The sequence below is a fragment of the Saccharibacillus sp. O23 genome (genome assembly GCF_002205895.1).
GTDB lineage: Bacteria > Bacillota > Bacilli > Paenibacillales > Paenibacillaceae > Saccharibacillus.
The window spans coordinates 1-57671 of record NZ_NJDE01000007.1; the positions used below are offsets into that span (position 1 = coordinate 1).

Annotated in this window: 41 protein-coding genes, 1 pseudogene and 1 riboswitch (1 of these 43 running past the window's edge); of the genes and pseudogenes, 34 read left to right on the plus strand and 8 right to left on the minus strand. The window is 57.2% G+C overall.

What is annotated here, in order from left to right; genetic code table 11:
* Both CDO73_RS26725 and CDO73_RS08750 read left to right on the plus strand, forming a co-directional pair.
* A pseudogene (locus tag CDO73_RS26725) lies at nucleotides 1-976 on the plus strand (hypothetical protein); the annotation flags it as partial.
* 285 nt (nucleotides 977-1261) lie between these two features.
* Complete coding sequence (locus tag CDO73_RS08750; RefSeq protein WP_088488148.1) at nucleotides 1262-3796, plus strand: GH36-type glycosyl hydrolase domain-containing protein; 2535 nt, start codon at nucleotides 1262-1264, stop codon at nucleotides 3794-3796.
* 944 nt (nucleotides 3797-4740) lie between these two features.
* On the opposite strand, the gene CDO73_RS08755 is transcribed toward CDO73_RS08750, so the two are convergent.
* Nucleotides 4741-5382: a DUF1129 family protein gene (locus tag CDO73_RS08755; protein WP_179218640.1), complete on the minus strand. Its 642-nt coding sequence runs from the start codon at nucleotides 5380-5382 to the stop codon at nucleotides 4741-4743.
* Between the two features lie 67 nt (nucleotides 5383-5449).
* Nucleotides 5450-6097, minus strand: coding sequence for a YukJ family protein (locus CDO73_RS08760; protein ID WP_088488150.1), 648 nt, complete (start codon nucleotides 6095-6097; stop codon nucleotides 5450-5452).
* Between the two features lie 181 nt (nucleotides 6098-6278).
* Between CDO73_RS08760 and CDO73_RS08765 the strand changes: the two genes are divergently transcribed.
* From CDO73_RS08765 to CDO73_RS08775, 3 genes are all read left to right on the plus strand, one after another.
* Nucleotides 6279-7094: an alpha/beta hydrolase gene (locus CDO73_RS08765; protein WP_088488151.1), complete on the plus strand. Its 816-nt coding sequence runs from the start codon at nucleotides 6279-6281 to the stop codon at nucleotides 7092-7094.
* 396 nt (nucleotides 7095-7490) lie between these two features.
* Nucleotides 7491-8105: a DUF47 domain-containing protein gene (locus tag CDO73_RS08770; protein ID WP_088488152.1), complete on the plus strand. Its 615-nt coding sequence runs from the start codon at nucleotides 7491-7493 to the stop codon at nucleotides 8103-8105.
* A gap of 176 nt (nucleotides 8106-8281) precedes the next feature.
* Nucleotides 8282-9271, plus strand: coding sequence for an inorganic phosphate transporter (locus tag CDO73_RS08775; protein ID WP_088488153.1), 990 nt, complete (start codon nucleotides 8282-8284; stop codon nucleotides 9269-9271).
* Between the two features lie 57 nt (nucleotides 9272-9328).
* Here CDO73_RS08775 and CDO73_RS08780 read toward each other — a convergent pair whose 3' ends face one another.
* Nucleotides 9329-10426: a hypothetical protein gene (locus CDO73_RS08780; protein ID WP_088488154.1), complete on the minus strand. Its 1098-nt coding sequence runs from the start codon at nucleotides 10424-10426 to the stop codon at nucleotides 9329-9331.
* A gap of 183 nt (nucleotides 10427-10609) precedes the next feature.
* Here CDO73_RS08780 and CDO73_RS08785 point away from each other — a divergent pair, with 183 nt between their 5' ends.
* The 3 genes from CDO73_RS08785 (at nucleotide 10610) to CDO73_RS08795 (ending at nucleotide 14633) form a co-directional block, all read left to right on the plus strand.
* Complete coding sequence (locus CDO73_RS08785) at nucleotides 10610-11548, plus strand: LptM family lipoprotein (protein WP_088488155.1); 939 nt, start codon at nucleotides 10610-10612, stop codon at nucleotides 11546-11548.
* Between the two features lie 528 nt (nucleotides 11549-12076).
* Nucleotides 12077-13351, plus strand: a complete 1275-nt coding sequence (locus tag CDO73_RS08790; protein ID WP_088488156.1) for an AGE family epimerase/isomerase — start codon at nucleotides 12077-12079, stop codon at nucleotides 13349-13351.
* A gap of 43 nt (nucleotides 13352-13394) precedes the next feature.
* Nucleotides 13395-14633, plus strand: coding sequence for a glycoside hydrolase family 130 protein (locus CDO73_RS08795; RefSeq protein WP_256972623.1), 1239 nt, complete (start codon nucleotides 13395-13397; stop codon nucleotides 14631-14633).
* 227 nt (nucleotides 14634-14860) lie between these two features.
* Here the strand turns inward: CDO73_RS08795 and CDO73_RS08800 are convergent, their stop codons facing one another.
* On the minus strand, nucleotides 14861-16006 hold the full coding sequence (locus CDO73_RS08800) for a LacI family DNA-binding transcriptional regulator (protein WP_088488157.1): 1146 nt from the start codon (nucleotides 16004-16006) through the stop codon (nucleotides 14861-14863).
* A gap of 341 nt (nucleotides 16007-16347) precedes the next feature.
* Here CDO73_RS08800 and corA point away from each other — a divergent pair, with 341 nt between their 5' ends.
* From corA to CDO73_RS08845, 9 genes are all read left to right on the plus strand, one after another.
* Nucleotides 16348-17304, plus strand: a complete 957-nt coding sequence (gene corA / locus CDO73_RS08805; RefSeq protein ID WP_088488158.1) for a magnesium/cobalt transporter CorA — start codon at nucleotides 16348-16350, stop codon at nucleotides 17302-17304.
* A 286-nt stretch (nucleotides 17305-17590) separates the two neighbouring features.
* Nucleotides 17591-17881, plus strand: a complete 291-nt coding sequence (locus CDO73_RS08810; protein ID WP_087800104.1) for a YerC/YecD family TrpR-related protein — start codon at nucleotides 17591-17593, stop codon at nucleotides 17879-17881.
* Nucleotides 17882-17886: 5 nt separating this feature from the next.
* Nucleotides 17887-18663 carry a sirohydrochlorin chelatase gene (locus CDO73_RS08815; protein ID WP_088488159.1) on the plus strand — a complete coding sequence of 259 codons (777 nt, stop codon included), beginning with the start codon at nucleotides 17887-17889 and terminating at the stop codon, nucleotides 18661-18663.
* Between the two features lie 162 nt (nucleotides 18664-18825).
* Nucleotides 18826-19707 (plus strand): diacylglycerol kinase, encoded by an 882-nt coding sequence (locus tag CDO73_RS08820; protein ID WP_088488160.1) that lies wholly within the window; start codon nucleotides 18826-18828, stop codon nucleotides 19705-19707.
* A gap of 552 nt (nucleotides 19708-20259) precedes the next feature.
* A complete protein-coding gene (gene rlmD / locus CDO73_RS08825; RefSeq protein ID WP_088488161.1) occupies nucleotides 20260-22158 on the plus strand; it encodes a 23S rRNA (uracil(1939)-C(5))-methyltransferase RlmD in 1899 nt (632 codons plus the stop codon).
* A 267-nt stretch (nucleotides 22159-22425) separates the two neighbouring features.
* Nucleotides 22426-23130, plus strand: coding sequence for a response regulator transcription factor (locus tag CDO73_RS08830; RefSeq protein WP_088488162.1), 705 nt, complete (start codon nucleotides 22426-22428; stop codon nucleotides 23128-23130).
* Nucleotides 23127-24119: a sensor histidine kinase gene (locus tag CDO73_RS08835; RefSeq protein ID WP_088488163.1), complete on the plus strand. Its 993-nt coding sequence runs from the start codon at nucleotides 23127-23129 to the stop codon at nucleotides 24117-24119. The genes CDO73_RS08830 and CDO73_RS08835 overlap by 4 nt, the downstream gene beginning before the upstream one ends.
* A 162-nt stretch (nucleotides 24120-24281) precedes the next feature.
* Nucleotides 24282-25040 (plus strand): ABC transporter ATP-binding protein, encoded by a 759-nt coding sequence (locus tag CDO73_RS08840; protein WP_088488164.1) that lies wholly within the window; start codon nucleotides 24282-24284, stop codon nucleotides 25038-25040.
* Nucleotides 25027-26964 carry an FtsX-like permease family protein gene (locus tag CDO73_RS08845; RefSeq protein ID WP_088488165.1) on the plus strand — a complete coding sequence of 646 codons (1938 nt, stop codon included), beginning with the start codon at nucleotides 25027-25029 and terminating at the stop codon, nucleotides 26962-26964. Before CDO73_RS08840 ends, CDO73_RS08845 begins: the two co-directional genes overlap by 14 nt.
* A 51-nt stretch (nucleotides 26965-27015) precedes the next feature.
* Here CDO73_RS08845 and CDO73_RS08850 read toward each other — a convergent pair whose 3' ends face one another.
* A complete protein-coding gene (locus CDO73_RS08850; protein ID WP_088488166.1) occupies nucleotides 27016-27324 on the minus strand; it encodes a hypothetical protein in 309 nt (102 codons plus the stop codon).
* A gap of 328 nt (nucleotides 27325-27652) precedes the next feature.
* On the opposite strand from CDO73_RS08850, the gene CDO73_RS08855 reads away from it, so the two are divergent.
* The 11 genes from CDO73_RS08855 (at nucleotide 27653) to CDO73_RS08905 (ending at nucleotide 39601) form a co-directional block, all read left to right on the plus strand.
* Complete coding sequence (locus tag CDO73_RS08855; protein ID WP_088488167.1) at nucleotides 27653-28645, plus strand: LacI family DNA-binding transcriptional regulator; 993 nt, start codon at nucleotides 27653-27655, stop codon at nucleotides 28643-28645.
* Between the two features lie 244 nt (nucleotides 28646-28889).
* A complete protein-coding gene (locus CDO73_RS08860; protein WP_088488168.1) occupies nucleotides 28890-30545 on the plus strand; it encodes an alpha-glucosidase in 1656 nt (551 codons plus the stop codon).
* 25 nt (nucleotides 30546-30570) lie between these two features.
* Nucleotides 30571-32073: an ABC transporter substrate-binding protein gene (locus CDO73_RS08865; RefSeq protein ID WP_088488169.1), complete on the plus strand. Its 1503-nt coding sequence runs from the start codon at nucleotides 30571-30573 to the stop codon at nucleotides 32071-32073.
* 21 nt (nucleotides 32074-32094) lie between these two features.
* A complete protein-coding gene (locus CDO73_RS08870) occupies nucleotides 32095-32982 on the plus strand; it encodes a carbohydrate ABC transporter permease (protein ID WP_088488170.1) in 888 nt (295 codons plus the stop codon).
* The gene (locus tag CDO73_RS08875) at nucleotides 32979-33845 is read left to right on the plus strand and encodes a carbohydrate ABC transporter permease (RefSeq protein ID WP_179218641.1); all 867 of its coding nucleotides are present in this window, start codon (nucleotides 32979-32981) and stop codon (nucleotides 33843-33845) included. Before CDO73_RS08870 ends, CDO73_RS08875 begins: the two co-directional genes overlap by 4 nt.
* 437 nt (nucleotides 33846-34282) lie before the next feature.
* On the plus strand, nucleotides 34283-34822 hold the full coding sequence (locus tag CDO73_RS08880; protein WP_088488171.1) for a hypothetical protein: 540 nt from the start codon (nucleotides 34283-34285) through the stop codon (nucleotides 34820-34822).
* A 295-nt stretch (nucleotides 34823-35117) separates the two neighbouring features.
* Nucleotides 35118-36089: an alpha/beta fold hydrolase gene (locus CDO73_RS08885; RefSeq protein ID WP_256972624.1), complete on the plus strand. Its 972-nt coding sequence runs from the start codon at nucleotides 35118-35120 to the stop codon at nucleotides 36087-36089.
* A 104-nt stretch (nucleotides 36090-36193) separates the two neighbouring features.
* Nucleotides 36194-36928, plus strand: a complete 735-nt coding sequence (locus tag CDO73_RS08890; RefSeq protein WP_088488173.1) for an SDR family NAD(P)-dependent oxidoreductase — start codon at nucleotides 36194-36196, stop codon at nucleotides 36926-36928.
* A gap of 76 nt (nucleotides 36929-37004) precedes the next feature.
* Nucleotides 37005-37421 (plus strand): MarR family winged helix-turn-helix transcriptional regulator, encoded by a 417-nt coding sequence (locus CDO73_RS08895; RefSeq protein WP_088488174.1) that lies wholly within the window; start codon nucleotides 37005-37007, stop codon nucleotides 37419-37421.
* Between the two features lie 45 nt (nucleotides 37422-37466).
* Complete coding sequence (locus CDO73_RS08900; protein ID WP_088488175.1) at nucleotides 37467-38033, plus strand: SF0329 family protein; 567 nt, start codon at nucleotides 37467-37469, stop codon at nucleotides 38031-38033.
* A gap of 60 nt (nucleotides 38034-38093) precedes the next feature.
* Nucleotides 38094-38156, plus strand: a riboswitch (Fluoride riboswitch).
* Between the two features lie 65 nt (nucleotides 38157-38221).
* Nucleotides 38222-39601, plus strand: a complete 1380-nt coding sequence (locus tag CDO73_RS08905) for a voltage-gated chloride channel family protein (protein WP_088488176.1) — start codon at nucleotides 38222-38224, stop codon at nucleotides 39599-39601.
* Nucleotides 39602-40091: 490 nt separating this feature from the next.
* Here CDO73_RS08905 and CDO73_RS08910 read toward each other — a convergent pair whose 3' ends face one another.
* The 3 genes from CDO73_RS08910 to CDO73_RS08920 are packed head-to-tail and all read right to left on the minus strand — an operon-like array spanning nucleotide 40092 to nucleotide 44603.
* The gene (locus CDO73_RS08910; protein WP_088488177.1) at nucleotides 40092-40298 is read right to left on the minus strand and encodes a DUF2536 family protein; all 207 of its coding nucleotides are present in this window, start codon (nucleotides 40296-40298) and stop codon (nucleotides 40092-40094) included.
* A gap of 22 nt (nucleotides 40299-40320) precedes the next feature.
* The gene (locus CDO73_RS08915; protein ID WP_088488178.1) at nucleotides 40321-41496 is read right to left on the minus strand and encodes a response regulator; all 1176 of its coding nucleotides are present in this window, start codon (nucleotides 41494-41496) and stop codon (nucleotides 40321-40323) included.
* Between the two features lie 26 nt (nucleotides 41497-41522).
* Entirely contained in the window at nucleotides 41523-44603 is a 3081-nt protein-coding gene (locus CDO73_RS08920) for a hybrid sensor histidine kinase/response regulator (RefSeq protein ID WP_088488179.1), read from the minus strand.
* A 577-nt stretch (nucleotides 44604-45180) separates the two neighbouring features.
* On the opposite strand from CDO73_RS08920, the gene CDO73_RS08930 reads away from it, so the two are divergent.
* The 6 genes from CDO73_RS08930 to CDO73_RS08955 form a co-directional block, all read left to right on the plus strand.
* Nucleotides 45181-50457, plus strand: coding sequence for an InlB B-repeat-containing protein (locus CDO73_RS08930; RefSeq protein WP_179218642.1), 5277 nt, complete (start codon nucleotides 45181-45183; stop codon nucleotides 50455-50457).
* A gap of 255 nt (nucleotides 50458-50712) precedes the next feature.
* A complete protein-coding gene (locus CDO73_RS08935; RefSeq protein WP_088488182.1) occupies nucleotides 50713-51918 on the plus strand; it encodes a Bcr/CflA family efflux MFS transporter in 1206 nt (401 codons plus the stop codon).
* 326 nt (nucleotides 51919-52244) lie between these two features.
* Nucleotides 52245-53312: an acyltransferase family protein gene (locus CDO73_RS08940; RefSeq protein ID WP_088488183.1), complete on the plus strand. Its 1068-nt coding sequence runs from the start codon at nucleotides 52245-52247 to the stop codon at nucleotides 53310-53312.
* A 297-nt stretch (nucleotides 53313-53609) separates the two neighbouring features.
* Entirely contained in the window at nucleotides 53610-55013 is a 1404-nt protein-coding gene (locus CDO73_RS08945) for an amino acid permease (protein WP_088488184.1), read from the plus strand.
* Between the two features lie 171 nt (nucleotides 55014-55184).
* The gene (locus CDO73_RS08950; protein WP_088488185.1) at nucleotides 55185-57431 is read left to right on the plus strand and encodes an ATP-binding protein; all 2247 of its coding nucleotides are present in this window, start codon (nucleotides 55185-55187) and stop codon (nucleotides 57429-57431) included.
* Nucleotides 57428-57671 carry the start of an HD-GYP domain-containing protein gene (locus CDO73_RS08955; RefSeq protein WP_088488186.1) on the plus strand. The gene runs 896 nt beyond the window's last position, so 244 of the gene's 1140 nt are visible here — the first part of the coding sequence; the start codon lies at nucleotides 57428-57430; its stop codon lies beyond the right edge, outside the window. The genes CDO73_RS08950 and CDO73_RS08955 overlap by 4 nt, the downstream gene beginning before the upstream one ends.

A 57671-nucleotide genomic window follows, 5' to 3' on the forward strand; every position in this document is an offset into this window, starting at 1 on the left:
GGCCGAGGGCGCGGCCGGGGCGCGGCAGGCGCGGTGCGACGTTCCGGCAGAGGCAGGGTGGGGGGAGGCGGGGCGGGGGCCGGGGCGGCGCCGCGAGGCCGGCGCCGCCGCTTCCGGCGGCTCGGCCGACCTTACTGGCCGTGCCGGCCCGCCGTCGCCGGGCGAAGCACCCGGCGGCAGCCCCCGCGCCGAGCCCGCGTCGGGTCTCTCCGATCCGAGGCCGCTTCCCGGCCTGCTGGTCGTCGAGCCTGCCATGCTGCGCGAGCCGGGCGTGCCCGAATCCGCGCGCGCTTTCGCCGCGGCCGGCGGCGCGGTGCTGGTGCTGCCGTGCGACGAAACGCACGGCGACGTGCTGACGCGCCTATTGGCCAGGCCGACGCGGATCGTCGCCCACGAAGCGTACCAGCTCGAAGCGGATTACGGTTATCCGCTGGCCGAAGGCCTGAGTCCGGCCGATCTGTTCGGCTTGGACAAAGTCCACCATTCGCCGCGCGACCTGAACAATCTGGGCGAAGGGCTGTACGGCTGGATGAAGAAAAAAGAACGCGGCCCGCAGGACGGCCGGATGCGGATCCAAGATTCGGCCGGCGGGTTATGGTTCCTGAGCGCGTTCGTGCTGCCGGCGGCACCGGATAAGATTTCCGAGTCCGTTTCCGAAACCGATTGCGAGACCGAAGTCCGATCTCGGTCGGAGGATTCCGCTGCTTTTGCAGATGATGAGAGCGACTTTTCCGCCGTTCCGGTCCGCCTGCGGGTCGAAAGCAACGCGCTTTCCGCCCGACTCTGGTTGAACGGCAGGCCGCTTCAAGGCCCCCATCCGGTCGGGGAACTGCTGGCCGGCGTCAACCGCCTGATCGTCGAGGCTCGCGCGGGAGCGGAAGATTTGGCGCTCGCCGTATTTTTCGAACATCCGGACGGGCGTCCGCTCGAAGGTCTGCGTTACCGGATGACGATTGACGAAGTCGAACCGAAATAAAGACGGATGAGCTTTTTCGAAGCGAAAGTTTGCGTCCCGTTTCGCCGGTTAAGCGGCTGGCGGCTGTGCGCCAAGCCGTTCATCAAAGTCTTTGTCTTTTTAACTTTTGATTCTGTTGTCGCCTAGTTGCCGAGGATCTTGCTGTCTCGTCGAAGTGTATCTTTTCTGTTTTTGCTGATCTTGCTCAGCCGCCGTCCCGCTGTACGATTCGGCCGCGGACAAGGGAGCCTAACGTGCCGCCTTATCCGCAGCCATTTTCATTTTCCCAAAGGAGCGAATTCGATCATGAACCCTAACTCGTCCTCAAACCATTCCGGTGCTTCGAACGCGTCTTCCGCGATCGGTCCCGCCGCCGCTTCGTCGGTCGGCCGCGCGGTATTGTCTTCGATTCGGCGCGAAGCTTCCGCCGATTCGGCGTCTTCCGCGTCCGCTTCCGAACGCCGAGCCGACGGTACATATGCTTTTCTCGACGAAGCGCGCGAAGTGGAATTTTACCGTCACGATCTGCCGACGCCGTGGATGAACTATTTGTCCAACGGCACGTTCCATACGATGCTGTCGCATGCGGGCGGCGGGGTCGCTTTTTACAAATCGCCGCAGATCTGGAGAATCACGCGCTACCGCTTCTTCCATCTGCCGACCGACCGCTCGGGCCCGTATTTGTATATCCAGAACGTAAGCGAAGACGGCAGTCCCGGCGAATACTGGTGCCCGACCCACGAGCCGGCGTTCGCGCGTCCCGACGAGTGGAAAAGCGCGCACGGCATGGGCTATACCCGTTTCGAAGCGTCCAAAAGCGATATTGCCGCGCGCACGGTGTATTTTGTCGGCCCGGAAGAAAATTCGCTGATTTGGAACTTGAATCTGACCAATAACGGCAAGGAGGAGCGGACGCTGAACGTCTACGCGTATGCCGAGTTCGGCATGATGGAGTTCATGCGCGAGCTTCAGTGGCAGTGCTACAACAAACATCAGGTGTCGGTCACGCATGCCGAAGGCGACGTGCTGCTGTACCGGTACGGCGTCGAAAACCAACCCAAACCGGATGAGACGCCGATCGTTTATTTCGCCGCCGACGCGCCGCTCGCGGGCTATGACGGCGACCGCGACCAATTCGTCGGCAGCTATCGAAGCGAGTCGAATCCGCAGGCGATCGAACGGGGCGGCTGCACGAATTCGACGCTGCTCGGCGGAGATCCGTGCGGCGCGCTTCAGATGACGGTGACGCTGGCTCCGGGCGAGACGCGCGAGATCAACGTGTTCCTCGGCACCGCGCCGGACGAAGCGGAAGCGCTTCTGGCCGTGGAACGTTCGCGGCAGCGGGGCTTCGTGGAGCGTTCTTTTGCCGGGCTTCGCGAGAACTGGGACGGTTACCTCGGCGCGTGGAACTGCGAGCTGCCGGACGAAGAAGCGCAGCGGATGCTGAACGTGTGGAATCCGTATCAAGCGCAGCGCAATTTCCTGTTCTCCCGGAACATCTCGTTCTACGCGACCGGCACGTTCCGCGGCGTCGGTTTCCGCGATACGGCGCAGGACGTGCTGGCCGTCGTGCCGCACGATATCGAAGCCGCCAAAGACAAGCTGCGCCTGCTGCTCGGGCAGCAGTATCAAGACGGTCACGTCAACCATTACTTTTTCCCGAACGAAGGTTGGGACCCGGTTACCAGCATCCATTCGGACGATCATTTGTGGACGGCGCTGGCGGTCTGGGATCTGGTCGCGGAGAGCGGGGACGCTTCGTTCTTGAACGAAACCGTTCCGTATTACGACGGCGGGGAAGGCAGCGTCTACGAACATCTGCGGCGGGCGATCGACTTTACGGAAGCGAACTTGGGCCGCAACGGCTTCCCGCTCATGCTGCGTTCCGACTGGAACGACCAGCTGTTCCGCGTCTGCCGCGAAGGCAAAGGGGAGAGCATCTGGACGGCCATGCAGTTCGGCACGACGCTGCTGAAGATGGTGGATCTCGCGCGGCTCGCGGGAGTGGAAGAGGAAGGCGAACGCTACCGCAAGCTGTACGACGATCAGAAAGCGCGCGTCAACGAAGCCGGTTGGGACGGAGCTTGGTTCCGCCGCGCGGTGATGGACGACGGCCGGTTCCTCGGCACGGACGAACACGATCAGGCCAAGCTGTGGCTGAATTCGCAGACGTGGTCGGTGCTGTCGGGCATGGCGGAAGGGGAGAAAGGCCGGGTCGCGATGGACAGCGTTCGCGAGATGCTCGACACGGAACTCGGCATCAAGAAGCTGCATCCGTCGATCGTCGATTTCCCGAGTCCCGAAGACCCGCTGACCAACTATAATCCGGGCACGGGCGAGAACGGCGCCGTCTTCTGCCACGCCAACACTTGGGCGATCATCGCGGAATGCATGCTCGGCCGCGGCGATCTGGCGTACAAATATTACCGTCAGCTTATTCCGAGCGTGGCGATGGACCGAGCCGGCATCGACCGCTACCGCGCCGAACCGTACGTCTACGCGTCGAACCTGTTCGGTCCGGATTCGGACAAATTCGGTCTGGCGAACGTTTCTTGGCTGACCGGGACGGCCGCTTGGATGTACGTGGCCGCGACGCAGTATATTTTGGGCGTTCGGGCGACGTTGGAAGGTTTGCGGATCGATCCTTGCATCCCGGCGGAGTGGGAAGGGTTCCGAGTCGACCGCCGTTTCCGCGGGACGTTGTACGAGATCGAAGTCCGCAACGCCGGGGGAGAAGGCCGAGGCGTCCAAGAAATTCGCGTGAACGGCGAGAAGATCGAAGGCGACGTGCTGCCGCTGTTCGACGGGGAGCAGACGGTTCGGGTAGAAGTGGTATTGTAAAGTAAAAACGCACGGCGGGAAAGGGTACGGGGTGCCGACTTGCTGATGCGTTCGTACGGGGAAAGAAGCAGTCCGTTCGACGGGCCGCTTCTTTTTTTGCGAGTATTTGTCGGCTTGATGTGCGAAGGAGCGGCATCGACCGAAGGAAGACACATGCCGCAATCGGATGGGAACAGAAAGAACGGTTAAACAGAACGGGCGCGGCTAACGGAGAGCGGAGCAGAGAACGTATGGAGCCGCGACTGCTCGATTACGCGATCACAACCGGCAAGTTGTAGTTTATGCAGCATTCTGAGCCGAAAACAGCCGCACCGGAAGAGCAAGTTGCAGTTTATGCAGCATTTTCGGAGGAATCGTACGGAATAGGGCGTTATTTCGTTAAAATGCTGCATTTTGTGCAACTTAGGCTGATGAATCGTTGCGTGCACGATGATCAGGTTGCAGCAAATACAACTTTGACGGAGAGGCAGGCGAGAGGACAGCTGGATTTAGGGGAAGATTGCGGATATAGGCGGATATAGAAAGGAAGGGTTAGCGTTACGTTGCCGAAAAAGCAGCGTAGGAAGCCGAATTCGCGCAACTGTGGATGCTACATTGACAATTAGGCAGCGTAGCGGCTCCGAACAACCGAAATTCGGCCGAAAAAAGCTTCTACGTTGCTTTTTCGGACATGTAAGACGGAGAAAGAGGGAAATACAGCTTCCACGTTGCCGAAAAAGCAACGGGACTGCGATCGGATGCTCGCGGTCCCGTATCTCAAACAAAAAACCTCCCGCGATCGGGAGGTTCGGGCTGTCGAGAACATCACATACGCGTTGACGAGATACGCGTCGACTTCTAGATCCGTTCGGTCGAGCAGGCTTCGGATCGGCCTTTTTCGAACGAATCGAGAAGTTCAATCTGTCGGTTTCATCCCGGCCTTCGCTTTTAACGCCAGCGGCGCTCTATCTCCGCCGCAGCATAAAGATCTGCCCGGTAAATCCGACGACCGCCAGCGCGAAGCTGAGCCAGTACGGAATCGTGACCACCGGCGTGATTTGCATCAGCATCAGGCCGACCGCGCCCGCGACGATCAAGGCGAGCAGGCTCATGCCGATGCCGCGCAGATTGAATTTCGGCGGAGCGGGCATGCCTTCTTCCGGGTCGCGGCGAACCAAGCGCATCAGCACTTCGACCAGCGCGAGCGCGCCGAGCGCGACGATGATCAGCGTGCCGATGTTGACGCGTTCGGTTTCCGGCGCGATCAAGGCCGCGAGGCCGAGCAGCAGGAACGTCCAGCTCAGCGCGGCCCACGGCACGATCAGGTATAACCGGGCGCGCCCGGCCGCTTTGCGCTGCGGCAGCTTCGCCGCTTCGGCGTCGGCATAAGCGATCGGGTCTTCGCCGAACAGTTTGGCCGCTGTTTTGCCTTTTTGCTGAGCGGCGAGCAGTTCTTGTCCGCGCGCCAGCAGCCAATCTTCGCCGCTTTCTTCCTGCACGCGGCTCGAACGGACGCGGACGATCACCTCGTCGAAATATTCGCCGTTCTTTTTGCCTAGTTGATCGCGGATCTGATTGATCTCGCGAATTTTTTTCCTGACGCTCAAGGGTAGAATCCTCCTCTGATTTTCGGTTGGTTCTGTTCGCTGGGGTCTTCGGTCGGTCGGTTCCCGCTTAATCCGCCGCGCGGCCGTGTTCGTCGGTGTCCCACGATTGCGATTGGAACGCCAGAATCAGGCCGCTCCAGCGATCGCGATCGGCAAAATGCACAAGCACCGCTCCGTCGCGGAAAGAACCGTTGTCGTCATGCCACGGTCCCGCGTTGCCTTGATTCATATGAATATTGTGCACGCCGCGCCCCGGCCGGAAGCCGAAATAATAATCCGGCGTCTCCGGTTCGGGTCCCCAACTGTCTCCGAAGACGTAGAGATCCGCTCGCTTCGACGTCGCTTGGTCGATCAGAGCGGCGAGTTTCTCGTTCAGATCGTTGTCCGGTCCCGGCAGGGTGGCCGGCATCGGTACCAGATCTTCGCGACGCAGCAGCGGGCGGCGGACGTAGTCCAGCCCTTGCACGGGCAGCCCGCGTTCGATCGGCGTGAATCCGCGCGGCAGCGCCTTCAAACGCTCGGCTTCGTCGGGCCGGCATCGGCCGATTCCGTAGAGCAGCTCGGACGGATAGGCTTTGGAGCGGATATTGATCGACGCCCGGTATTTCGTGCCCCGGTCGTCTTGAAGGCAGATATGAAAATGCGGCTGGCTGCCGAATCCCTGAATATAGCGAACGGCTCGGGCTTTCAATACGCCGTAACGGTATCGGCTCAATACGTTTCCCTCCCGCGAATTGGTCTTCCTAAGCATATCGCACTCTTGGGGGTTCGGTCTACGCCGCTCCGGTCTGCGCTGCCGGGATGCGGCGGATTGACAAGTCCGGCCCCGGGCAGGTAAGATAAGATTAATTCATACTAATTAACTAGGGATTGATCAACCGGGGAGGCTGCCGCCTATGGAACGCCAGATTCTGATCCGCCACGAAAAACACGACTTGACCGCCACGCTTCATTATCCGACATCGGAAAGCCGCGAAGGACGCCTGCCGCTGACCGTCATCTGTCACGGATTCGTGGGCAGCCGGATCGGCGTGGATCGGCTGTTCGTCGTGACGGCCAGAGAGCTGGCCGCCGAAGGCCAACTCGTGGTCCGTTTCGATTACGCCGGCTGCGGGGAGAGCGACGGCGTCTACGGCGAAGAAGGCATCGAGTCGATGATCCGCCAGACGCAGACCGTGCTGGATTACGCGATGACGTGCGCGGATATCGATCCGAGCCGGGTCACGCTGATCGGCCATAGCCTGGGCGGAGCGGTAGCGCTGCTCACGGCGGTTCGCGACCGCCGGGTCAAGAGTCTGGCGATGTGGTCGGCGGTCGGCTATCCGTTCAACGACATCGTGAAGATCACGGGCCGCGAGCGCTACGACGAATCCGTGCGTACGGGCAGTACCGACTTCCTCGGGTATTCGTTCTCGCCGGTATTCTTCGAATCGCTGGGCGCGTTCCAGCCTTTCCAAGAAGCGGGCAAATTCTACGGCGACGTGTTGGTCGTGCACGGCACGTCCGACGACGTGATCCCGGTCGATTACGCGTTCTTGTACCAGAAACTGTTCTGGACCCGTACGGATTCGCGCTGCGACAAAGAGATCATCTTCCAAGCGGACCATACGTATTCGTCCGGCCCTCACCGCCGACAACTGCTCGATATCACGAAGCGCTGGCTTCAAGATCGGCATAAGAACGAAGTCGATTGGCAGCACTGGACGATCTAGTACCCTTTCAACTCTTAATCAAGGGTTTACGTTTTCCTGAAACGCACACGCCTCTTCCTAGATCTAAGCCCGCAGCGATCGCTCCGAACTCGATTTCAAGTTCGGAACGATCGCTTTTTTATTTGCGCGAAACCGGTCTTTTTAAGGTTCATTATAGATAAGGCGTGTAAAGTGAGTGTAGAAAGATCGACGGGTTCCGGAACCCCGAACAGACCGTTTTTAGCCGAGCGATGCCGTTTTTGTTAACGGGAATCGGTCTTTCGGTAAAAACAGCGTGAAAAACGAAAGAAGTTTTCTTTCAACCCTAACATCGTTGTGATAAAATGATGAAGGTCGCAAACGCGGCTTCGAGGCCTTGTCGTACGAGGTTTTGAAAATTTGAAAAGGGGTTTTAAAATGCGTGTGAAAAAGAAGGATATTTTCTTTCAGACACTGGAAAACATGGCCGACACGATCGTACAGGCTGCTGACTACTTCTCGGTGCATGTTGCGGATCTGAAAGATGTCAACGTGTTCGTCAAAGACATGAAGGATTTCGAAACCAAATGTGACGGGTTTACGCATACCATCATTACCGAACTCAACAAAACGTTCATCACCCCGCTGGAACGCGACGACATCCTGAAGCTTGCTACTACGCTGGACGATGTATTGGACGGACTCGAAGCGACCGCTTCGCGTTTCTACATGTACAATCTGGGTCAGCCGGACCAATATATGATTCAGTTCGGAGAGATCCTGCGCGAATCGGCGTACGAGATTCAGAAAGCGATCCATCTGCTGTCGCAGAAAAAGCTGCTGGCGATCCGCGAATATACCATTCGTCTGAACGATCTGGAGAACCAAGGCGACGAGCTGCTGCGCATCTGCATCAAAGAACTGTTCGCCAACGTATCCGATCCGATCGAACTGATCAAACGCAAAGAAATCTACGAACGTCTCGAGACGACGACCGACAACTGCGAAGACGTTGCCGATATTCTGGAAACCATCATTATGAGCAACTCCTAAGCGGAGCCTGCCATTTTAGGGCTAAAGGAGGTCAGGACCGCTTTTTTCGGGATGCGGCTTTCGAGCGTGAGGGGTTTCTCATTTTCGGCGTCTGTTTCGTAAAAAAGACAGCGGCACGGCATTTGCAAGGCTGCAAATGAGGCGTAGCCGTCTTTCTTGGTGCGGTCATAAACATTATGGAAACATCTTTAATTATACTTGGGGTCGTTGTCTTTTTGGCGCTCGCCTTCGACTTCATCAACGGCTTTCACGATACCGCCAACGCGATCGCGATGTCCGTATCGACGCGCGCGCTAAAACCTCGTACCGCGATTCTGCTCGCGGCGGGCATGAACTTCTTGGGCGCGGTCACGTTCACCGGCGTCGCCAAAACGATCGGGGGCAGCATCGCGAACCCGACCAAGCTGGATAACGGGATCGAGATCGTCATCGCGACCTTGATCGCGGCGATTATCTGGAACCTCGCGACTTGGTGGTTCGGGATTCCGTCTTCGTCGTCGCACGCGATGATCGGCGCGCTTGCCGGCGCGGTATTCGTCGGCGCGGGTTCGGACAGCGTCAATTGGAAAGGGTTCTTGGAGATCGTCGAAGCGCTGATCTTCTCGCCGCTGATCGCGTTCGCCGTCGGCTACGTGATCATGATGATCCTCAAATGGACGGTAGGGCGTCGCAGCCCTCACACCGTCAACAAAGGTTTCCGTTCCATGCAGGTGCTTACGGCCGCGCTTCAATCGTTCGCGCACGGCACGAACGACGCGCAGAAAGCGATGGGCATCATGACCTTCGCGCTGATCTCGGCCGGCAAATGGGATACGCTGGAACCGCCGCTGTGGGTCAAACTGGCCGCGGCGACCGCGATCGCGCTCGGCACGTCGGTCGGCGGTTGGAAGATCATCAAGACGCTCGGCACGAAGATCTTCAAGATCGAGCCGATCAACGGCTTCGCGGCCGACGTGTCTTCCGCTTCCGTTATCTTCACGGCGACTTTGTTCCACCTGCCGATCAGTACGACGCATGCCGCGACTTCTTCGATTCTCGGCGTAGGCGCGGCCAAGCGCTTCCGCGAAGTCAAATGGGGCATGGCCGGGCGGATCGTCGTCGCGTGGTTCATCACCATTCCGATCGTGGCCGTCATGGCCGGATTGATCTACAAATTGATTTTCTGATCGCGCAAAGACCTTACGGACGAATCCGTAAGGTCTTTTTTTCGTGTGCGGGAAAGGTTAGAGTCGAATCTTCCGCAGCGTTGGCTTGCCTGCGTTGGAAGCGTTTCCGACGAGAAAATAAGCGGTTTTCGACGCCGGATCGTACCGCACGAACCGCGCGTTCGTTTCGAGACCGGTCTGCGCCGAAGCGATCGGCTGCTTACCGTCGGCGGCATACAGATTCCAGCTTCCCGCCGTCAGATCGCGAACGAACACGTAATCGCCGGCGGTCTGCGTCTGCCAACCGCTCGGCTCCGAGCCTTCTTGCAGATCGAACCGAAGCTTATGATCGACGGCGGCTTTGCCGGAACCGGGATCGTAGACGGCGTGAAAAGACTGCTGCTGCGACGGATCGGGACTGGTCGCGTTCGCCGGTCGGATGCCGTCATAGCCGAAAGAAGTCCAGACTCGAAGCCGGCTGCGCGCGTCGAATTCGAGCTGCTTGTCGATCGCAAGGCCCGGCAGTTCGCGAACGGACTTATCGTAGAGATTGACGACGCGGACGAAGAAATCCGAAGCCATGATGCGCTGGCCTTCATACTCGACAGCGAGATACGGATATGCCGAGAAGTCCCAATCGTCCACGCTTGCATACTCGTAGCTCGCGTTCGGGCGGATCGTCGCGTCGTAACGGAGCACTTGATGCCCGGCCGTATCGTACAGCGTAAACCGATTTCCGCTTCGGATCATCAGACGTTCTTGCGTTTTGGCGGTCGGCGCGGCCCAGCGGGCTTCGCCTTGTTCGGGCAGTTTGACCGGATATTCCGTCGCGCGAAGAATTTTTCCGTCCGAATCGAAGACTTGTTTTTCGATCGCTCCCGATTCGTCCGCGGTCAGCAGCACCCATTTGGTCGGATTCGTTAGAACTTGAGCATCCAATACCTTTTGCCCGGGAGGGAGAACGTCGAGTTTGCCGCTATCCGTATTCAGGAAAGCCGCCGCGCCGGACGATCTCAATAAGACGTTAACGCCGCCGACGGGAAGCGCCGTTTCGGCAGACAACCACGGATCGGGAGAAGAAGCCGGCGAAGCCGCGTAGGCGCTGACGTCGTTCGTTGCAAGCGCGGCCGAACAGATTAGAAGAGCCGCTATGAGCGCTTTTGGGAAATTTTTCATGAACAAGACTCCTTTTTTATGGGTACGAATACTTTATGGACACGGCGTCTGCATGTAGGGTTATGGGCCGGACTCGAATTCGCGCAAGATAACGGCTCGTAAACAAGGGTACGAGGGAGGTCCCGGCGTCATCTGTAACATTTCCCCGCGGAGGCCCGTCTAATAATCATGGAGGTGTTCACGATGAAAAAATCTGCCCGAATGATGAGTTTGGCTTCCGCGCTTCTGCTGACGTTCGCGTTGTCGGCCTGCGGAACGGCAAAAGCGCCCGCGCCCGAACCGGGAGACGTGCCGGCGAACACGACGCAAGAAGATCCGCCGGCTCAGACGACCGACAACGAAGAACCGAGCGATACGGAGCACGAAGCGATCTCCGCGACGGGAACTTATAACGGACAAGGCGATCCGCATACGATCGAGATCGAGATGGACGGCAAGCCGACTTCGTTCCAGCTCTCCGAGAACGCGACTTCGCAGATCGAAGGACTTAGCGAAGGCGACGCGGTCTCGTTCGAGTATGTCGAACATCCGGTCGAAGGCAGCGACACGCCGCAGCTCGAGATCCAAACGATCGAGAAAACGACTGATGGAACTTCCGCAGGAGCGCCTGCTGGTGAAGAGGGAGCCGCTGCATCCGCACGTCCCGCGACCGAGACCATCGAGATGATGGGCGAAGGCATGCCGGATAAACGCGAAGCGAAGCTTCAGCAGGGAGACGGCTACTCGCTGTACGTGTTCGATGCGTACACGTTCGACGCGGCGAAGAACAAGCTGTTCTTGACCGCTTATCCGGAATATTACGTCGAGATCGAGCCGCTGCCGTCCGATTTCAATCTGGACGAGCTGCGCAAAGAAGGCATCGAAGAACTCAAGCAATACGGCGAAGCGAAAGAATATTCGGGCGATCAATTATTCGAAGGCCCGATGTACGACGCGCGCTTCGTGCTTCAAGTCTCCAGCGAGAAAGGCCTGTACGAATATGCGGTCTGGGAACCGGAAGGCGAGAACGGCTATATCTTCCACGTTCATTCGCCGAGCGGCGAGCCTTCCGAGACCTTCCTGACGCCGGCGCTGACTTCGGTGAAGACGATCAAGGCGGACAAGGCGGCTTCGGACCAATAACGAGTATGGGCGCGCGGAACCGATAGAGACGAAGCGTAAGATCACGATCGAAGCGAAGGAACGCGATAACACGAAGAAAAGAACGCCTGCCGTCTGCATAAAGCGGACGACCGGGCGTTCTTTTTCGTGCGCGATCGGCAGGAGTCTGATTCGGATAGCCGCTCCGGTTATCGCTGCGAGCGAATCCGCTTTTTGTATAGAACGTTGAACGGGTTATGCTAACGAAAATTCTGATTGAAAACAAATATGCAAAACGAATTTGTTCTCTTTGGCGGATTGCAAACATGAAGGCGACGTTTAGGGTTATGCCGGTTTGTGGTTTTATTTTTCTTTTTGAATAGATCGGAAATATAAATTCGTAGTGATAGGTGAATTTTTCTTTGTTTTTATCTTTTTTTTATAAAGATATGCGATTCGGTCTTGTAAACGATCTCAAAAACACTTATAAAGAAAATAACGAAATGTTTTATTTATATGATAACAAAATAATAACAAAATTAAATCAGTTAGATAAGGGAGCTGAGCGGAATGAGCGAAACGGGAAAGACGGCGCAGCCGATAAGCGACTGGCACCGGGAGTTGGAACAGGAACTGCGCGGCAATATTTTGCGGTTCTGGATAGAACGCGTTCCTTCGGAGACGGATGACGGATTCGTCGGCGAGATCGGAGCGGATCTGAGCGTTCATGCGGACGCCGACCGCAGCCTGGTGCTGAACGCGCGCATCTTATGGACGTTCTCGGCGGCTTACCGTCGATATGCGGAAGCGGCTTATCTGGAGACCGCCGACCGCGCTTACCGTTATTTGAAAAAGCATTTTCGCGACAACGAGCACGGCGGTTATTACTGGATGGTCGATGCGGACGGTACGCCGTCGGAGACCAAGAAGCAGGTCTACGGCCAGTCGTTCGTCATCTATGCGTTGAGCGAATACGCGCTGGCGTTGAACGTTCGGGCAAATTCCGGCGAAGCGTCGGCAGGCGGTTCGCTGCGCGGCGAACTGGCCGAAGAAGCGCAGGAGCTGTTCCGTCTGATCGAGCGGCACAGCCGCGATGCCGTGCACGGCGGTTATATCGAAGCTCATGCGCGGGATTGGAGCGACACCGACGATCTCAGCTTGAGCGGCAAAGACCTGAACGAGAAGAAATCGATGAACACGCATCTGCACGTGCTGGAAGGCTATACGAATCTGTACCGGATCTGGCCGTCGGACGAACTGGGTCTGCGGCTCGGCGAACTGATCGACGTGACGCTGGATCGGATCGTCGACGCGGAGAGCGGACATTTCCTGTTGTTCTTCGACGACGAATGGAACGTGAAATCGGATCACGTCTCTTACGGGCATGATATCGAAGGCAGTTGGCTCTTGGTCGAAGCGGCGGAAGTGCTGGGCGACGAAGAACGGGCGAAGCGCGTGCGCCAAACGGCGCTGCATATGGCCGAAGCCGTGCTGAAACGCGGCGTCGATGCCGACGGCGGAATCTGGAACGAAGCTTCCGGCGGCGCACTGGTGGACGACGCGAAAGATTGGTGGCCGCAGGCCGAAGCGATGGTCGGATTCTATAACGCTTACGAAATGACCGGCGACGAAGCTTACGAGGAAGCGGCTTACCGGTCGTGGGCTTTTATCCGCGATTATCTCGTCGATCAGGCCAACGGCGAATGGTATTGGAGCGTCTCGAACGATCGGGTGCCGAACGTCGAAGAACCCAAAGTAAGCGCATGGAAATGCCCGTATCACAACAGCCGCGCTTGTCTGGAAATGCTGACCCGCATCGAGCGCCGGGAAGCTGTACAGGCTTAAGACGAGAAGGCTCAAACGATCATAGGATATGGAGGAATTCAAGATGAATATGCAGCAGCAACAAGCAAACGCGCAAGCCGCGACCGGCGACAAAACGCGGTTCGAGCAAAGAAAACGTCAGGTGACGGAACGTTACGAAGAGTTGGTGAACCGTCCGAACGAGAAAATCGAACCGGGCAGCGGCGTGTATGATCGCTATGCCTATCCGGTGCTGACGGCCGCTCACGCTCCGCTGATCTGGAAATACGATTTCAATCCCGAGACCAATCCGTATTTCTCGGAACGTCTCGGCGTGGGCGGCGCGTTCAATCCGGGCGCGATCTTCCTGAACGGCAAATACGTGCTGGTCGCCCGCGTGGAAGGCGCGGACCGCAAATCGTTTTTCGCCGTCGCCGAAAGCGACCGTCCGACCGAAGGGTTCCGCTTCCGCGATCGTCCGATCCTGATGCCGGAGACGGAAGATCCGGACATCAACGTCTACGATATGCGTCTGGTGCAGCACGAAGACGGCTGGATCTACGGCTTGTTCTGCACGGAGCGCCGCGATCCTTCGGCCGCGCCGTCGGATCTGTCGAGCGCGGTCGCGCAGTGCGGCATCGCCCGCACGCGGGATCTCGAGACTTGGGAACGCTTGGCCGACCTCAAGACGCCTTCCGCGCAGCAGCGCAACGTCGTGCTGCATCCGGAATTCGTCGACGGCAAATACGCGTTCTACACCCGTCCGCAGGACGGCTTTATCGACGCGGGGTCGGGCGGCGGCATCGGCTGGGGACTGTCGGACACGATCGAGAACGCGTCGATCGACCGGGAGATTATCATCGACGAACGTGCTTATCATACGATCAAGGAAGTGAAGAACGGTCAGGGTCCCGCGCCGATCAAAACGGAACGCGGTTGGCTGCATATCGCGCACGGCGTTCGCGGCACGGCTGCCGGACTGCGCTACGTCTTGTACGCGTTCCTCTCCGATCTTCAAGAACCGTGGAAAGTCACGCATCGCCCGGGCGGTCATCTGCTGGCTCCGGAAGGCGAAGAACGAGTGGGCGACGTGTCGAACGTCTTGTTCTGCAACGGCGTTACCGTAAACGAAGAAGGACAGGTTCATATCTACTACGCGTCGTCCGATACGCGCATCCATGTCGCGGAGACCGACGTCGACCGGCTGCTGGATTACGTGACGAACACGCCGGAAGATCCGCTTCGCTCCCATGCCTGCGTGCAGCAGCGTCTGGATCTGGTAGAACGCAATCTGGCTTATCTGGCTTCCGTGTCCGCTCAATAAGGCGGGGAAATAAACGCAAGAACGAAAAACGACCTCGACTTCCGCTGATCGCGGAGGTCGAGGTCGTTCTGTTGGATGCGGAACCGATGAGCCGAAGGCCGGATAAAGCCGGAAACACCGCAAAAATCGAAGGCGAAGACGAAGTCTGAAAGGCAGTTCGGCAGACAAACGGGCAAATGGTTGGACCAGAGCCGGATTACCGATCTGCCGATCTGCCAGTGAGTTCGTTAAATTTCGCTGCCCGCCGCGGATTGCGGTTCCGAAGGTTCATGCCCCGCCGCTTCTTGTCCGGAAGCCGATTCCCGGCCTGCCGCTTGTTCCGCGACGGACTGGCGGAAGACGATCTCGGAAGCCACGAGAATCTTCTCGAACGGCGCTTTGGGATCTTGGACGCGTTCGAGCAGCCGCAGCGCGGCGCGGCGTCCCAATGCTTCCTTCGGCACGTGCACGGTCGTCAGGCCGGGCTGCGCGCGGCCGGCGTCTTCGATATTGTCGAAGCCGACCAGCGAGACGTCTTCGGGAACGCGGATATCCAGCGATTCCAGCACCCGCAGCGCGACCAGCGCCGCCGAGTCGTTGGCGCAGACCAGCGCCGTCGGCAGCGCGCGCTGCTTGCGCCGCTTGATCATCCATTGTCGAAAGTCGCTTTCGAAGCTGCCGTCGTCGATGCCGTCGAGATTGCCCATCGGGTCGTCGCCTTCCTGCGGCTTGATGCCGTGCATCTCCAGCGCGGAGCGATAACCGCTCCAGCGGTCGCGGAAGCTGCGCGAGAATCCCGCGCTGCCGATAAAATGCAGGCGCGAATGGCCGCAGCCCAGCAGATGGTTGGTCAGCCGCGCGCAGGCGTCGGTATTGTTGGCGAACACGCTGTCCGCCGGGATCAGCGGGTCTTCGTGGTCGATCAGCACGGTCGGCAGGCCGATGCGGTGCACTTCGAGCAGCAGCGGAGTCGAGATCTGCCCGATGCCGATCAGCCCGAGAATCCCGCTCGGATTCAGCACGCTCGTGACCGCGTCGATCCGCTGCTCCGACACGATGATCACGCCGAAGCCTTTTTCTTCGAACGTCTCGGTCACGCCGTCCAGAATTCGTCCCCAATACAAAGACTCGCGGGTCTGGAAGCGCACGTTCGGCATCAGCACCAGCACGGACTGCCGGGCCGAAGCGGCCGAAGGCGCGCGTTCCGGCTCGCGGCGGCTGCCCTGTCCGTAACCTCGGGGCTGCGTGAAATAGCCGAGCTGCGAAGCCGCCTGAATGACGCGTTCGCGGGTCTGTTCGCTGACGCCGCCTTTTCCGGACAGCGCCTTCGAGACGACGAATTTGGAGACGCCGAGCTGGTCCGCGATTTGCTGCATCGTTACTTTTTTGGCCATGATGTTCTCTCCTCTATGCGGGGCCTTGCGGACGCCCGATCGATCTATTCCTTTATCGACGCTAACTGTCGTTAGCGGAAACATCCGGGAACTCTCAGGTTGTTTCTGTTGTTATGCGATTTGTTTGCTTATATTTATATAATGACTATAACGAAAAACAGAAATCGCCGTCCATAGATTCATGCTTTTTTTAAGGTGGCTTCCGATGCGGAAAAATGCAGGCGCCCTCGGTCTTTCGACGTTTGCAAGCAGGCAGCCGAAGGATTACGATAAAAAGGCGTTTGCGCGGCTCGGCCGCAAGCAAACCCGAAGACCAAGCCATAGACAAGGAGGCGGCCGCCTTGATTCGGACGCTCGCAGTAACGCATGACCACCAGGTTCGTCTCGATCTTCCGCTGACCGAGATCGATCCGGCGCAATATAAATGGTTCTGGGCGGACTTCCTCGCTCCCACCGCGAGAGAAACGGAGCTGCTCGGCAGTTATTTTCATTTTCACCCGTTGGAGATCGAGGACTGCCTGAACGACGTGCAGCGCCCGAAGATGGACCCGCACGAGAAATACGTATTCCTGATCACCCATGCTTTAGAGAAAGCGGGCAAGGAAGCGGGCGAAGTCGACATGTTCCTCGGAGGCTCTTTCCTCGTGACGTTCCATTTCGAACGGATGCGGGAAGTCGACGAAGCTTGGGAACGCATCCGCGAACGGGCGCAGGACCCTTCCAAAAAAACGAATCCGATCGCGGCCGCCTATCTGGTGATGGACGCGCTGGTCGACGAGTATTTCCCGTGCGTGTTCGGCATCGAAGACGAATTGGCCGAGCTGGAAGAACGGGGCCGCCGCGAGTCGGTCGACAAGCTGCTGGCTCAGGTATTCGACCTGCGCTCTCGCCTCTTGAAGCTGCATCATACGATCGTGCCGATGCGCGATCTCTTGTACCGGATCATCAACTCGCAGCATGTCGACGATTCGAAAGAATACCGGGTATATTTTACCGACATTTACGATCATCTGCTCAAATTGTCCGAGATGATCGAGTCGAACCGCGAGATGACGGCGGATCTGCGCGACAGCTACATTTCGCTCAACTCCAACCGGATGAACGGGATCATGAAGACGCTGACCGTTATTACCACCGTATTCATGCCGCTCACGTTGATCGCGGGCATCTACGGGATGAACTTCGAGAACATGCCGGAACTGCATTTCAAATACGGCTATTTCGTCGTGCTCGGCGCTATGGTCTTTCTGGCAGGGGCAATGATCGGGTGGTTCTGGCGTCGGGGATGGTTCAAATAAACATTTTTGGTATCGATCAAGTGCGCCTGCGGCGGACACTCTTCCGTGAAAGCGCGACAGTTCGGCGCAGAACGGCCGCTTTTGTCCGTTCGGTCTGCGTCGCGTGAAACCGTTAACGCTTGAAAAACGTAACTTAGGCCGCTACAATGGTAAAGTAAGCGTAAATGCATGGGTTTTCGGCATAGATCGCCTGAATCGAAATCGTTTCGAAGCCAGATTTCGGCGATGAAATCTGCGAACCTATAATCCGCAATATAACCAGTAAAAGCTAGGGGATGATCTTTCAGTGCAGCTGAAAAAGTTAAATGATAAAACGGTCGATCAATTGTTCGAAGCGATCCTGACGCTCAAAGACCTCGAGGAATGCTACGTGTTCTTCGACGATCTGTGCACGGTCAACGAGATTCAATCGCTGTCGCAGCGTCTGGAAGTTGCGCGCATGCTCGGCAAAGGCAGCACGTACAATCAGATCGAAGCGGAAACGGGCGCCAGCACGGCGACGATCTCGCGCGTCAAACGCTGCCTGAACTACGGCAACGACGGCTATAAGATGACGCTCGACCGTCTGGGACGGTAATCGTTATGACGAAGACGGGCGCTTTGATTATCAGTCACGGTTCGCCGCAGCCGGAATGGGTGCAGGCGGTGGAGGAAGCGGCCGGCGAAGTCAGAATCAAGGAACATATGCCGGTCGCGGTGTCTTTTCTGGGCAATGTGGAAGGCGCGTCGATCCAGCACGGCATCGACGAACTCGAAGCCGAAGGCGTCACGGACATTCTGGCCGTGATGCTGTTCGTCTCCGAAGGCAGCACGCATATCGACGAGATCGAATATGCGCTGGGCGCGAAGAGCGAGCCGGACAAGGAAACGGATCTCGAACCTTTCCGGATCTCGGCTCGCATGCACGTGGGCCGTCCGATGGGCGACGACCCGGACGTGGCGCGCATGGTGTGGGATAAAGTCTCGCCCGCTTCGGTCGATCCGGAGCGCGAGATGATCCTGCTCGTCGGACACGGCAGCGTGCACGACGGTTTCCGTCAGCGTTGGGAAGCCGGCGCGGAAGCGCTGGCCCGCAAAGTCGGCGAGACCAGCGGACTCGTCTGCGATTACGCGCTGCTCAACCCGGACAACGTGCGCGTCAAAACTCGGGAATGGATCGAGCGGGGACGCCGCGTGCTGATCGCGCCGCTGTTCCTGAGCACGGGCTATTTTCTGCAAACGGTGATCCCTCGCAAACTCGAAGGACTCGACTACGGCTACACGGGCGAAGCGCTGCTGCCTCACCCGCTGCTGCCGGTCTGGATCGAGCATCAGGTCGAAGCGCTGCTGGAGCAGGTCGGCAAAGACGGGGATTCGTAGTATAATCGAAGAAGTCGCGAAGCGAAGGCGTCGAACGGGGCGGCCTTCGTTTCATGTTGGATGCCAAGATGTACGGCTTGTCTCTGACGCGGTTCCCCTTTCGAACGGGGCAGCCTATAAGGGAAAAGCCCCTACTTATAAGGAACGGGTGGAGTTTGACAGATGAGAAGAGCGAGGCTGATTTATAATCCGACGTCCGGACGCGAAGAAATGCGCCGCCGTTTGCCGGATATTTTGCAGCGCCTCGACGAAGGCGGGATCGAGACGACGGTGCACGCCACGACCGGCGAAGGCGACGCGACGCTCGCGGCCGCCGACGCGGCGCGCCGAGGCTACGATATCGTCATCGCCGCAGGCGGCGACGGAACGATCTACGAAGTGGTCAACGGTCTGGCGGATCAAGAACACCGTCCGGAACTGGGCGTGTTCCCGCTGGGCACGACCAACGACCTGTCGCGGGCGCTCGGCATCTCCCGGCAGTGGGAAGACTACTGCGATCTGGTGCTGCGCGGCGAATCGCGCCCGATCGACGTAGGACGGGCGAACGATCGTTATTTCATTAATATCGCGGGCGGCGGCTCGTTGACGGAACTCACCTACGAAGTCCCGAGCCGGCTTAAGACGATGATCGGCCAGTTGGCGTATTATTTCAAAGGCATCGAGAAGATGGTCAACTTGTCGCCGATGCAGCTCAAGATCGACGCGGAAGGTCAGGGACCGATCGAAGGCGAATTCATGATCTTCCTGATCGGCAACACGAACTCCGTCGGCGGATTCGAACGCCTGATGCCCGACGCGCGGATCGACGACGCCCAGCTCGACGTCATTTTGCTTAAGAAATGCAATCTGGCCGAGTTTATCCGCGTCGTCTCGATGGCGCAGCGCGGCGATCATTTCAACGATCCGAACGTGATCTACTTCCGCACGCCGCGCCTCGAAGTCACGTCGCCGAACGACGTGCTGCTGAACCTCGACGGCGAACTCGGCGGCCGCCTGCCGGGCGTATTCGAAGTGCTGCCGCAGCATCTGCGGGTGTTCGCGTAAGAGCGGACGGACGAGCCGGAGTTTCCGGACATCCGCTGTCGATCCGCAAGAACGAAAAGCATGTTTCCGTCGGGAATAACGTGTTACAATACGGGAGGAAGAACCGGCTCCGGGCAGCGGCAAGCTGCACGGATCGCGGACATCCTCCTTTTTTGCATGTCCGGAAAAGGACGCTGCCCGGCTGTAGGGCTGATCCGTCAAAAGCCGGAAACGGCTGTATGTGTCCGATTCGGACCTGCTCGAAAAATCGGACAGAGATCGGGCTGAGTGTTCCAGCGTCCGATTACGCGGACATACGAGATGCGGGAACACTTCATTGCCTAAAAAGCAATGTAGAAGGCTGAAAATCCACTTTCGAGCGGCCACGTTGACTAATAAGCAACGTAGCGTATCGAATTTTTAGCAAAAAGAGCATTTGGGGCTTCTAGATTGCTTTTTCGGCAACGTAGCTCTGACCGTAGACCAAAATGGGCATCCTACGCTGCTTAAAAAGCAACGTGAGTCTGTCCTGACTGCCTATGATTTGAATATAAGCGAAAGAAGTGAATCGATATGAACAGCAGCAACAGCGGACGGGGAGGAAAAAGCGGAGGGCAAGGACGAAGCGGCAGACGAAATCCCGCTTCCGGCACTCCCGCAGGCGGCAGCCGAAACGGCGGCTCGCGCGGACGCGGAGGTTCCCGGCCGGCAGCCGCGGAGATCGCCGGCCTTCCGGTCGCGAAGAACGACGAGATCACGCTCGATATTATCGGTATGAACCACGACGGCGAAGGCGTGGGCCGCGCGGACGGCTACACGCTGTTCGTGCCGGGCGCTCTGCCGGGCGAGAAGATCTCGGCCCGCGTGCTCAAGACCAAGAAGCAGTACGGCTACGCCAAGATGCAGACGCTGCTGGAGTCCAGCACGGCGCGCGTCGAAGCGCCGTGCGAAATCTTCGACCGCTGCGGCGGCTGCCAGATTCAGCATATGGATTATGCCGCGCAGCTGGAATGGAAGCGGCAGCAGGTCGTAAACAGCTTGGAGCGGATCGGGAAGCTGAACGTGCGGCCGCTTGCAGGCGAAGGTGTTCCGGGCGCTGCGGCGCAGACCGGCATTGCGGCCCGTGCGGAAGGCACGAAAGCCTCGGCGGAGACGGCCGAAGCCGGCGCACAGGCGGCAGGACCGGGCGAAGCGGAGCGGGAAAGCCGCAGCGACGCCGCCGAATATGAAGCGGCCGTGCAGACCGGCGACGCGCCGGGCGAGACCGCCGTCGCTTTCGGCGGAGGAGAAGGTTACGAGAATTCGGGAGCGGAGCCGGACGCCGGCGAGGCTTCGGAAGCATCCGTGCCGGGCAGCGAGCCAGTCACGGCTTCGGAAAGCGCCGCGCCGGACTTCAGCGGCGCGCAAGATTCCGGCAGGGCCGGGGCTGCGCAAGCCGCCGACGACAACGGCATCCTCGTTCCGCCGACGCTCGGCATGAGCGAGCCGTGGCGCTACCGCAACAAAGCGCAGGTCCCGATGGGCCAAGAACACGGACGCCTGATCGGCGGGTTCTATGCCCGAGGCAGCCACCGCATCGTCGATATGCAGACGTGCATCATTCAGCACGAAGACAACGACGAGATGGTCGAAGCCGTCAAAGAGATCGGCCGCGAATTGGGCATCTCCGCTTACGACGAAGAAACCGGCCGCGGACTGCTGCGGCATGTCGTCGTGAAGGTTGCTTTTGCCACGGGAGAGAAGATGGTCGTACTGGTCACGAACGGCGACCGTCTGCCGGAAGCCGAGCGCTGGATCGAAAGCATTCGCGAGCGCGTACCGGGCGTCCGCAGCATCTGCCAGAACGTCAACACCCGCCAGACGAACGTGATCTTCGGCGACGTGACCCGCGTCCTATGGGGCGAAGAAGTCATCCACGATTATATCGGCGATGTGAAGTTCGCGATCTCGGCCCGTTCGTTCTATCAGGTCAACCCGGCGCAGACGGAAGTGCTGTACGGCAAGACGCTGGAGTACGCGGGGCTGACAGGGAACGAAACGGTCATCGACGCCTACTGCGGCATCGGCACGATCTCGCTGTTCCTCGCCCAGAAAGCGAAAAAGGTCTACGGCGTCGAGATCGTCAAAGAAGCGATCGAAGACGCGCGCAAGAACGCCGAACTGAACGGCTTCGCCAACGCCGAATTCGAAGTCGGCGCGTCCGAAGACGTCATCCCGCGCTGGCGCGAGCAGGGCGTCAAGCCCGACGTCATAGTGGTCGATCCGCCGCGCAAAGGCTGCGATCCGCGATTGCTGGAGACGATTCTGGAGATGAAGCCGGAACGCGTCGTGTACGTCTCGTGCAACCCGGCGACGCTGGCGCGCGACCTGCGCGTGCTGGAAGACGGCGGATTCAAGACGGTGAAGGTGCAGCCGGTGGATATGTTCCCGCAGACGGTGCATGTGGAAGCCGTGGCGCTGCTTACGCGGTAACGATCCTAACCCATCATTCCGGTTACCTCATTCATCCCGGCCATTCGAATTCGAAAAAGATCTATCCAAGTCTCGAAAATCGCGTGACGAGCTCAAACAAAACTATAAAGTCCCCACGCCGCCTGTTTGCGTATCAGGCGGCGTTTTTTTATTTCAGCCCTCACAAATCCGATCTATCCCTCTAACCCCTGCAATATTTTCCCCGCTTAAGCCGTCTTACTTAAAGCGAAACTACGCCCTCTTTTCCCGAAAGGAGCCTTTATAGCCATGTACACCGTCATGATCGTGGAAGACGATCCCAAGATCGCCAAGCTGCTGGGCGATCATATCGATAAATACGGCGATCGGAGCGTCGTCGTGCAGGATTTCGAGCATGTATTGGAGCAGTTTCGGCTTGTTCGGCCGGATCTGGTGTTTATGGATATCAATCTGCCGAGCTACGACGGGTATTACTGGTGCCGGCAGATTCGGTCCGTCTCCACCTGTCCGATTATCTGCATCTCGGCCCGAAGCGGCACGATGGATCAGATCATGGCGCTGGAGAACGGAGCGGACGATTATCTGACCAAGCCTTTTGCTTATGAAATCGTCATCGCCAAGCTGCGCAGCCATCTTCGCCGGGCCTACGGGGATTATGCGCCCAAGACGGAAGAGCGTCTGGTGGAGCTGGACGGGTTGGTGCTGTATCCGGAGCGGCTCGAACTGAGCAGGGCCGGGCATACGGCGGCGCTGACCAAGAAAGAAGCGGTGCTGCTGGAGCTGCTGATGAAGCGCAGTCCGCGGCTGGCCAGCCGGGAAACGATTCTCGAGAAGCTGTGGGACGATCAGACGTACGTGGACGAGAACACGCTGAGCGTCAATATGACCCGCGTCCGCAAAAAGCTTCAGGAGCTGGACATCTCGGATGCGCTGGAAACCGTAAGAGGAGCCGGCTATCGTCTGCTGCCCGCATGGAAGGAAGAGCGGCCATGAAGCTGTTTCTGCGTTCGCATCTGATGCTGATCGGCTTCATGCTGGTGCAGCTGCTGCTGGTCCTGCTCGTATTCTGGTTCGACGGCTACAGCCATACCGGCACGCTTCTGTATGCGGGTTTTCTTGGACTGCTGGTGCTGGCCGGCTATCTGGCGGTTCGCTATGTATCGATGCGAGGGTTCTATCGGCGCTTATCGAAGCCTTATCCGAAGCTGCTGGACGCGCCGGAAGAGATCGGTTCCGCGGCGTTGTCTCGCGCGCTGGAAGAACTGCTGGACGATTATTATCGGCAGACCCAAGAGCGGCTCAGAAGTTGGGAGCGGCAGCGGGAAGAACGGCTGCAATTCATGAATCAGTGGGTACACCAGATGAAGACGCCGCTGGCCGTTATCGAGCTGCTGACCCAAGAAGCGGACGACGAGCAGGCGGACAGTATTGCCGAAGAAGCCGAGCGTTTGCGAAAAGGGCTGGAGATGGTGCTGTCGATGTCCAGGCTGGAGCGGTTCGAACAGGATTTTCGCGTGGAAAAGGTAGAGCTGCGCGAAGCGGTAGGCGAGACGGTCTCCGAGTTCAAACGACTGTTTATCCGCAGCCGGGTCTATCCCGAGAACAAGGTCGAAGCCGAATTGACGGTAGAGACGGACGCCAAGTGGCTGAGATTTATGCTTCAGCAGCTGCTGTCCAACGCGATCAAATATTCGGCGGGCAGCGGAACGGCGGTCAAGATCTCGACTGTCCGCTTGGGAAGATCCGTCCTGCTGGAAGTCAGCGATCGCGGCGTGGGCATTCCCAAGCAGGATCTCGGACGGGTGTTCCGCCCTTTTTTCACCGGAGAGAACGGCCGCAGCTTCAAAGAGTCCACCGGAATGGGCCTGTATCTGGTACAGGAAGCGGCGGGCCGGCTGAACCATCGCGTCTCGATCGAATCGGAACAAGGGCAGGGCACGACGGTTCGCGTCGAATTTCCGTTTGCAGGCGACTCCGAATAAGGGCTTCGACATCTTCGCTTCGGCGGGAATCGGAGTCTTTTTTCATATTGCGCGAAGCGAATTGGTACCTTACAACAATGTAAGGTTGGGGAAACGTTAAACGATACTTCTTCTTCCTTTTACGGGATAGACTACATCTATAGAAGAAAGGGGATGCTGGCGATGGAAGTTCTGCAGGTAAAGCAGCTCAACAAAGTGTACAAAGGGAAAATCAGCCATGAGGCTTTGTCCGATATCGATCTTACGATCCAAAAAGGGGAAACCGTAGCCGTTATGGGACCTTCGGGGAGCGGCAAAACGACGCTGCTCAACGTCATCTCGACCATCGATTCTCCGACGCTCGGCGAGGTGAAGATCGACGGGCAGCAGCCGCATCTGCTGGAAGCGGAAGAGCTGGCGATGTTCCGCCGCCGCAAATTGGGTTTCGTTTTTCAGTTCTTCAATCTGTTGAATACGTTGACGGTGGCGGAAAACATGGCGCTGCCGCTCGCGCTGGACGGCGTGAATCCTGGCGAAATCATGCAGCGGGTCGAGCAGATGGCCGGCAAGCTGGGAATCTCGTCGATCTTGAATAATCGGACGTACGAAATATCGGGAGGCCAAGCGCAGAGAACCGCCGTGGGGCGCGCGCTGATCCATCGGCCGTCGCTGCTGTTGGCCGACGAACCGACGGGCAATCTCGATTCCAAAGCGGCGCGCGACGTCATGGAACTGCTGACTCGATTGAACCAAGAAGAAGGGACGACTCTGATGTTGGTCACGCACGACGCGATGGCCGCCAGCTACTGCGACCGCGTGGTGTTTATCAAAGACGGCAAATTGTACAACGAGATCAATGCGGGAGAGAACCGGGCCGTTTTCTATCAAAATATCTTGGACGTGCTTTCGCTGTTGGGGGGACACCGGCATGACTTTTCGTAAGCTCGCGCTGTTGAACGTGCTGCGCAACAAACGGGTCTATGCCGCGCATTTTCTGAGCAGCGCGTTCTCGGTCATGATTTTCTTCACGTATGCGCTGCTGCTGTTTCATCCGCAGCTTCAAGGGCAGCTCGAATCGACCAGCGCGGCGATCAGCCGGCTTGCTTCGATGGGCATGACGCTGTCCCAGATTCTGATCTTTATCTTTTCCTTTTTGTTCCTGATGTACTCGGTCGGCTCTTACCTGAAGACCCGGACCAAAGAGTTCGGCGTTCTGATCATGCACGGACTGTCGCCGAAGCAGCAGAAAAGCATGGTTTTTACGGAAAATATGCTGATCGGCCTGATCTCGGTCGCAGCCGGGATCGCGGCGGGCCTGGTCTTCTCCAAACTCATTCTGCTGATCAGCGCGGATCTGCTCGCCATCGAGAGCGGGCTTCGCTTCTATCTCCCGCTGAAAGCGATCTTGCTGACCGCGGGCATCTATATCGTGCTGTTCCTGCTGATCTCGCGCTTTACGGCCGGAACTTTGACGAAGCGGGACCCGCTTGCGCTGCTTCAGGCGGAAGACCGGCCCAAAGCCGAACCCAAAGCCTCCAGACCGTTGGCGCTGCTGGCTTTGATCCTGATGCTGACGGGGTACGGTCTGGTGTTCTATTTTGCGTCGGACCGTGATTTTTCGTTTATCGTTCTGCTGCTGGGCGTTGCCTGTACGGTGATCGGAAGCTACTTCTTGTTCGCTCAGTTGAGCGTATGGGCGATCGGAAAGTTCAAAAGCAAACCGTCCGTTTTCTTCAAACGCACCAACTTGATCACGTTATCGGAGCTGGCCTACCGCGTGAAAGACAATGCGACCATGCTGTTCATGGTGGCGATCGTGTCGGCCGTGGCTTTTACCGGGATCGGCACGACGATGGCACTGCGCAGTCCGGGGCTTACCGAGATGAGCAATCCGTACGCGTTCAGCTATACGTCGCTTCCCGGTAACGAACAGGAAGAAGAGCAGGTGCGCCTGATCGGGAGCGAGCTCGAGGCGGACGGATTCGAATACAAGATGGGAAGCTTCAGCATCAAGTATACCGAGGAAGGTTCCGCGCTTGCGCGGCTCAGCGATTACAACGGTCTGGCCGCAGCCCTCGGGTATCCCGAAGAGCGGCTGGCAAACGACAACCAAGCGTTGGGAGTCGCCACCACCCTTACGCAGAAGGCGAATATCGAGCACGGCCGCCGCACGCCGCCGACTCTCCGGATCGTGACGGGCGAGCGCGATTCAATATTGGATATGCAGAAATATATCCCGCATATTATCGTCCCTTACGATACCGGCGGCAACCCGCTTGTTATCGTGACGGACGAAGTCTTCGACCGTATTCCTCTTCAGGAGTGGGAGACCGGGGAAGAACGTTCCTTCGTGTTCCGGGTCTCCGACTGGGAGCAGACCCGTGACGCCGCCAATCGGATCCAAGCGCAGCTCCCGTACACGGACGAAGCGAAGTACAGGCTGGACCGTCCGCTTGTGCTTCAGTGGTTGGAATCTATCCAGCGGAACGGACTGATCCTGATCTTCAGCGTACTGGTCGGCATCGTCTTCTTCACGTTCGCGGCCAGCTTTTTGTACCTGCGCCTCTTTACTGATCTGGAACGCGACCGACGGCATTACCGGATGATCGGCAGAGTCGGATTGAGCCGCAAAGAGCTTGGCGGCATCATGACCCGGCAGCTGGCCTTTATGTTTTTCCTGCCGATCCTGCTGGCCTTCGTTCACAGCACGATGGCTTTCATCGCCCTGCAGATGCTGGTCGAGTTCTCCGTTTTCGGTAATGCGGTGATTCTGTTCGCCGTTTTCGCTCTGGTGCAGATCGTGTATTTCCTGATCGCGCGGTGGCGGTATGTCGATCATATTTTACGGACGAAGCCGGGGACTTGAGGTCCAGAAGAGGCAAGCGAAGCGTAGCCGATCTCCGAATCGTGTTTCGCCTTACTCTTTTATCCATGCGCCGAATTGCAAAAGATCTCGGAACACGCCTATCCCCAGGAACGCCGTCATGAAGAGCATGCAGCACAAACTGATCTTCCGGCTGAATCCTCTTTTGAAGCCGTCGACGAGAATATACACGAATAAAATAAAATTGGGCAGCAGTAAAAGGATGTAGATCTCAAACATGTCCCATCCGGTGTAAGCATGAGGAGCCAATACGAAAGCGCTAAAACCGAGAAACCAACCGGTCACATAAAACGGAATCAGGATCACGTTGAGCAGGAGATAAAAAAGCACGGTTTTGATCAAAAGATTCGCCTCTTATTCGATGTCGTTATTTTGATGCCTAGTTCCTTTTATAGAAGAATTGCTTTTCATGATTCTCGTTTTCTATTTTAGCAAAACCAAACCGATTATTAAGAATCAAAAGAAAAAATCGTGAGCAAACGAAGCCGCGACCGACTTAGCCGGATTGCTGCCTATAAGCGGATTTCATGCAAAAAAACAGCAGGAGGAGCGAAAATCCGCGCCTCCTGTTCCGTATGCCCGCCCACCTTCCCCGCCTTGTGAAACAGTTCCTCAACTGCTATACTGATTCCCGATTGACGGAACGGACAAGAAAGCGGGGAATGGAAGCATGGCGAGCATACGGGAAGTAGCCAAGCTGGCGCAGGTGGCGCCGAGCACGGTGTCGAGAGCGCTGAACAGCAGCGGGTATGTGGCGGAAGAAACGCGCGAGAAGATCAAGGCTGCGGTGGCCGAGCTGGATTACGTGCCGAATCAGTGGATTCGCAATCTGTATCGGCAGAGCACCGGGATTATCGGGGTCGTCGCGCCGGGTTTGATCCATCCTTTTTTCTCTTCGCTGTGGAATCATCTGGAGCTGGAGCTGCGCAAGTTCGGCTATAACATGATGCTGTGCAGTACCGGAGGAGAAGAGCAGCGGGAGCGGGAATATCTCGATACGCTGGAACGCAATCTGTTCGACGGCGTGATCGACGGAGCGGCGGTGCTGCCGGACGAGAGCTACGCGAAGCTGGAGAAGCCGATCGTATTCTTGGACCGGATCGTGCCCGGCATTCCCGTCGTCAGCTCGGATCACAAGCAGGGCGGCGAGCTGGCGGCGAAAAAGTTTCTGGAATGCGGCTGCCGAAAGGTGCTGCATACGGTCGGCGACCGGCAGTACCGGCTGCAGTCGCATGAAGGCGACGACGCGCTCGACCGCTGTCTGCGGGAGAACGGCGTCGAGACGATCCGGGAAGAAGTTTCCTGGGACGCCACGACGGATTATGCAAGCTGCTATAAATTGACCAAAAAGCTGCTGACGGCGCACCCGGACGTCGACGGCGTGCTCGCATCCGATCTGCAGGCCGCGGCCTTCCTCAAAGCGGCGTCTTCCCTCGGCATCGACGTGCCCGGGAAGCTGAACATTATCGCTTACGACGGCACCTTCGTGACGTCTTTCAACTCGACGGCCCCTGCGGCGATCGTGCAGGACGTGCGAGCGATCGCCCGGCAGACGGTAGCGGTGCTTTTGAAGCGGATTAACGGACAGCAGGCGGCGAAAGAGCAGGTCCTCGTTCCGGTTAAGTTGGTCGAAGGAGAGACGACAAAGCGGGTACCTTCTTAAAATCGTATTTAAGGAACTGTTCCACAAAAAAAGATTGACCTTTCAAGTGGGGGAGCGTATTCTTAACTTCACTGGAACAGTTCCACAAGTTCGGCAGCAGCCGAATTTTTTATTGAGTTTTTATGGAACAGTTCCACTAAAAGGCTCGGAGCCTTCTACGGCGGGCCGTTATGAAATCGAATTCAAGGCGCCAAAATTTTTTGAGTAAATGTGGAACAGTTCCACTAAGATAACGGAGGGACTTATGAATAACCAATGGTGGAAGCGGGCTGTCGTGTATCAAATCTACCCGCAAAGCTTCAAAGATTCCGACGGAGACGGGATCGGCGATCTGCCGGGCATTATCGAGAAGCTGGATTATCTAGCCGAGCTCGGCATCGACGTGCTGTGGATCTGCCCGATCTTCCGGTCGCCGATGGTCGACAACGGATACGACGTGGCGGATTACCGGAGCGTGGACCCGATGTTCGGAAGCGATCGGGATCTGGACGAACTAATCGCGGCAGCGAAAGACAGAGGAATCAAGATCGTACTCGATCTGGTGCTCAACCACTGCTCGGATCAGCATGAATGGTTCCGACGCGCGCTGAACGATCCGGATTCGGAAGAGGCCGGGTACTTCTACTTCCGACGGACGGAAGACGGACGGCCTCCGAACAACTGGCGTTCCAATTTCGGCGGTTCGGCCTGGGCGCGGACGGACGACGGCAGATGGTATCTGCATACGTTCGCCAGAGAACAGCCGGATCTCAACTGGGAGAATCCCGAGCTTCGCCGCGAACTGTACGACATGATCAACTGGTGGTTGGACAAGGGCGTCGGAGGTTTCCGGATCGACGCGATCACTTTTATCAAAAAGGACCTGTCGTTCGCTTCCGGCGACGCGGAGAACGGCGCGCTGTACCCGATCGAGAACTTCCAGAGCTATCCGGGCATCGGGGAATTTCTGGTCGAAATGAAGCGCGAAACGTTCGCCAAGTACGACGCGGTCACCGTGGCGGAAGCGCCCGGCGTATCGCCGGAGCTGTTCGCCGAATACGCGGGGCCAGACGGACACTTCTCGATGATCTTCGATTTCAACTGGGATCATATGAAAGGCGTCTCGGTCAAAGGCGATCCGGAATCCGTCGCCGCCTGGCGAAGCCGGATATTCGAGAGCGTGCTGCACACGCAGGAGCACGGTTGGAGCGCGATCTTTCTGGAAAACCACGATCAGGCGCGCTGTCCCGACAAGTTTCTGGACAAAGACAAACACGGCCGGGACGGCATGGCCTGTCTGGCGACGACGTACATGCTGCTTCGGGGCACGCCTTTTATCTATCAAGGGCAGGAGCTGGGCATGACGAACGGCATGCGCAGCGGGATCGGCGAATTTCAGGACGTATCCGCGCTGAATCAATGGGAAGAAGGACTGGCACAGGGACGTTCCGAGGAAGAGATGCTTCGGGAATTGAACAATTACGGCCGCGACAACGCCCGTTCGCCGTTCCAGTGGAACGCGGAAACGCATGCCGGCTTCACGACAGGAACTCCTTGGATGCCGGTTCATCCGGCTTATCGGGAGGTGAACGCGAAGAAGCTGCAGGCCGACGGTTCCTCGATCTTGGCTTATTACAAAGAATTGATCGCGTTCAGAAAAAGCGAAGAGTGGAGCGACGTACTGGCATTCGGCAGCTTCGAACCGGCTCTGACCGAGTATGCGTCGCTGATCGCATACCGGCGGACATTCGAAGGGCGAAGGCTTCTCGTGCTGAACAATTACGGCGGCGAACTGGAGCTTCCGCTGGAAGGACGCGAGGTCGTGTTCGACAGCTTTGCCGGCCGGGGATCGTCGGGAGCGGCAGAGGAAATGCTGAAGATGCCGCCGTACCGGTCGGTCGTGTTGGCGGAGACGGAATAAACCAAGATCGGGGAGGGCGAATCAAATGGGAATGAGAACGACGCGGAGCAGATGGACGGCCGGAGCGGCCGCCTTCGCGCTCGGAGCGGCGCTGTTGTCGGGCTGCGGAAGCCGGGAAGCGAAAGTTCCGGCGAATTACGATTTTTACATTTTCAACGGCAAATCGGAGAACGCGCAGGCGATGGAAGAAGTCGTGGACCGATACGAAGCGGAAACGGGCCTGACGATCAAGTTGTTTTCGCTCGGCACGACCGACGTGGCGGAGACGCTGCGGTCCGAGATGAATTCGAGCGGCAAACCGGCCCTATTTTCCACGAATATCGGGGGCGTTATGGAATGGTCCGAGAGCGGCGCGATTCTCGATTTGAACGAAGCGTCCAATCCGGAATTGAAGGCGCTTGCAGCGGACGTGCCGGAAGCGCTTCGCCTCAGCGCGGACGGTTCGCAGAATTACGGAATTCCTTACAACATCGAAGGCTACGGCTTGATCGTCGATACGCGCATGGCGGAGCAGTTGTTCGATCTGAAGAATCCGCAATCGTTCCTCGAAGACTTCAAGGCGGCGACCTACGACGAATTCGAAAATCTCGTGAATCAAGTCGAGGCTTACATCGCGACCGGACAGGCGGAAGAAGTCGAACTGAACGGCAATTCGTATGGCTTCGCCGCGGCGAAAACGGAGCTTACTTCCCGATTGACCGGCGTGTTCGCCGAAGCCGGAGCGGAGAAATGGACTTACGGCGACCATATGGGCAACATGGCGATGAACGCGGTATTCGGCAGCGCCGTCGACGCGAGAAACGCTTCGGAGGAACAGGTCGACGAGCTGGAAGCTCCGCTCGAGAAACTCGTCCGCACGCTCGATCTGTACTCGTCGCGCGCGGCGGGCATGGACGGTCCGCTGAAGCGGGGACCTTCTTACATCAATTCCACCACGGCGAGCTACGACGTGTCCGTTCAGCTCTTCTCAAGCGGCAAAGCGCTTTTCCTGAAGCAGGGCAACTGGGTGTATCCGAACATCGAGAAGCTGAACGCGGACATTCTGCCGACGCTGACCTTCCTGCCGATCAAGCTTCCGCTCGAGCAAGGCGATATCAAGGTCGAAGGACTGACGGTCGAGAAATTCAACCGTTCGGTTCCGGAGTTCGTCCCTTCCTACTACGCGATCAACACCAAGGTCACGAAACGCGAGCAGGAGCTGGCGCAGCAATTTCTTGTCTGGCTGAACACGACGGAAGAGGGCCGTCGCGCCGTCGTCGAAGATTTCCAGTTCATTCCCTACAACGCGGACGAGAGCGTGAAGTTCGACAATGCGCTCAACAATTCGCTGATCGAGTATCAATTGGCCGGCGATACGCTCTCCAATCCGTTCAACGGTTCGCCCGCGGGCGGCGCTTACTGGGGACAGGAAGTGTTCGGTTCGATCCTGCAGGAACGCTATTACAACCGCGAAGGCGAATGGATGCCGGACGATTACCGGACGATCGCCGAACAGGCGGTCCAGGGCTGGAAAGACGTCATGTATTAAAAGTATGGGGAGGCTGCTGAAATGAGTGGTTATTACAAAAAGTGGTTCTGGCCTCTGGCTTTGCCCGGGCTGATCCTGTTTGCCGCGGTCGTGCTGGTGCCGTTTCTGGTCGGTTTGTTCTATTCGTTCACGGCATGGCGGGGCACGTACTTCGTCGGCGGAAGCGCATGGTCTTCCTTCGTCGGACTGGAAAATTACGCGCGCATCTTCCGGAGCCGCCAGTTTCTGCACGCGCTGCTGTACACGCTTGAATTCACGGCGCTCGCGGTAGTGTCGATCGGCGCGGCAGGACTGCTGCTCGCGCTGCTGCTCGATTACGTCGGCAAACGCGTCGCTTTGTTCCGAACGGTCTTTTTCCTGCCTAACCTGCTGGGCGGACTCGCGCTCGGCTTTATCTGGCAGTTCATTTTCCAGAACGTCTTCACGGAAATGTTCGGCGAAGGCGGACTGAACATCGCGTTTCTGACCAATATGACTCAGGACTCGACGAAAAACTTGTTTGCCCTCGTCATCATGGTGACTTGGCAGATGGCCGGCTACATGATGATCATCTTCGTCGCCGGACTGAACAACATTCCGCGCGACCTGTACGAAGCCGGCTCGCTCGACGGGGCGAACGCTTGGACGAAGTTCCGTTATATTACGCTGCCGATGCTGATGCCGTCGATCACGATCGTGCTGTTCCTTACGTTGGCCAGCTGCCTGAAGCTGCTGGATCAGAACGTCGCATTGACGAACGGCTCGTTCAACACGTCGATGCTGTCGCTGCAAATTCTGCGGACCGTTCGCTACACGCAGCCGCCGGATTACGGTCAGGCGCAGGCTCAAGCGGTCGTATTCTTCATTCTGGTCGCGATCATCGGTCTGGTTCAAGTCTATATTACGAAGAAAAAGGAGGTGGACGCATGATCCGCGCCGCTTCGTCCGAAGTCCGCAAGCCTGCTTTCCGCCTGCCGGGCGGCAAAGTCGCGGCGTATGCTGCCCTGATCCTGCTTGCGCTGTGCACGCTGTTTCCGCTGCTGTTTCTGTTCGTCAACTCGTTCAAGGATCAGGGAGCGATCGTGGCCCGACCGATGGCGCTGCCGCGGGAATGGTCATTCGCGTATCTGTCGAGCGCCCTGTCCCAGATCCATTTCGTTCAGGCCGCGCTGATCACGGCAGGCATTACGATCGCGGCGGTATGCCTGATCGTCTTCTGCTCCTCGCTGCTGTCCTGGATGCTGGTACGCAACGATTCCGCCAGCAGCCGCATTCTGCTGCTCGCGCTGACGGCGGCGATGCTGGTGCCTTTCCAGTCGTTGATGTATCCGCTGATCCATCAATTCGAATCGTTCGGCCTCAAAAATATTCCGGGACTGATCCTGATGTACGGAGGCTTCGGACTCGGCATGTCGGTGTTCCTGTATCACGGCTTCATGCGCAGCGTTCCGCTGGCGCTCGAAGAAGCGGCGCTGATCGACGGCGCAAGCATCGGCAGCCTGTTTTTCAAGGTCGTTTTCCCGCTGGTGCAGCCGATCACGGTAACGGTCGTCATTCTGAACGCGCTCTGGATCTGGAACGACTATCTGCTGCCGTTCCTCGTGCTGGGCAACGCGGAGCATAAGACGCTGACGCTGGAACTCTACTACGCCAAGATGCTCGCCGGACAGTTCAGCAACCCGTGGGAGTTGATCTTCCCCGCCGTGCTCGGTTCGATCGTTCCGATCGTCGTGCTGTACCTGTTTCTGCAAAAATACTTCATCAAAGGCGTGACCGAAGGGGCCGTCAAATAACCGCCAGCGCAAGGAGGGAAGAATGTGCCGATCTTTTACCGCGATGCCGGTTACGGGCTGGACTATACGGAAAAGTCGGCAGCCGCGCTTCGGAATTCGAACATTCTGCATTTTCCCTGCTGGCCGGTCTCCCGAACGCCGATGCGGGGCACGAGCGAGCGGCTGATCGATCAGACCGGATCGGCAGTTGGAGAAGTTTTTGGCGCTCGGCGCCAAGCTGGTCAATTCTCACGCTGGGAAGCGACGACGAGGTCAGGCTGCGTTGGACGAAGGGAGAACTGTTCGTAGACCTCGAAACGGGCGAGTCGGTAATCGAGCATCGGATGGGGAGGGCGGAAAGGCGCGTTTGCAGGTCTGAAAAAAGCTTGCAGGAGGCTTAAGATGAGAGGTTATACTTGTGGTAGATACAAATAAACAATTTGAAGGGCGTGAGAAATATGACCGAATCTTCCGAGCTCTTGGTCGAAACCCTCGGCCGAACTTACGAGGCCAAAGCGATTCAGAAAATGCTCGCGCCGCTCGGCGTCAAACGCATGCCGCAGCCGAGCAGCTATTTCAACGACGATATCGTCTGGTCGGCCAAAGCTTCGCTGCGGCTCGATCTGTATCGCGCGCCCAAGATCAATGATCTCACGGGACGTACCTACTCGACGGAAGACGGCTGGATCATGGGGGCCGTCCATTTTCTTGCGCCGGGGTCGGACGACCGGATCAAAGCTCCGTATGCGGGCGTGCTTCCCGGCGGTCTGTCTATGGATGCGTCGCCCGACGACGCCATCGCGGCTTACGGCCTTCCCGCGATGGACGAGATGACGGAATGGCCCGGCTTCTCCGGCCGTATTCTGGCTTGGCGCACGCCGGAGCTCAATATCGCGATGGAGTTCGAAGACGGTACTCGGCTGCGAAGCTGCACTTTCTGCCTGATCGGCTGCATCGGCGCTTGGCGGAACGATCAGCCGGAGATTTTTGCGCCTTGAACGGCATGAATCCTGCGATGTGCGCATGCTTTCTTTTTTTCTATAAGATGCCCGACTCTTTTTTTGTTCGTTGAATTTCCGCCGCAAGAGTTTGTTCCTCGGAGCAGGCTCTTTTTCTTTTGCCCGCCCTAAAGGAATAAGCGAAGCGCTTCAAGTATGTTTTTTGGCGACGGAAGTCCTTTTCCAAGGTTCATCTTCCGTTCATATTCCCGTCATCCCGAGGACATCTCGCTTCGTTATGCTGGTCGGGGCGGATCGCGAAGTTCCGCCCCGACCGAAGAAGGAGCTGAATGTTTTGACATCGTCTCGAATGAAACGTATCGCCCGGCGAACCTTATCCGTTTTGCTGAAAATAGTTGCCGGCATTCTGATCGTGATCCTGCTGTTTGTCGCGACCGTGTTCGCCGTCGACCGGATCAGTACGGCTTCCGAGAACCGAAAGCTGGAACCGTACGGCGAGAAAGTGACCGTCGACGGGAAATCCATGAACGTCCTCGTTCAAGGCGAAGGCGAAGACACGATCGTGCTGCTGCCCGGTTACGGTAATGCCGCGCCCGGACTCGATTTCAAGCCGCTGATCGACGAGCTGACGCCGGATTACCGGGTCGTCGCGGTTGAACCTTTCGGTTACGGCCTGAGCGACGGGACCGACGCGGAGCGCAGCACGGCGCAGATCGTCGAAGAGATTCATGCCGCGCTGCAAAGTCTGGATATCGACCGCTACGTCCTGATGGCGCATTCGATCTCCGGTTTGTACGGCTTGGATTACGTAAACGAATATCCGGACGAAGTGATCGCCTATATCGGTCTGGACAGCAGCGTGCCTTCGCTCAGCGAGCAGAAGATCGAAGCTTCGGACGTCGCGCCGATCCGGTGGTTCCGCAATTTGGGCTTCGATCGCGTGCAGCTCAAACTGACCGCCGACCCTTACGAAGGATTGGATTACGACGCGAAGACGCTCGAGCAGCTTCATATCCTGATGCGCCGCAACATTTACAACGACACGCAGTTGAACGAAGTCGTGCGAATGTACGGCAATTTTCAGACCGGACAGCGACAGTCTTTTCCGCCGGACCTGCCCGTGCTGTTCGTGCTTCAGAAGAAGCATCCCGTCGTCGACGAATGGGTTCCCGAACACGAGAAGCAGATCGCGAACTCCGAACGGGCCGAGATTCTGCTGCTCGACGCGAACCATTATCTGTACCGCTCGCATCCCGTAGAGATTGCCGAGCAGGTAAAAGCTTTTACCGCCTCCTTTTTGCCGTAATCGCCGCACGCTTGCAACCTGTTCAAATTCGGTTTATTATTTAGATACAAAATATTTAGATGTCTAAATAAATAGAATCATTATGCGAACAGGAGCGTGCGGCAATGGGCAGACTGGATAACAAGATCGCGATCATCACGGGAGGCGCTTCCGGAATTGGCGAATCGATGGTCGATATGTTCAGCAGAGAAGGAGCGACCGTCATCGCGGCGGACATCAACGAAGAAGCGCTGGACAAAGCGAACCGCAAGCAGGGAGTACACGGCATGAAGCTGAACGTGGCGTCGGACGAAGAATGGGCGCGTTTGGCGAAAGAAGTCCGTGAGCGGTTCGGCCGCATTGACATTCTGGTCAACAACGCGGGAATTTCGTCGGAAAAACCGTTTGCGGATATCGATTACGAGGACTGGCAGAAAATGCTGGCGATCAACGGTTTCGGGGCTTTTGCCGGGATCAAGCATGTCGCGCCTTATATGGCCGAGCAGGGCAAAGGTTCGATCGTGAACATCTCTTCGTACACGGCCCAGATCGGGCAGGGTTTCAACCATTATACGGCTTCCAAAGGAGCGGTCCGCGCGTTCTCCAAAGCGGCGGCGACGGAGTTCGGGCGCAAAGGCGTGCGGGTCAACGCGCTGTTCCCGGGCGTGATCGAGACGCCGATGACGCAGGCGTTGAGCACGTCCCGCGGCCTGCTGGATCAGTTGATTCAAGCGACGCCTCTGCGGCGGCTCGGACAGCCGGACGATATCGCTTACGCGGCGCTGTTTCTGGCTTCGGACGAATCGTCGTATATGGCAGGCGCCGAATTGGTGATCGACGGTGGATTTTCCGCGCAATAATCGGTATGATGAACAGACAAGGCCCCTAACTTCGCTTAGGGGCTTTTTGTCTGGCAGAAAGAGGGGCGGAAGCGTCATGGAAGAAAAAACGATCTTCGAAGTGATTCACGGGATGGACACGGTCACCAATCGGTTGATCATTCAATGGAACAAATCGTTTAATGCCGACCTTGGCATTTCGCATATTCTGGTGCTGGCCCATCTTCGCGAGCACGGCAAGAGCCGGCCTTCGGACATCGCCAGAGCGCTCGGGCTGACGCCGGCCACCTTGACCCATCTGTCGAACAAGCTGGTCAAGAAGCAGCTTGCGGTGCGTGTCGCGGACGAATCGGACCGGCGGATCATGTATCTGAACATTACCGAAGAAGGACGCGAAATGACCGTCAAAGCCAACGTCGAAGGCCGGAAACTGCGCCGCGAGCTGTTCGAGAAACTGACGGACGAAGAAGTGGAGCAGCTGCTGCGCATTTTCGGCAAATGGAGTGCGGATTGAACCGTGGAGCATCCCAAAAGGGAGCATCCGAAAAGGAGGGATTCCATGTCTTGGAGCAAATTGCAGCAGCAGTTGGAGAGTTTTCTCGCTCCGGCGCTGCAAACGAGAGTCGAATATCGGGGCACGAGCTACCGGTATCTGCTCGATAAGTCGGGCACCTGCCATATCGCCGTCGACAAGAAGAATATTCTGAACATGAGCGATCCGACGAACGGCATCCGCTGGTACGCATCGGAGCAGGAGATCAAGAATGATCCCGAGCTGTATATCCCGGTCGGTCCGGAAGATATCGAAGCCGTGCGCAAAAGCGCCAAAGGCCCGATTCCCGAAGATCGTCTCAAAGTCATGGCCCGCGGCCGCAAAGCGTCGGAATACGCGAAAGCGATGATGGCGGCGCAGGCGGCACTCAGCAAATCGAATTTCTCGAAAGACGCGAACAAGTTTCTGACCACGCCGATCGAGACCAGTCTGGAGAGCCCGGATATCCTGCCGAACGTGCTGGCGCTGCTCGACCGCCGGGTCGGCAAAAAGCGGATCATGAATCTGTCCGATACGATCCGCATGAAGCATCCGATCGTGCAGTATTTCTATGAACTGCGGCGGGATGCCTAAGCCAATTTGTTCGGTAAACGGACATTGACTTTTGCCGGTATTCGCCTTATCATGACAGCAGTCAAATAAGGCGATGGAGTTCGCCGTAACCGTCCGTATAAGACTAATGACTCCTACTCATAATTCACTATGGGTAGGAGTCTGTTTTGTTTTGAGGAATTTACGCGAAAAAGGAAAGGGAAATCGGCATGCGGAAATGGGTGGAAGGATGGACCGGGTTGGCAGAGCGAACGAGTCATTTGGCGCTGTGGAGCAGTTTCGTGAAATGGATCGTCTTGGGGAGCGCGGTCGGCGTATTGTCGGGGAGCGCATCGGCGTTCTTCTTGCATAGTCTGGACTACGTCACGAATCTGCGGACGAATCACGGCTGGCTGCTGTTTCTGCTGCCGCTGGGCGGAGCGCTGGTGAGCTATCTCTACATGAAGTTCGGCCGCAACAGCGCGAAAGGCAACAATCTGATCCTTGAGCAAATCATGGACGGAAAAGAAACGATTCCGCTGCGAATGGCACCGCTAGTGCTGTTCGGCACGTTGGTCACGCATCTGTTCGGCGGTTCGGCCGGACGCGAAGGCACCGCGGTGCAGATGGGCGGAAGCTTGGCGGAGTGGTTCGGCAAAATCATCCGGGTCGACGCGGCGGACCGCAAAATTCTGCTCATGTGCGGGATCAGCGGAGGATTCGCGTCGGTGTTCGGTACGCCGCTCGCCGGAACGGTCTTCGGACTCGAAGTGATCGCGATCGGATTGATCAGCCACCGGGCGCTGCTGCCGTGCTTCGCCGCCGCATTCGTCGGCGATCTGACCGCGACCCGGCTGTGGAGCGTCCACCATCTGCATTATAAGATCGGCAGCGTACCGGGCATCGAGCTTCCGATCGTGCTCAAAGTGGTGATCGCGTCGATCCTGTTCGGATTGGTGAGCCTGCTGTTCAGCGAATTGACCCACGCGCTCAAAAGAAGATTCTCGGCATGGTTCCCGAATGCGGCGCTCAAAAGCGCGGTCGGCGGGGCGCTGGTGATCCTGCTGGTCGCGCTGGTCGGCACGCGGGATTATCTGGGGCTGGGCATACCGCTAATCCAAGATTCGTTTCAAGGTGAAGTGTCGCCGATCGCGTTCTTATGGAAGCTGCTGTTCACTTCGCTGACGCTGGGTACGGGCTTCCAAGGCGGGGAAGTGACGCCGCTGTTCGCGATCGGCGCGACGATGGGGCATAGTCTGGCGGGGCTTCTCGGGTTGTACGCGCCGTTTCTCGCCGCGCTCGGATTCATCGGGGTATTCTGCGGAGCGACCAACACGCCGATCGCCTGCTTTATCATGGGGATCGAGCTGTTCGGCTCGGACGCGGCGGTGTATCTGTTTATCGCTTGCCTGGTGAGCTATCTGTTCTCCGGCCATACCGGCATCTACACGTCGCAGCGCATCGGGGTATCGAAGAGCCGTCTTCTCGTCGTGCCCGACGGTACGACATTGGCGACGGTCAAAGGACTGCGGAAAACAGAGAAAAATGAGCGTACGAACCGTCAAAAAGGCGATCGTCAGAACGCAGAGGCGAATGAAAACGAAGAGTAAGGAAGCGCACGCGGATGCGGCGGGGTAAAGAGCGATGCGGCGTTCCTGAAAAGGAGTAGCGGCCGTGCCGTTAAAAATTCAAAGTGTGTGCAAAACGTCAACAATTTACGCCAGATCGCGATGTTTTTTTGCAAATGCTGACTTTTCGTCAACATTATTGCGCTAAAAGGCTCCAAACGGCCGCTAAATCGCAAAAATGTTGACTTTTCGTCAGCATTCTCGCCAATCAGCCGCAAAAATCGCAAAAATGTGTGCAAAACGTCAAAAAACGAATCCGACTCCATCCGATTCAATTCAACTTAACCCACAAACAAAAAGGTCCTATTCTTCCCCAAGCGCGACAGCGAAGGGAGAAATTCAGATCGAAACGCCTTTGAACCCGGAAAGCTTCCTTATTAATTAAATCCGATTCGACTTTCCGGGTGAGACAGCGGTTCGAGCGAATTTCCCCCGCAGCGTTCAGACTTGGGTTCCGCGAATAGGCCCTTTTTTAATTCCCCGCAAAATGCACGACCGCGCTGTACAGCATCTTGTTCCGCACCGGATCGAACGTCACCTGATGCTGAACGTTCTTCACCCGCAGCGCCAACGCTTTGTTGATCTCCATCCGTTCCTCGATCGCGCGCTCCAATTCGCGGAAGTCGTAAGCTTGCAAGCATTCGACTTTGTCTTTCATCATATCCAGAATAATGTCCACGTTCGGCAGCTCTCCTTTGCTTTTATGATTCGGCTTTTCGGATCATCCGTTCGATCTCCGCGGAAGGCTTCGATCCGAGCTCTTCGTCCAGCGCCTTTTCCAACGTTCGATACTGCCGCTTCGCGTCCGATTTGCGGCCGAGCGAGAGATACAGCAGAATGATCTCCCGGTACACGTCTTCCCGAATCGGATCGAGCTGCAAGATGCGTTCGAAATAATAGAGCGCGCGCAGCGGCTGCTCGATCTTCGCGTGGTAGCGGGCGGCCGTATCCAGCATCGCGATAAAATCCATCTCCAACTGCCTCGCCCGCGCAAACGCCCATTCGTAATGCCGATCTTTGAGCAATTCGCCCGCATACAGCGCGTCCATGCGTTCGAATCGTTCCGGATCATGCCGATGTTCCGGCGTTCGGCGCATCTGGCGGAACAGTTCTTCGAATTCGTACAGATCGCAATCGATCGCTTCCCGATCCACGCGCATACTGCTGCGATCTTTCAGGATAATCGGGTTATCGCCGCCGTCTCCGATCGCGCGTCTCACATAGTATAACGTGGAATTGAGGTTGGTCGAAGCTTTTTGCGGGCCGAGGTCTTTCCATAACGTGTCGATCAGCACATCCCGGGTAGTCGAGCGGTTATAGAGCAGAAAAGCGAGCAGTTCTTCCGTTTTCGGCGTGCGGAGCTTGAGCGGACCTTCCGTGCCGTCGCCGCCGTGTACCGAAAAGCCGCCGAACAACCGTACCGTCAATCTCGGTTCGGCGGCGGAGCGGACTTGAACGTCGGCTTCCGCATTCTCCGCTTCGGCTTCCGTTTCTCGCGCCCCGACGGCCGACTCTTCGATTCTTTGCTTGATTCTGGAAATGCTGCGATTCAAGCGCTCGGCCGTGACCGGCTTGATCACGTAGTCGATCACCTCATGGTCGAAAGCCTGCACCGCATATTCTTCGTATCCCGTGACCAGCACTACCGGAAGCGAAGGGAAGAATTTGCGCAGTTCGCCGATCAGGGTCATTCCCGAGACGCGAGGCATCGTAATATCGAGAAAAGCGGCATCGATCGGATGCTGCCGCGCATAGTCGATCGCTTCTTCCGGATCATGAAAAGCGCCGCATACCTCGACTTCTCCGCTTGCCGTCAAAATGCGGTTCAACCGTTTGAGCGACAAGTCCTCGTCGTCTACGATCAGCACTTTTATCATCTCGTTCCTCTCCTTCCATATATCGCTCACCGGGGCAGATCAAAGGTGACCGTCGTGCCCTGCCCGTCCGTACTCTCCAGACGGAGCGGCCGACCGTACAGCAGTTTCAAGCGGCTGGAAATGTTCCATAAGCCTACGCCGCGCGCTCCGTCCGTGCTGTCGAACACTTCTTCGATCCGCTGCTCCGTCATGCCGCATCCGTTGTCTTCGATCGTGAAACGAGTCTCCTTCTCGTTCAGATTGCGAATCGATAAGGTCACGCGGCCGCCGCGGATTCGGGACATGAGGCCGTGCCGGATCGCGTTCTCGATCAGCGGCTGCAGGGTAAGCGGCGGGATGCTCATGCCTCGTTCCACGTCGTCGTCCACCTGTATCGCGACTTCGAGCCGGGAGCCGAATCGGGCCTGCTCGATCGCGACGTAAGCATGAATCAGCTCCAGTTCGTTATGCAAGCTGGTGAGCGAATCCAGATGTTTGAAATGCACGCTGCGCCGCAGATAGCTCGATAACTGAAGGATCAGCTGCTCCGCTTGATCGGGGGCGTCGATGCACAACTCCGCGATCGCGTTGAGCGCGTTGTACAAGAAATGCGGATTGATCTGCGAACGCAAAAAGGAAATCTCCGCCGCCCGCGCCGCCTGAACGGACGTTTTCATCCGCGTCAGGCCGCCGATCCGCGCGAGCAGTTCTTCCGACTCGAACGGCTTGGCGACGAAGTCGTTCGCGCCTTTTTCCAAAGCGAGCTTCAACTGATGCGCTTTGTTGCCTGCCGTCAGCATCAACACGGGCAGTTCGGAAGGCGAATACCGCGCGCGAATCCGTTCCAGCAGCTCGTAGCCGGACATATCGGGCATCATGATATCGGCGACGACCAGATGAACCGCCGGAAGCTGATCGAGCAGTTCCAACACGGCAGGCGAGCGCGAAGTGACGGCATAGCCGTATCCTTCCAGTTTGAGCAGATTGACGATCGTTTGCAGATTGGCCGGATCGTCGTCCACGACCACGATCCACTCGCCTCGGCTGCCCGGCACGATCTCGGGTTCGGCGTATCGAAGCAGGCGATTCGAAGCGGCGGTGAGAGCGGCAGGCAGCGAAGGGGCTTTGGCGAACGAATCTTCTTTTCCGTCGGCCAGCGGGAGAGTCAGCACGAACGTGGCTCCTGTTCCCGGCGAAGATTCCGCATGGATGGTTCCGCCGTGCAGTTCGACCAGTTTGCGGGTAATGCTGAGACCCAGCCCCGTACCTCCCGTCGGTGCGGCCGCGCCTTCTTGTTCGAACGCAAGGAAGATATGCTCCAACTTGTCGGCCGCGATTCCGCGTCCGGTGTCGGATACGCGAATCTCAGCTCGGCCCGCAGCGACCGAAGCTTGGATGCTGACCGTACCGCGTTCCGTAAATTTGATGGCGTTGCCGATGAGGTTGTGAAGGATTTGGATCAGCCGGTTGCCGTCCGCATAGATCGCAGGGAAATCCGAAGGCACGCGGTTTTGCAGCTCGATTTTTTTGGAACCTAAGAGAAACGCGTGCATACGGATCACCGATTCGACGAAAGAAGACAGATTGATCGCCGCGCGCTGAATCGGGATATCGCCGTGCTTCATTTTGGAATAGTCCAGCAGTTCGTCGACCAGATACGTGAGACGCCGCCCGCTGCCCGTTACGATCGCCAAGTTATGCGCCTGCTGATCGGTAAGCGAGCCTTCGGCTCCTTTTAACAGACTCTCGCCGATATTGACGATCGCGTTCAGCGGCGTTTTCAACTCGTGGGAAGTGCTCGATAAGAAGTCGTCTTTCACTTTGTCGAGCAGCAGAAGTTGGTCTTTGAGCGTGCGAACGGTGAGGTAAGCTTCGAAAAAGCGCAGCACGGCCAGAAACAGCATCAGGACGCTGAACAGCACGATGCAGGCTTGTCCGATATTCATGTTTTCTTTGAGCGAGATCGAGAAGAGGTTGATATCCAGACAGTACGCCGTCATGCACAGGATGGACGCGTACCACAAGAAAGCCGGGAATCGTTCGCCGGGCCGGCTGGTCAGGAACTGCCGCGCGCATTTGTACAGCATCCACAGGAGGATCAAGGTATACAGCACGATCACGAACGGTGCGGCGAGCGTATAGACGGAGATCGGCAGGAGCGCGACCAGCACGATGTAGGCTCCGAATACCGACAAAGCGACGACCGCGAACGGTTTCCATAGAATCCCTTTTTTGAAACGATAGAAGTATAACGTCAGCAGTCCCAAGCAGGCTACGGAACAGATGTCTTTGAGCTTGTATAAGGCGCTGAACGACAATTGGCCGCCGAGCATGGACAAGACGCGTTCGCTGATCATGCCGTTGTAGAGCGCGTAGAACAGGCAGATCAGACCGAGCAGGAGCAGCGAATCGTCGCGATTGCGGTAGACGGCCGACCCGATATAGCTGATCAGAAAAATGATCGCGATCGTGGTCAGTACCGCCAGCACGCCGAATTCGACGACTTTGCCGGATTGATCCTGCGCCAGCATCGCGCTTTGTTCGCCGAAAAACAGCGGTCCCGGGATGCCGGAGTCGGTGTAATCGTAGTTGGCGACGCGGATCAGAATCTCGATATCGCCGCCCGCATACGGGAAAAAGCCGATCTGCGGCGAGTTGCCCGGACGGTATTCGGAAGCCGTGCCTGCGACTTGTCCGTCTTCCAGCAGGCGAACTCCGTTGACGTAGATTTCGCTGGCGAAACGGATATTCATTTTTTTCAAAGCCAGCATGCCGTGGAACGGCGCGTTTTTGAGAACGAGGCGATAGGTGGCGAACCCGTGCGCGGGCAAGGACTGTCCGTTCGGCTTCAAGCCGCTCCAAGAGCCCGGCACGTCGGCGAACGTATCGGGAGCGGGCAGAAATCCGGCTCGGGCCGGCGTTTCGTAAGGAAGCAGGCGTTTCCAATAAAAGGCCCATTCCCCGTCCAAACGGATGCGCGGGTCGCGTTCGGGGTTCCAAGCGGACAGATCCATGACGCCTTTTTGAGCATGCAGCGCTGCCGGCTGAGGCTCGTTGAAGGCGGATAAGAGCAGGACGGCGGCGGCGAGCAGGGCAGTCAGGAGGACGCCGGATAATTTTAAGAACACGAATTAAGCTCCTTTGACGAGGGGATCTGGGTGCGCGGTGCGATATGGGCATTGTAGCGGATAATGTTTCGGCGGCGCAATCATATTTCGCGGAATCGTCTGTTTATTGCTTGTTTATTGTGATGAAGTACACTGTTGAAGCAAGCGAGGGATATCTCGACGATCATGAGGTTCGAAAGTGAATTCGTATGATATTCGCATACAAGAACGCTAAGACGGGGGTTGGAACATGCGGTGTCCATATTTGCGTCACCGCGGAAAAGATCCGAAGTTTGCTTAAGACTTGGAAGGTTCAACAGAGAGAGGGGGAGTATTGACGTATCGAAAGAGTTCGCGATTTGCTTGCTTGCCGCGGTGCTAATGTATAGAATGTTTAACATTTTATTCCTTTGACCGATAAAGAGATTAGTTAATCCCGTCACAACGTGCAGGCTCTTGGACAAAGGAGGGAATCGAAGGATCGGGTTGAAGAGACGCCGGGTGTAGCGAACATCTCGGATAAGACGTTTGGCGCGATAAAGAATGAAGAGTTTTCAGTGGGATGGTTCTTGATCTGATTGATCTACAGAGGGGATGTATGAATGTGAGAAAAGCAAGAACGACAGGGTGGAGGCACCGCTCGAAGATTCTGGTATGGCTGCTTATTGTCAGTATACTTGTCAGCGCTGCGCCTATATTCCCGCCTAGAGCAGCGGCAGCGGAGCTGCCGATTCGGGAGACTGCGGTCAACGCGGCATCTCCGTTTCAGGATGTAAGCGAGAAGGATTGGTATTACAATGCCGTGGTTCAGATGCAGCAGAAGAATATTCTTGGCGGAACGACCGCGGATCTCTTCTCGCCTAAAGGCACGATGACGCGCGCGATGTACGTGACTGCGCTCGGACGTATGGCCGGTGTGGACCCTACGAAATATCCCGCTTCCAGCTTTGCCGACGTTCCGGCAGGAAGCTGGTATGCGCCTTATATCGAGTGGGCCGTACAAAAAGGAATTACCGACGGCACCGGCAGCAAGAGTTATTCGCCGAATGCGACCGTCTCCCGCGAGCAAATGGCGACGATGACGCTCCGATATTTTGAAAGCGAACAGATTGCCTATCAACCGGCGAAGCTGTTAACTACGCAGCCGCGCGATCTGGCGAAAGTTGCCCCGTGGGCGAAAGACGCCGTGCTCAAACTGTGGCAGGCGGGCATCTTCACGGGCGACGAGCAGGGGAATTTCAAACCGAATTCTCAAGCAACGCGCGCGGAGGCAGCCGTTCTGTTCATGCGCAACAATGAAGTGGTCGAAGCCTGGAAAGGGCAGCAACCAACGACAGAGAAGCCCGGTTCTACCCCGGCGGTAACGCCGAAGCCTGTGCCGACGACTTCGACCCCGACCCCAGCACCAAGCGGGAACAACGGCGGAGGCACGTCGGGCGGCAATGACGGAGGCGCGACCCCGGGTACGACAACCTATACCTTGACGTTCGAGAGCAATGGGGGAACAACGATCGAGCCGCAGAAAGTTCGTAACGGCGAGGCGCTCAACAACCTGCCCGTGCCTATGAAGGAAGGTTTCATTTTCCAAGGTTGGTTTGCCGACAAGGAGCTTACGCTGATCTTTGCGAACGGCAGCGCCTTGACCGCGGATACGAAGCTCTATGCGAAATATACAGACAGTGTGGAAAAAGTCGTACAAAATACGCCGAGCTACGCGGCATTGGATGTATCGCCGAGCCTGACGATTACGATTCAGGATGTGAGCGGCAAGCTGACCGCATCTGAAGTTCAGGCGGGCATGACCTTCGTGAATACGGCAAACTCGAACTCCGCAGATAGCGGCATTACGGTCACCGGAGGAAACGGAACCTTTACCGTGGCTTCGGCTGCCGAGGACGGAAAGTTTGTTGAAGGGAATACGTATGAGCTGACGCTGAAGTCGGACGACCTGCGCTTTGAAGGACAGGATGCTTCGACTAAGGTTTATAGCTTTAGCGTAGCGAAGCAAAAAGCCTTGGAAGTGACACTGAATCCAAAAATGATCTATCTTCCTTTTGGCGATCTGGCCGAGATGATTGTGGATGGAGCCCAAGTGGATTCGCCTTCCATTTCCGTGATGACTACAACGGTAGGGGAAAATGCGGATACGTTCGTTGAAGCGAATTCGGCAAGCGGCAAATTCGTCTACGAGAAGGGCGAGACGGAGATTAAAGTGGGCGATACGGTTGCGATCTATAAGGGAATTCGCCCCGACCTGCGTACTGTCGATACGACAGGAGAAGACAACGGGGATATCGCCTATGTTCGAATCACGGCGGTAGACGGCCATACGTATACGTATGGGCGCGCCGATTCTAAGGAAGTGCTGCTGAGACCCGACGTACTGCCTGTGAATGTGTCGGCCGATACGGACGGCGATCCGGACAATCACTCGATCACCGTCGAAACGGCGGCTATGAACTATAGCGACTCGGTGTATGAGCCGTTCGGTTTGAATGAGCTGACCACTGCCGATGTGGGCGACTTTATCGGCTTCTATGAAGGGGAATTCGCGGTGAACGGCTCCGAGGTCAAGAGCTATGGGCGGATTACGTCGATTACCCCTGCAGCCGAGATGGATATTATCACCTATACGGATGCAACAATCGAGGAAATTGAGAATGTCTTCAATATCTATCAGCAGCAGACCATTAAAGGGGAAGATCTGTTATCCAAACAGGATATTGCGCAGCTTGAAGAACAGATCGAGCAGCAGGCACGGGACAGCGGCTTCGTGAACGAGGCTGCCGATTACCTGTCCGATGTGGCGATGGACACCCAAGCATTCAAGGCGCAAAGCTTCCGGGCTTCTAAAGATGAGAGCAAGGTCAGCGTTGAGAATAAAACGGTTGTCGCTTCGCTCGGCACCAAGCTGAACAATATCAACGGTCGCAGCTCCGGTGTTAGCGCCACGCTGCAAGTGGGGGCCGACATCGTCGTCGATACGGGCGAGGAGCATGAATTGGTTGTCCATATGACCGGAACTTTCACCCAAGAGCTGAGCATGGATCTGGGCGTTAACGGCGAATCCCAAGGCCATTGGTTGTACAAATGGGGAATCCCTTACTGGTACAGCATTGACGATTATATCATCACGGCGAACCTCGATACCTATAGCTATACCGGTCTGAACATTAAGGCGGAGATGGCGCTGGTCGAGAAAGACAAGCTGGCTGCCGCATTGAAGGACTGGGCCGGCGAGAAGAAGGCCGGACGCTTAGGCAAGGTGCAGGATATTGCCACTCAAGTGAAAGCGGTCATGAACGGCGTACAGGATGCTTCGATGGACACGCAGGCGCTGCAAGAGCAGTACAAGAGCATGGTCGAAGAAGACACGGAATGGATTCCGTTAATCGAGAAATCCCTGTTCGAGAAGAGCATGCGGGTTGCGCTTGGCATCGTCGAAGTGAAATTCGAAGCCAAGTTCGTGGTGAGTGCTCAGGTTAAGCTGAGCGTAGGCGCGGACTTCTACTATAAAATGGCCAAGCGCTATTCCGTCACCTTGCGCGTGCTGAGCTTTACCGGCTCGACGAATACGGTGAGCCTGCCGGGAGACGGCGATTATCAGTTTACCTTCTACGTCATGGGTACGCTGGGCTTGAGAGCCGGCATTCAGATGGAGGTCAAAGCCGGCGTCGGAAGTGTCACGCTGAACAGTATAGGACTCTCCGTAGAACCCGGAGTCTATATCAATCTGTGGGGTTACTTCTTCTATCAACTGCAAAATATAAACGGGGTCAAGACCACGAAGTCTCTAGGCGCTCTGTATATGGAGATCGGCATCTATCTGCTGGTCGGAATCGGCGCGCAGATCGGTGACGGAGCACTGAGTACGGATACGGATCTGGTCGACGAGACTTGGCCGCTCTATACGGTGGGCGAACAACAAAACGTATCGGACTTTGCTTACCCGGACGATAACAGTCTGAGCATGGGATTAGCGGGTAAGGCATCTGCACTCGAAGTTCCCAAGTCGCTGCTGACGATGAACGTGTTCGACCTGAAGACGGGCGACACGGATACGCAGGACTTTAGCGTGGATCGCTTCGATATTCAAGTCGACAACCCGAACTTCCGTTATAACGCGAAGACCAAGAAGGTTGAAGTGATAAATACGAGTCTGCCCGTAAGCAAAGGGAACTTGGTGATTACGTGGAAAGGCGCGCCGCTCGCTTTCATCCCGCGTCCGATCAAGCGCACCGTTCCGTTGACATGGCGCGTGACGGCCGGAGAATATATTCTCCGACTCGATCCGCAAAATGGAAGTGTGCCTCAGGTGCTCTCCATCGCCTATAATGCACCTGTCAAGGTGACTACGCCTGTCTATCCGGGGTATACCTTTGACGGTTGGTATACGGCTGCTGCGGGAGGCACGAAAGTCGCCGTTCCGAGTCGTATGCCGAAAGAAGATTATGAATGGTACGCGCAGTGGAAGGCCAATACGAATACGCGCTATACCATCCAGCATTACTTGATTGATGCGAATACAGGCAAGCCGGCTTCGAGCACACCGGATTATACCGAGGTGCGAACCGGAACGACGGGTACGGAGATTCGAATCGATTCCGATCGATTCAAGAACCAAGGGTACGCCAACGGCGTCGCGAACGGCCAGTTGATCAAGGGAGACGGCTCGACGGTTGTGCGGATCGAGTATGCTCCGGTGAACCGTACGGCGACTTTTGACGGCGGCTATCCGGGTGCTGTACGCAGCACGATCACCGAACCGACGGGTAAAAATATCGCCAATCGCATTCCTGTGCCTACGCGAGCAGGCTATACGTTTGCGGGCTGGTCGCCGAAAGCGCCGAGCACGATGCCGAATGTGGATACGACCTATACGGCAGCATGGACCGCTAAGGCGGATACGCCGTATCAGGTGGTCTACCTGAAGCAAAACCTGACGAATTCGACTTATACCGTGGCCGATACGGAGAACTATCGGGGGACGACGGATACGGAGGCGAACCTGAGCAAGATTACGCCTAAAACGTATGCCGGATTCACCTTCAATCCTTACGTGCCGGGAACAGTGATGTCGAGCTCGATTGCAGGTGATGGCAAGACCGTGCTGAAGCTGTATTATAAGCGCAACATTCAGACACTGATGATGGATTATGGTGATCCGGATCAATTTAACCAAATATTATCTGTTCCATTCGGAGCCTCGATCGAGTCGTATCTGATCACGCCGACGCGAGCAGGTTATACGTTCGCCGGCTGGTCGCCGACTCCGCCTACGACGATGCCGTCCGAAGATCTGACCCTGACGGCTCAGTGGAAGGCAAGCCAGTATACGGTCATCTTCAATACAAACCTGGAAGGAATCCCTTCTCTGAGTGCGGCTGCTGCTTATGGAAGCTTAATCTCTGCGCCTCCTCTGCCGACACGCGAAGGTTATCGCTTAGAAGGCTGGTACAGCAATAGCGAGCTGACTACTCCGTATGATTTTACGGTGCCGGTGACGGGAGATATTACGTTATACGCGAAGTGGACTTCGGATGTAGAGAAGTCGTATATCGTCAGCTTTGATACGTCGGGAGGGACTGTGATAGCTGACAAGATGATTCTAAGCGGTCAAGCCGTGAAGACTGTTTATCTTCCGTTCAAGGCGGGTTATCTCTTCACAGGTTGGTATGTTGATCCTAGCTGGAAAATCCCTTACAATTTGGATACGCCGGTAACCGAAGATTTAACGCTGTATGCAGGATGGACTCCAGATCCTACCTGGTATCCTCCATTCATACCTGTATATTCAGAGCCTGCACCTGTATATTCGGCGCCTGCGCCTGAATCTCCAGTAATGTCTGCGCCTGAATCTCCGATTTATCCGTAGTCATGCTCTACGGCTTAAGTAAAGCGACGGGTTCTTCGGAACCGTCCGAATAACACTCATGACTCCTACTCATCATTCACGATGAGTAGGAGTCTGTTTGGTTTGGGAGGAATTTATGCGAGAAGGGAAAGGAAACGGGCATGCGGAAAAGGGAAATGGGAAAAGGACATGCGTCTTTGACTGTACCGCGTATAATGAATACAGCCGCTTGAATCATTATGCGTATTTCCTACAGTAAAGGAGAACCTGCCACTCATGCTGCAAAACCCTCAAGGCAAAGAACGGATCGGGCTTGCCCTGCTCTTGTCCACGCTGGGCATTCTCGGTCCGCTCAATATCGACATGTACCTGCCGAGCTTTCCCGGCATCGCTTCCGACCTGAACGCGCAGGCGTCGCTCGTTCAGCTCAGCCTGACCGCCTGTCTGATCGGCCTCGCCGTCGGGCAGATCATCGTCGGCCCGATCAGCGACGCGCGCGGACGGCGCGGCCCGCTGCTGATCTCGCTGCTGCTGTTCGCCGCATCGTCGGTCATGTGCGCGCTGTCGACCAGCATCGAGATGCTGATCGCCGCGCGCTTCCTGCAAGGACTGACCGCGTCGGGCGGAATAGTGCTGTCGCGGGCCGTTGTGCGCGACGTATTCAGCGGCCGCGAACTGACGCAGTTCTTCTCGCTGCTCATGGTCATCAACGCGGTCGCGCCGCTGCTAGCGCCGATCGCGGGCGGAGCCATTCTGCTGCTGCCGGGATCGAGCTGGCATACGATCTTCTACGCGCTCGCTCTGCTCGGCTTCCTGATTCTGCTCACCGTCGGCGTTAAGCTGCCGGAGACGCTGCCGCGCGAGAAGCGCCAGCCCAGCTCGATCGGCCATTCGCTGCGAACGATGGGCAGCCTGATGACGGACCGCTCGTTCATGGGCTACGCCTTGACGCTGGGCTTTATCCACGGAGGCAGCTTCGCTTACGTCTCCGGAACGCCGTTCGTGTATCAGGACATCTACGGCGTATCGCCGCAGACGTTCAGCATCCTGTTCGGCATCAACGGGATCGCGATCATCACGGGCAGCTTCATCATCGGGCGTTTCAGCCGCTTCGTGCCGGAACGCAATCTGCTGCGGATCGGCGTGATTACGGCTTCGACCGCGACGCTGCTGCTGTTCGTCGCCACGATCGTTCAAGGTCCGCTGTTCACGATCGTCGTCCCGCTGTTCGTCTACATGATCACGATCGGGATCACGGCGACCAGCACGTTCACGCTGGCGATCGCGCGGCAAGGCCATCGGGCCGGCAGCGCCAGCGCGGTACTCGGCTTGTTCCCGCTGCTGATCGGCTCGATCGTATCGCCGCTGGTCGGTCTCGACGAGACGACGCCGGTGCCGATGGGCGCGATCTTGTTCGGCACGGCGCTGCTCGGCGCGCTCGCGTTCTTCGTCTTGACGAAGCCGGAGCAAGAAGCGGCTTGATCGGACGGACCGAGATCCGCCGCGAGACTGCGTCCGGCAGAAGCGTCGAAACGGCGGTTGTCGGCCTATCGGCGCCGCCGCGGGAAGCGGTCCGAAAAATCCTGCCAGTCTGCAAGCAGTTGTCCCGAATCGCGCTCGCTGACTTCTGGTCGTCAGGGGGCAGAAGTTAGGAGAACGGAACCACGGGCCCAAACAAGCGAATAGTTAGAATGAATGAAAACTTCTGCCTATTTTCACTTTTTGCAGGAGTTTTCTTTTTTGCGCGGAATAGGGTTTTTTAGATAAAAAGGGGGAAGACGGCAAGCGAAGGACAAAGGAGACCTGACATGAACGAAACGAAAAAAACAGGTTACATTCAAGAAGTCGGCACCGTGAGAGCGATCGCCTGTCTAAGCATCGTTCTGCTGCATTCGATTCATTTCACGGTGGGCTTCGGCATGGAGAGAGGGTCGAACCTCTTGGATTACGTCTTGTTGACGACCGCCGGCATATTGTCCTTCGGCACGCCTGTTTTTGTTTTCATTTCCGAACTGCTGTTGTCCCGCTCGTATCCGGACCGTTTGCCGAGAACCTTCTATAAGAAGAGGGTGCTGTTGATCCTGCTGCCTTTTGTCTGCATGGCGTTCTTCTACGCGTTCTTGTCGCATTACGACGATCCGCAGCGGCTGCCCCGCGTGATCTTGATGAATTTGCTCGGCGGTTACCATGGTTGGTTCGTGTTAGTCATTTTTCAATTTTATATTTTCCATCATCTTTTTAATCGGTTTCTGTCCCGGATGCCCGCCCGCATCTTGCTGCCGATCGCGTTGGCCGTCAACGTGGCGTATCTGGCTTTCTTCAACCTGACTTCTCCGCCTTCGGGCAACGGGGCCGTCTTGTTCCTCTGGGATCGGGGGTATTGGGTTCCGTTTCTCGGCTGGGTCTTCTACTTCTGTCTGGCCTATTACTGCGGGAGACGGTACGGCGAATTCTTGGCGCTGCTTCGCAAATACCAATCATGGATTTTGCCTTTGGTCGCCGTTTCTGTCGCGCTTGTCGTCTGGGTGAATTCGCTCGGGATTCTGCCGTTCGTTTCGAAAAGGCTCGACATGATTCCGCTCAGCGCGGGATTGATCTTCCTGCTGTTCCGGTTCGCTTCCCGATGGAAGAGCAGACCCGGATGGATCGCTTTGATCGACCGCTGTTCGTTCGGGATCTATCTGATTCATTACTTCTATTTGATCGTGTACAGCGAAGTGTTGAACGCTCTCGCCGATATCGGTTATTGGGAAATTCCGGTCCTGTTCGCCGCGGGATTGCTCTCTTCGATCGCGACCGTGCTGCTCGCCAATAAGCTGCGGTTCGGCAAATATTTGTTGGGTCGGTCGGGCAAAAAAATCGCTTATGGCGGCTGAGCATCAAGAGAATTCGGTGATTTTTTTGTCTTTTTTCGCAGGACATGCAAGATGACGGGTTTTTCGGCAAGTCTGATCTGTTTTATTTCAAGGTGAAGGTTTGTCCTTCTAAGGCGGACACGAGTCTCGGTAATATGCCGCGGCCGCGTGAGAAGCGTGAGATTTGCTGTTGTTTTTTCCAAACGCTTGACATAGAATTTGCTGGTGCGATTCTGCGACGCTTTAACGTATGATGCATGGATGAAACGAATCTTGCGGAAACAGATCGAGACAGCGAATGACATGGGGGCGTAAAAGGTGGAAGAAAAACAACTGAACCGGGGGCTGAAAGCCCGGCATATCGAATTGATCGCGTTGGGAGGAACCATCGGGGTCGGCCTGTTCATGGGTTCGTCGAGCACGATTCATTGGGCGGGACCGTCCGTTCTGCTCGCGTACATGTTGGCGGGCATGGTCATGTTTCTGGTGATGCGGATTATGGGGGAGATGCTGATCGCCGAACCGGTGACGGGATCGTTCGCCAATATCGCGCATAAATATATTCATCCGGTCGCGGGTTACCTGACGGCTTGGAGCTACTGGTTCCTGTGGGTGACGGTCGGCATGTCCGAAGTGACGGCGATCGGGATCTACTTCGGTTACTGGTATCCGGACGTGCCCCAGTGGATTCCGGCGCTGGTCGGCGTAGGCATCATCGCGGCGGCGAATCTGGCGGCGGTCAAGCTCTACGGCGAATTCGAATTCTGGTTCTCGATGATCAAGGTCGTCACGATCGTGGCGATGCTGATTCTCGGTACCGGACTCATCTTCTTCGGTTGGGGCAACGGCGGCGTGCCGATCGGCTTCGGCAATCTGTACCAACACGGCGGATTTTTCGCGGGCGGGTTAAAAGGCTTCTTGTTCGCGCTCTGCATCGTGACGGCGGCTTATCAAGGCATCGAGATGATCGGCATCACGGCGGGCGAAGCGGAGAATCCGAAAGTCACGTTGAAACGGGCGATCAAAAACATCGTTTGGCGGATTCTGGTCTTCTACGTCGGCGCGATCTTCGTGATCGTAACGATCTATCCGTGGAACGAAGTCGGCGTGACGGGCAGTCCGTTCGTGCTGACGTTCTCCAAGATCGGGATCGTCGCGGCCGCGGGCATCATCAACTTCGTCGTGCTGACGGCGGCCATGTCCGGCTGCAACAGCGGCATCTATGCGGCGGGCCGCATGCTGTTCACGCTGTCGCAGAACGGCCAAGCGCCGAGATTCTTCGGCAAGATCTCCAAAAGCGGCGTGCCGCGCAACAGCATCATGACGACGATCGCGCTGCTGCTGATCGGGGTCGTGCTCAACTATCTGATGCCGGACTCCAAGCTGTTCCTGTACATCTACAGCGCCAGCATCCTGCCGGGCATGATTCCGTGGTTCGCGATGGCGATCGGCCAATTCCGTTTCCGCCGTCAGCAGGGAGCCGCGATGAACGAACATCCGTTCAAATCGCTGCTTTTCCCGGCGGCGAATTATTTCGTCATCGTGTTCTTGGTTCTCGTGCTGATCGGCATGGCGATCAATACGGATACGCGAATTCCGCTTGCCGTAGGCGGCGGGTTCATTCTGATCATGTTCGTGGCGTACTACGCGTTCGGCATCGGCAAGAAGTCGAAAGCGGTCGAAGAAAGCCGTCTTTCCGCTAACGGCGGATCGGGCGATTGATCGAAGTCGGAACAGTTCCGACGATTCGAAAAGCGGAACCGCGCTGCATGCGCCGGTTTCGCTTTTTTGCCGTTTGCGAAAAACCTGTTGTCAGAAACCCGTAATCATAATAGATTCTATTTAGCAAACGAAAAATTCGATGTAGAGCCGGAGGCTGCGGGGAAGGTGCCGATGATATTCGCGATCGCGATTCGACATGCCATAACGATAGTATTCGGTCGTACGGCGCAAGCGACCGTAAGATGCAGCCGGGAAGCCGCGGGAGCGCGAGCGCGCAAGCTGGCCGTGCGGCTGCTGCTGGCCGTTTTTTGCCTGACCGGAACGTTCGCCGCTTCGGCGAACGCGGCGGGTTCGACGGATGCGGGGGACTCGTTCGCGGCGGGCCGACCCGACCGCGAATCTTCGACGGCTTCCGAAGGCGAGCTGTCGCTCGAAGGTCGGCCGCTCGGCGAAGGAGAGATCGTGCCGCTGGACGGCGAATGGGAATTTCATTGGATGAAGCTGCTTACGCCGGAGCAGCTTGCCGAAGGAACGGACGGCGACGCGTCCGCGTATATCCGCGTGCCGGCGTTCTGGGCCGATCAGCCGGCTGCCGGCACGGGAACCGGACATGCGACGTACCGGCTGAAGGTACGGATGAGCGAAGAACAGGCGGGACATGCGTACGGCCTGTATCTGCCTTACGGCATGGAGTCGGCTTACGAAGTGTGGATCAACGGCGAGTTTGCGGCTTCCGCCGGCAAGCTCGGGGTCTCCCGCGCCGGGATGGAAGGGCAATACCGTCCGCAGGTGACGTATTTCGAAGGACGGGAAGAGAACGAGATCGTGATCCGACTGTCCAATTACGTGCAGCGCACCGCGGGAATCTGGGATTCGATTCGTCTGGGCCGGGCCGAAGACGTGTCGGCATTCTGGAACCGTCGCACGGCTTCCGAACTGTTCGTGGCCGGCGGCATCGTCATGATGGGGTTGTACCATCTGGGTCTCTACGCGCTGCGGCGCAAAGATCGCGCACCGCTGTATTTCGGCGCGTTCTGTCTATTATTCGGTCTGCGCTCGCTGCTGCTCGGCGAGAACTACATGGGCGAATCGTTCCCGAATCTGGGATTCGAAACGTACAAGAAGATGGACTATCTCGGCCAATATATCGGGCCTGCGCTGTTCATCCTCTACGTGCAGGCGCTGTTTCCCAAAGATATTCATAAATTCATGGTCCGGGCGTTGGTCGTCTTCGATCTCTTGCTCGGCCTGACCGTTCTGCTGACGCCCGCTTGGGTGTTCGCGCACACGCTGCCGGCGAGCCACGTCTCGCTGGCGATCTACGCGCCGTACCTGATCTACGTGTTCGTGCGGGCCGCCGTTCGCAGGCGGGAAGGCGCGCTGCTGTGCTGCATTCTGTTCGCGGTCATGGCGCTGACCATCGTCAACGACCTGCTGTACTACAACAACGTGATCGTGACGTTCGACATGGCCAAGTTCGGATTGTTCCTGTTCGTGTTCGCGCAGGCGTTCCTGCTGTCGATCAAGTTCTCCAAAGCGTTCCGCTCCGTGGAAGAATTGTCGGAGCGGCAGTCCCGCTGGTCGCACGAGCTGGAAGCGACCGTCGAAGACCGCACGCGCGATCTGAGCGCGGCGCTGACGGATCTGCGCGGCGCGCAGAAGCAGCTCGTCGAAGCGGAGAAGATGGCCGCGCTCGGCGGACTGGTCGCCGGCATCGCGCACGAGATCAATACGCCGGTCGGCATCGGCGTCACGGCGGCTTCGCATCTGCGCGACAAGACGCGCGAGCTGAGAAGCGGATTCGAAGAAGGGCGCATGAAGCGGTCCGAACTGTCGGCTTATCTGTCTATGGCGGACGAATCGGCGGAGATCGTGTCGGCCAATCTGTCCAGAGCGGCCGAGCTGATTCGCGGCTTCAAGCAGGTCGCGGCGGATCAGTCCAGCGAAGAACGCAGAACGTTCAACGTCAAAGCGTACGTGCGCGAGGTGCTGGTCAGTCTCGGTCCGCAGTTGAAACGTACGCGGATTCGGACGCGGCTGGACGGCGACGACGATCTGGAACTGAACGGTTATCCGGGCGCGCTGTCGCAGATCGTGACCAATCTGGTCGTCAATTCGGTCACCCACGCTTTCGGAGAAGGCGAAGAAGGGAACATCTTCATCGACGCGCGCCGACAGGGGAACGGCGTGCGCCTCGTTTACCGCGACGACGGACGGGGAATGGCGCCCGAGGTCAGCGCGAAGATTTTCGATCCTTTTTTCACGACCAATCGTTCGGGAGGAGGCACGGGACTGGGCATGCACATCGTGTTCAATCTCGTGACCCAGTCGCTCGGCGGCAGCATCGTCTGCGACAGCGGGCCCGGACAAGGAACGACGTTCGATATTTATCTGCCATCGGGGGAGAAACAGGCATGAAATCCGACAACTACGAGAATCAAGAAGACGAATTGATTTTTGCCGAAGAAGACGAAGAAAACCCGGAACTCTCCGAAGCTTCGGAAACGGCCGAAGAACCGGAAGAAGCTTCGACATGGAAAATTCTGATCGCGGACGACGACGTGGAAGTGCATCGCGTCACGCGCATGGTGCTGTCGGACTTTGTGTTCGAAAACAAAAAATTGACCCTGCTGTCGTCGTATTCGGCGGCGGAGACGC

Coding starts and splice junctions, on each gene's coding strand:
- CDO73_RS08930 (WP_179218642.1), top strand. CDS start 45,181: ATGAATGTGAGAAAAGCAAGAACGACAGGGTGGAGGCACCGCTCGAAG.
- CDO73_RS08880 (WP_088488171.1), top strand. CDS start 34,283: ATGACCGAATCTTCCGAGCTCTTGGTCGAAACCCTCGGCCGAACTTAC.
- CDO73_RS08875 (WP_179218641.1), top strand. CDS start 32,979: ATGATCCGCGCCGCTTCGTCCGAAGTCCGCAAGCCTGCTTTCCGCCTG.
- CDO73_RS08770 (WP_088488152.1), top strand. CDS start 7,491: ATGCGTGTGAAAAAGAAGGATATTTTCTTTCAGACACTGGAAAACATG.
- CDO73_RS08820 (WP_088488160.1), top strand. CDS start 18,826: ATGAGAAGAGCGAGGCTGATTTATAATCCGACGTCCGGACGCGAAGAA.
- CDO73_RS08865 (WP_088488169.1), top strand. CDS start 30,571: ATGGGAATGAGAACGACGCGGAGCAGATGGACGGCCGGAGCGGCCGCC.
- CDO73_RS08870 (WP_088488170.1), top strand. CDS start 32,095: ATGAGTGGTTATTACAAAAAGTGGTTCTGGCCTCTGGCTTTGCCCGGG.
- CDO73_RS08835 (WP_088488163.1), top strand. CDS start 23,127: ATGAAGCTGTTTCTGCGTTCGCATCTGATGCTGATCGGCTTCATGCTG.
- CDO73_RS08915 (WP_088488178.1), bottom strand. CDS start 41,496: ATGATAAAAGTGCTGATCGTAGACGACGAGGACTTGTCGCTCAAACGG.
- CDO73_RS08790 (WP_088488156.1), top strand. CDS start 12,077: ATGAGCGAAACGGGAAAGACGGCGCAGCCGATAAGCGACTGGCACCGG.
- CDO73_RS08815 (WP_088488159.1), top strand. CDS start 17,887: ATGACGAAGACGGGCGCTTTGATTATCAGTCACGGTTCGCCGCAGCCG.
- CDO73_RS08775 (WP_088488153.1), top strand. CDS start 8,282: ATGGAAACATCTTTAATTATACTTGGGGTCGTTGTCTTTTTGGCGCTC.
- CDO73_RS08890 (WP_088488173.1), top strand. CDS start 36,194: ATGGGCAGACTGGATAACAAGATCGCGATCATCACGGGAGGCGCTTCC.
- CDO73_RS08860 (WP_088488168.1), top strand. CDS start 28,890: ATGAATAACCAATGGTGGAAGCGGGCTGTCGTGTATCAAATCTACCCG.
- CDO73_RS08940 (WP_088488183.1), top strand. CDS start 52,245: ATGAACGAAACGAAAAAAACAGGTTACATTCAAGAAGTCGGCACCGTG.
- CDO73_RS08935 (WP_088488182.1), top strand. CDS start 50,713: ATGCTGCAAAACCCTCAAGGCAAAGAACGGATCGGGCTTGCCCTGCTC.
- CDO73_RS08900 (WP_088488175.1), top strand. CDS start 37,467: ATGTCTTGGAGCAAATTGCAGCAGCAGTTGGAGAGTTTTCTCGCTCCG.
- CDO73_RS08750 (WP_088488148.1), top strand. CDS start 1,262: ATGAACCCTAACTCGTCCTCAAACCATTCCGGTGCTTCGAACGCGTCT.
- CDO73_RS08845 (WP_088488165.1), top strand. CDS start 25,027: ATGACTTTTCGTAAGCTCGCGCTGTTGAACGTGCTGCGCAACAAACGG.
- CDO73_RS08800 (WP_088488157.1), bottom strand. CDS start 16,006: ATGGCCAAAAAAGTAACGATGCAGCAAATCGCGGACCAGCTCGGCGTC.
- CDO73_RS08830 (WP_088488162.1), top strand. CDS start 22,426: ATGTACACCGTCATGATCGTGGAAGACGATCCCAAGATCGCCAAGCTG.
- CDO73_RS08780 (WP_088488154.1), bottom strand. CDS start 10,426: ATGAAAAATTTCCCAAAAGCGCTCATAGCGGCTCTTCTAATCTGTTCG.
- CDO73_RS08785 (WP_088488155.1), top strand. CDS start 10,610: ATGAAAAAATCTGCCCGAATGATGAGTTTGGCTTCCGCGCTTCTGCTG.
- CDO73_RS08840 (WP_088488164.1), top strand. CDS start 24,282: ATGGAAGTTCTGCAGGTAAAGCAGCTCAACAAAGTGTACAAAGGGAAA.
- rlmD (WP_088488161.1), top strand. CDS start 20,260: ATGAACAGCAGCAACAGCGGACGGGGAGGAAAAAGCGGAGGGCAAGGA.
- CDO73_RS08905 (WP_088488176.1), top strand. CDS start 38,222: ATGCGGAAATGGGTGGAAGGATGGACCGGGTTGGCAGAGCGAACGAGT.
- CDO73_RS08795 (WP_256972623.1), top strand. CDS start 13,395: ATGAATATGCAGCAGCAACAAGCAAACGCGCAAGCCGCGACCGGCGAC.
- CDO73_RS08855 (WP_088488167.1), top strand. CDS start 27,653: ATGGCGAGCATACGGGAAGTAGCCAAGCTGGCGCAGGTGGCGCCGAGC.
- CDO73_RS08895 (WP_088488174.1), top strand. CDS start 37,005: ATGGAAGAAAAAACGATCTTCGAAGTGATTCACGGGATGGACACGGTC.
- CDO73_RS08765 (WP_088488151.1), top strand. CDS start 6,279: ATGGAACGCCAGATTCTGATCCGCCACGAAAAACACGACTTGACCGCC.
- CDO73_RS08950 (WP_088488185.1), top strand. CDS start 55,185: ATGATATTCGCGATCGCGATTCGACATGCCATAACGATAGTATTCGGT.